The 44,535-nt window shown below is 73.9% G+C and carries 40 protein-coding genes and 2 pseudogenes; 14 read left to right on the forward strand and 28 right to left on the reverse strand.

The features are described 5' to 3' along the window. The 6 genes and pseudogenes from ACWDBB_RS31475 to ACWDBB_RS31500 form a co-directional block, all read right to left on the reverse strand. A pseudogene (locus ACWDBB_RS31475) lies at positions 1-155 on the reverse strand (sulfate adenylyltransferase subunit CysD); the annotation flags it as partial. Next, positions 152-733, reverse strand: coding sequence for an adenylyl-sulfate kinase (gene cysC, locus ACWDBB_RS31480; RefSeq protein ID WP_449792845.1), 582 nt, complete (start codon positions 731-733; stop codon positions 152-154). The gene cysC and the pseudogene ACWDBB_RS31475, both read right to left, overlap by 4 nt. Positions 734-793: 60 nt before the next feature. After that, positions 794-1,495 carry a phosphoadenylyl-sulfate reductase gene (locus ACWDBB_RS31485; protein WP_449792814.1) on the reverse strand — a complete coding sequence of 234 codons (702 nt, stop codon included), beginning with the start codon at positions 1,493-1,495 and terminating at the stop codon, positions 794-796. Beyond that, positions 1,476-1,658, reverse strand: coding sequence for a hypothetical protein (locus ACWDBB_RS31490; protein WP_392869085.1), 183 nt, complete (start codon positions 1,656-1,658; stop codon positions 1,476-1,478). Before ACWDBB_RS31490 ends, ACWDBB_RS31485 begins: the two co-directional genes overlap by 20 nt. Further along, complete coding sequence (locus ACWDBB_RS31495) at positions 1,655-3,379, reverse strand: nitrite/sulfite reductase (RefSeq protein WP_449792815.1); 1,725 nt, start codon at positions 3,377-3,379, stop codon at positions 1,655-1,657. The genes ACWDBB_RS31490 and ACWDBB_RS31495 overlap by 4 nt, the downstream gene beginning before the upstream one ends. A 199-nt stretch (positions 3,380-3,578) precedes the next feature. Further along, positions 3,579-3,662 carry a putative leader peptide gene (locus tag ACWDBB_RS31500; RefSeq protein WP_318264789.1) on the reverse strand — a complete coding sequence of 28 codons (84 nt, stop codon included), beginning with the start codon at positions 3,660-3,662 and terminating at the stop codon, positions 3,579-3,581. A gap of 177 nt (positions 3,663-3,839) precedes the next feature. Between ACWDBB_RS31500 and ACWDBB_RS31505 the strand changes: the two genes are divergently transcribed. Continuing rightward, positions 3,840-5,261, forward strand: a complete 1,422-nt coding sequence (locus ACWDBB_RS31505) for a YihY/virulence factor BrkB family protein (protein ID WP_449792816.1) — start codon at positions 3,840-3,842, stop codon at positions 5,259-5,261. Between the two features lie 70 nt (positions 5,262-5,331). On the opposite strand, the gene ACWDBB_RS31510 is transcribed toward ACWDBB_RS31505, so the two are convergent. Beyond that, positions 5,332-7,008 carry an FtsW/RodA/SpoVE family cell cycle protein gene (locus ACWDBB_RS31510; protein ID WP_449792817.1) on the reverse strand — a complete coding sequence of 559 codons (1,677 nt, stop codon included), beginning with the start codon at positions 7,006-7,008 and terminating at the stop codon, positions 5,332-5,334. Between the two features lie 302 nt (positions 7,009-7,310). Between ACWDBB_RS31510 and ACWDBB_RS31515 the strand changes: the two genes are divergently transcribed. Both ACWDBB_RS31515 and ACWDBB_RS31520 read left to right on the forward strand, forming a co-directional pair. Beyond that, positions 7,311-8,465, forward strand: a complete 1,155-nt coding sequence (locus ACWDBB_RS31515; RefSeq protein ID WP_449792818.1) for a cytochrome c oxidase assembly protein — start codon at positions 7,311-7,313, stop codon at positions 8,463-8,465. A gap of 439 nt (positions 8,466-8,904) precedes the next feature. After that, positions 8,905-9,210, forward strand: a pseudogene (locus tag ACWDBB_RS31520) (transposase); the annotation flags it as partial. A 36-nt stretch (positions 9,211-9,246) separates the two neighbouring features. On the opposite strand, the gene ACWDBB_RS31525 reads toward ACWDBB_RS31520, so the two are convergent. The 3 genes from ACWDBB_RS31525 to ACWDBB_RS31535 form a co-directional block, all read right to left on the reverse strand. Continuing rightward, the gene (locus ACWDBB_RS31525) at positions 9,247-9,513 is read right to left on the reverse strand and encodes a helix-turn-helix domain-containing protein (protein WP_449792819.1); all 267 of its coding nucleotides are present in this window, start codon (positions 9,511-9,513) and stop codon (positions 9,247-9,249) included. Next, positions 9,473-10,315 (reverse strand): hypothetical protein, encoded by an 843-nt coding sequence (locus ACWDBB_RS31530; RefSeq protein WP_449792820.1) that lies wholly within the window; start codon positions 10,313-10,315, stop codon positions 9,473-9,475. The genes ACWDBB_RS31525 and ACWDBB_RS31530 overlap by 41 nt, the downstream gene beginning before the upstream one ends. A gap of 294 nt (positions 10,316-10,609) precedes the next feature. Next, positions 10,610-11,155: a DUF6879 family protein gene (locus ACWDBB_RS31535; protein WP_449792846.1), complete on the reverse strand. Its 546-nt coding sequence runs from the start codon at positions 11,153-11,155 to the stop codon at positions 10,610-10,612. A 242-nt stretch (positions 11,156-11,397) separates the two neighbouring features. Between ACWDBB_RS31535 and rsgA the strand changes: the two genes are divergently transcribed. Next, positions 11,398-12,462, forward strand: a complete 1,065-nt coding sequence (gene rsgA / locus ACWDBB_RS31540; protein WP_449792821.1) for a ribosome small subunit-dependent GTPase A — start codon at positions 11,398-11,400, stop codon at positions 12,460-12,462. Between the two features lie 63 nt (positions 12,463-12,525). Here the strand turns inward: rsgA and ACWDBB_RS31545 are convergent, their stop codons facing one another. Beyond that, positions 12,526-12,984, reverse strand: a complete 459-nt coding sequence (locus ACWDBB_RS31545) for an ASCH domain-containing protein (RefSeq protein WP_392869073.1) — start codon at positions 12,982-12,984, stop codon at positions 12,526-12,528. A 334-nt stretch (positions 12,985-13,318) separates the two neighbouring features. On the opposite strand from ACWDBB_RS31545, the gene ACWDBB_RS31550 reads away from it, so the two are divergent. Together ACWDBB_RS31550 and ACWDBB_RS31555 are read left to right on the forward strand one after the other, a co-directional pair. After that, positions 13,319-14,974 carry a DNA-3-methyladenine glycosylase 2 family protein gene (locus ACWDBB_RS31550; protein WP_449792822.1) on the forward strand — a complete coding sequence of 552 codons (1,656 nt, stop codon included), beginning with the start codon at positions 13,319-13,321 and terminating at the stop codon, positions 14,972-14,974. Further along, positions 14,971-15,480, forward strand: coding sequence for a methylated-DNA--[protein]-cysteine S-methyltransferase (locus ACWDBB_RS31555; RefSeq protein ID WP_449792823.1), 510 nt, complete (start codon positions 14,971-14,973; stop codon positions 15,478-15,480). The genes ACWDBB_RS31550 and ACWDBB_RS31555 overlap by 4 nt, the downstream gene beginning before the upstream one ends. A 70-nt stretch (positions 15,481-15,550) precedes the next feature. Here the strand turns inward: ACWDBB_RS31555 and ACWDBB_RS31560 are convergent, their stop codons facing one another. Next, the gene (locus ACWDBB_RS31560; protein WP_449792824.1) at positions 15,551-16,060 is read right to left on the reverse strand and encodes a GNAT family N-acetyltransferase; all 510 of its coding nucleotides are present in this window, start codon (positions 16,058-16,060) and stop codon (positions 15,551-15,553) included. A 43-nt stretch (positions 16,061-16,103) separates the two neighbouring features. Continuing rightward, positions 16,104-16,622, reverse strand: coding sequence for a MarR family winged helix-turn-helix transcriptional regulator (locus ACWDBB_RS31565; RefSeq protein ID WP_449792825.1), 519 nt, complete (start codon positions 16,620-16,622; stop codon positions 16,104-16,106). 227 nt (positions 16,623-16,849) lie between these two features. On the opposite strand from ACWDBB_RS31565, the gene ACWDBB_RS31570 reads away from it, so the two are divergent. After that, complete coding sequence (locus ACWDBB_RS31570) at positions 16,850-18,373, forward strand: MFS transporter (RefSeq protein WP_449792826.1); 1,524 nt, start codon at positions 16,850-16,852, stop codon at positions 18,371-18,373. 94 nt (positions 18,374-18,467) lie between these two features. Here the strand turns inward: ACWDBB_RS31570 and pth are convergent, their stop codons facing one another. The 4 genes from pth to ACWDBB_RS31590 all read right to left on the reverse strand — a co-directional run bounded on the left by pth (position 18,468) and on the right by ACWDBB_RS31590 (position 21,250). After that, on the reverse strand, positions 18,468-19,055 hold the full coding sequence (pth, locus tag ACWDBB_RS31575) for an aminoacyl-tRNA hydrolase (RefSeq protein ID WP_449792827.1): 588 nt from the start codon (positions 19,053-19,055) through the stop codon (positions 18,468-18,470). Between the two features lie 230 nt (positions 19,056-19,285). Beyond that, positions 19,286-20,020, reverse strand: a complete 735-nt coding sequence (locus ACWDBB_RS31580) for a DUF305 domain-containing protein (protein WP_449792828.1) — start codon at positions 20,018-20,020, stop codon at positions 19,286-19,288. Next, positions 20,017-20,682 carry a DUF3105 domain-containing protein gene (locus tag ACWDBB_RS31585; RefSeq protein ID WP_449792829.1) on the reverse strand — a complete coding sequence of 222 codons (666 nt, stop codon included), beginning with the start codon at positions 20,680-20,682 and terminating at the stop codon, positions 20,017-20,019. The genes ACWDBB_RS31580 and ACWDBB_RS31585 overlap by 4 nt, the downstream gene beginning before the upstream one ends. A gap of 100 nt (positions 20,683-20,782) precedes the next feature. Continuing rightward, complete coding sequence (locus tag ACWDBB_RS31590) at positions 20,783-21,250, reverse strand: hypothetical protein (protein ID WP_449792830.1); 468 nt, start codon at positions 21,248-21,250, stop codon at positions 20,783-20,785. 386 nt (positions 21,251-21,636) lie between these two features. Here ACWDBB_RS31590 and ACWDBB_RS31595 point away from each other — a divergent pair, with 386 nt between their 5' ends. After that, positions 21,637-23,394, forward strand: a complete 1,758-nt coding sequence (locus ACWDBB_RS31595) for a protein phosphatase 2C domain-containing protein (protein WP_449792831.1) — start codon at positions 21,637-21,639, stop codon at positions 23,392-23,394. Positions 23,395-23,471: 77 nt separating this feature from the next. Here ACWDBB_RS31595 and ACWDBB_RS31600 read toward each other — a convergent pair whose 3' ends face one another. The 4 genes from ACWDBB_RS31600 to ureA form a co-directional block, all read right to left on the reverse strand. Then, positions 23,472-24,071, reverse strand: a complete 600-nt coding sequence (locus ACWDBB_RS31600; RefSeq protein ID WP_449792832.1) for a TetR/AcrR family transcriptional regulator — start codon at positions 24,069-24,071, stop codon at positions 23,472-23,474. Positions 24,072-24,147: 76 nt separating this feature from the next. Then, positions 24,148-25,197 (reverse strand): agmatine deiminase family protein, encoded by a 1,050-nt coding sequence (locus ACWDBB_RS31605; protein WP_449792833.1) that lies wholly within the window; start codon positions 25,195-25,197, stop codon positions 24,148-24,150. 43 nt (positions 25,198-25,240) lie between these two features. Next, entirely contained in the window at positions 25,241-26,962 is a 1,722-nt protein-coding gene (locus tag ACWDBB_RS31610) for an urease subunit alpha (protein ID WP_449792834.1), read from the reverse strand. Further along, positions 26,959-27,669, reverse strand: coding sequence for an urease subunit gamma (gene ureA / locus ACWDBB_RS31615; protein ID WP_392869046.1), 711 nt, complete (start codon positions 27,667-27,669; stop codon positions 26,959-26,961). Before ureA ends, ACWDBB_RS31610 begins: the two co-directional genes overlap by 4 nt. 579 nt (positions 27,670-28,248) lie before the next feature. On the opposite strand from ureA, the gene ACWDBB_RS31620 reads away from it, so the two are divergent. Beyond that, a complete protein-coding gene (locus ACWDBB_RS31620) occupies positions 28,249-28,764 on the forward strand; it encodes an ATP-binding protein (RefSeq protein ID WP_449792835.1) in 516 nt (171 codons plus the stop codon). Positions 28,765-29,019: 255 nt separating this feature from the next. Here ACWDBB_RS31620 and ACWDBB_RS31625 read toward each other — a convergent pair whose 3' ends face one another. Further along, on the reverse strand, positions 29,020-29,355 hold the full coding sequence (locus ACWDBB_RS31625) for a pentapeptide repeat-containing protein (protein ID WP_449792847.1): 336 nt from the start codon (positions 29,353-29,355) through the stop codon (positions 29,020-29,022). Between ACWDBB_RS31625 and ACWDBB_RS31630 the strand changes: the two genes are divergently transcribed. Beyond that, entirely contained in the window at positions 29,248-31,527 is a 2,280-nt protein-coding gene (locus ACWDBB_RS31630; RefSeq protein ID WP_449792848.1) for a SpoIIE family protein phosphatase, read from the forward strand. The genes ACWDBB_RS31625 and ACWDBB_RS31630 overlap by 108 nt on opposite strands. Positions 31,528-31,747: 220 nt before the next feature. On the opposite strand, the gene ACWDBB_RS31635 is transcribed toward ACWDBB_RS31630, so the two are convergent. The 4 genes from ACWDBB_RS31635 to ACWDBB_RS31650 all read right to left on the reverse strand — a co-directional run bounded on the left by ACWDBB_RS31635 (position 31,748) and on the right by ACWDBB_RS31650 (position 35,574). Beyond that, a complete protein-coding gene (locus ACWDBB_RS31635; protein ID WP_449792836.1) occupies positions 31,748-32,668 on the reverse strand; it encodes a (2Fe-2S)-binding protein in 921 nt (306 codons plus the stop codon). A gap of 160 nt (positions 32,669-32,828) precedes the next feature. Beyond that, positions 32,829-33,671, reverse strand: coding sequence for a hypothetical protein (locus tag ACWDBB_RS31640; protein WP_449792837.1), 843 nt, complete (start codon positions 33,669-33,671; stop codon positions 32,829-32,831). Positions 33,672-33,933: 262 nt separating this feature from the next. Further along, positions 33,934-34,782, reverse strand: coding sequence for a hypothetical protein (locus ACWDBB_RS31645; RefSeq protein WP_449792838.1), 849 nt, complete (start codon positions 34,780-34,782; stop codon positions 33,934-33,936). A gap of 174 nt (positions 34,783-34,956) precedes the next feature. Next, complete coding sequence (locus ACWDBB_RS31650; protein WP_449792849.1) at positions 34,957-35,574, reverse strand: nucleotidyltransferase family protein; 618 nt, start codon at positions 35,572-35,574, stop codon at positions 34,957-34,959. 246 nt (positions 35,575-35,820) lie between these two features. Here ACWDBB_RS31650 and ACWDBB_RS31655 point away from each other — a divergent pair, with 246 nt between their 5' ends. Together ACWDBB_RS31655 and ACWDBB_RS31660 are read left to right on the forward strand one after the other, a co-directional pair. After that, entirely contained in the window at positions 35,821-36,600 is a 780-nt protein-coding gene (locus ACWDBB_RS31655; protein ID WP_449792839.1) for an HNH endonuclease family protein, read from the forward strand. An 83-nt stretch (positions 36,601-36,683) separates the two neighbouring features. Continuing rightward, positions 36,684-38,252 carry an alpha/beta hydrolase gene (locus tag ACWDBB_RS31660; RefSeq protein ID WP_449792840.1) on the forward strand — a complete coding sequence of 523 codons (1,569 nt, stop codon included), beginning with the start codon at positions 36,684-36,686 and terminating at the stop codon, positions 38,250-38,252. 64 nt (positions 38,253-38,316) lie between these two features. On the opposite strand, the gene ACWDBB_RS31665 is transcribed toward ACWDBB_RS31660, so the two are convergent. After that, positions 38,317-40,791, reverse strand: coding sequence for a glycosyltransferase family 39 protein (locus ACWDBB_RS31665; protein WP_449792841.1), 2,475 nt, complete (start codon positions 40,789-40,791; stop codon positions 38,317-38,319). A gap of 71 nt (positions 40,792-40,862) precedes the next feature. Beyond that, entirely contained in the window at positions 40,863-41,984 is a 1,122-nt protein-coding gene (locus tag ACWDBB_RS31670; RefSeq protein WP_449792842.1) for an alpha/beta hydrolase, read from the reverse strand. A gap of 150 nt (positions 41,985-42,134) precedes the next feature. On the opposite strand from ACWDBB_RS31670, the gene ACWDBB_RS31675 reads away from it, so the two are divergent. Together ACWDBB_RS31675 and ACWDBB_RS31680 are read left to right on the forward strand one after the other, a co-directional pair. Then, positions 42,135-43,052 carry a hypothetical protein gene (locus ACWDBB_RS31675; RefSeq protein ID WP_449792843.1) on the forward strand — a complete coding sequence of 306 codons (918 nt, stop codon included), beginning with the start codon at positions 42,135-42,137 and terminating at the stop codon, positions 43,050-43,052. A 176-nt stretch (positions 43,053-43,228) separates the two neighbouring features. Then, the coding region (locus tag ACWDBB_RS31680; RefSeq protein ID WP_449792844.1) for a putative Ig domain-containing protein at positions 43,229-44,535 on the forward strand (1,307 nt) is incomplete at its 3' end.

A 44,535-nucleotide genomic window follows, 5' to 3' on the forward strand; every position in this document is an offset into this window, starting at 1 on the left:
GAGTCCTTGCCGCCGGAGAAGAGGATCACCGGGCGCTCGAACTCCCCCGCGACCTCGCGGAAGACGTGCACCGACTCGGCCTCCAGCGCGTCCAGGTGGGACAGCGCGAACGGGGTGTCGTCGGTCCGGACCGGGCTGTCCGTCGCGGTGGTCATGCCAGGCCCCTCTCGGTCAGGAAGACGTACAGCTCGGCGGCGGACTCGGCCACCTCGCGGCCCCGGGTCTGCAGGCGCAGCTCGGGGTCCCGCGGCGCCTCGTACGGGTCGTCCACCCCGGTGAGGCCGGAGATCTCCCCGGCGGCCTGCTTCGCGTACAGGCCCTTGACGTCGCGTTCGGCGCACAGCTCGACGGGGGTGGCGACGTGCACCTCCAGGAACTCGGTGCCGTTCGCGGCGTGGCGCTCGCGCACCGCGGCGCGGGAGTCCGCGAACGGGGCGATCACCGGGGCCAGCACCTTGACGCCGTTCGCCGCCAGCTTCTCGGCGACGAAGCCGATCCGGGTGACGTTGGTGTGGCGGTCCTCGCGGGAGAAGCCCAGGCCCTTGGAGAGGAACTCGCGGATCTCGTCGCCGTCCAGGACCTCCACCCGGTGCCCCTCGGTCCGCAGCCGCTCGGCGAGGGCGAACGCGAGGGTGGTCTTGCCCGCGCTGGGCAGCCCGGTCAGCCACACGGTGGCGCCGCGCTCGCAGGGTGCGGCCGTAGGGGCCGCCTCTGCGGCTCCGTCGGCGGCCAGGGTGTGAGCTGTCACGGGTTCTTCCTTACGCAGTGGTTGACGGTTCGTCCGGCGGGTTCGTCAGAGGTGGATGCCGCACTCGGTCTTGCCGGAGCCGGACCAGCGGCCGGCCCGGGCGTCCTCGCCCTCGCCGGGCTTGCGGGTGCAGGACAGCGGGGAGCAGCCGATCGAGGTGTAACCCTCCCACAGCAGCGGGTTGAGCAGCACGCCGTTGGCGGCGACGTAGGCGTCCACGTCCTCCTGGGTCCAGCGGGCGATCGGCGCGATCTTGACCTTGCGGCGCTTCGGGTCCCAGGACACCACCGGGGTGTTCGCCCGGGTCGGCGACTCGTCGCGGCGCAGCCCGGTCGCCCAGGCGTCGTAGCCGGCCAGGCCCCGGTCGAGCGGCTCGACCTTGCGCAGCGCGCAGCACAGGTCCGGGTCGCGGTCGTGCAGGTGCGGCCCCAGCTCGGCGTCCTGCTCGGCCACCGTCTTCAGCGGGGTGAGCGTGATGACGTTGACCGGCATCGTCGCGGCCACCGCGTCCCGCGTCCCGATGGTCTCCGGGAAGTGGTAGCCGGTGTCCAGGAACACCACGTCCACCCCGGGGAACACCGAGGACGCCAGGTGGGCGACGACCGCGTCCTCCATCGAGGAGGTGACGCAGAACCGCGGGCCGAAGGTGTCCGCGGCCCACCGGAGGACCTCCTGCGCGCTCGCCTCCTCCAGCTCGCGGCCGGCCCGCTCCGCGACCGACGCGTGGTCAGGAACGGTGCTGCTCATGTGACGTACCCCCGTGGTCGGTCGGTGCCAGCAGGCCGAGGAACTTCAACTGGAAGGCGCGGCGGCAGCCGTGGCACTCCCAGGCGCCGTGCCCGGCCTCGGAGGGGCGCAGGTCCTCGTCCCCGCAGTACGGGCAGAAGAAAGGGGCCGCTCGTTCACTCACGACAGCTGCTCCTCGGTCGCCCGGGCCGCCCACTGGGCGAAGCGCTCGCCCTCGGTGCGGTCGGCCTGGTAGCGGGTCAGTACCCGTTCGACGTAGTCGGGCAGGCCCGCGCTGGTGACCTTGAGGCCGCGGACCTTGCGGCCGAAGCCGGCCTCCAGGCCGAGCGCGCCGCCGAGGTGCACCTGGTAGCCCTCGACCTGGTTGCCGTGTTCGTCGGTGACCAGCTGGCCCTTGAGGCCGATGTCGGCGACCTGGATGCGGGCGCAGGCGTTCGGGCAGCCGTTGATGTTGATGGTCAGCGGCTCGGCGAAGTCCGGCAGGCGCTGCTCCAGCTCGTCGATGAGCGTGCGGCCGCGCTCCTTGGTCTCGACGATGGCGAGCTTGCAGTACTCGATGCCGGTGCAGGCCATGGTGCCGCGGCGGAACGGCGAGGGGGTGACCCGCAGGTCGAGCGCCTCCAGGCCGGCCACCACGGCCTCGACGTGCTCCTCGGCGATGTCGAGGATGAGCATCTTCTGCTCGGCGGTGGTGCGCACCCGGTCGCTGCCGTGGGCGGCGGCGAGGTCGGCGATCCGGCCGAGCAGTTTGCCGTCGACCCGGCCGACGCGCGGCGCGAAGCCGACGTAGAACCGGCCGTCCCGCTGCCGGTGGACGCCGACGTGGTCGCGCCAGCGGGCGGCGGGCTCGGCGGGGGCGGGGCCGTCGAGCAGCGGGCGCCCGAGGTACTCCTCCTCCAGCACCCGGCGGAAGCGCTCCACGCCCCAGTCGGCGACCAGGAACTTCAGCCGGGCGCGGTTGCGCAGGCGCCGGTAGCCGTAGTCGCGGAAGATGCCGATGACGCCGCCGTAGACGTCGGGCACCTCGTCCAGCGGGACCCACGCGCCCAGCCGCACGCCCAGCTTGGGGTTGGTGGACAGGCCGCCGCCGACCCACAGGTCGAAGCCGGGCCCGTGCTCGGGGTGGACCACGCCGACGAAGGAGACGTCGTTGATCTCGTGCGCGACGTCCAGCAGCGGGGAGCCGGAGACGGCGCTCTTGAACTTGCGCGGCAGGTTGGAGAAGTCCGGGTTGCCGATGAAGCGGCGCTGGATCTCCTCGATCGCGGGCGTGCCGTCGATGATCTCGTCCTCGGCGATGCCGGCCACCGGGGAGCCGAGGATGACGCGCGGGGTGTCACCGCAGGCCTCGGTGGTGGACAGGCCGACGGCCTCCAGCTTCCGCCAGATCGCCGGGACGTCCTCGATCCGGATCCAGTGGTACTGGATGTTCTGGCGGTCGGTCAGGTCGGCGGTGCCGCGGGCGTACTCCTCGGAGACCTCGGCGATCGCCCGCAGCTGGGGGACGGTCAGCCGGCCGCCGTCGATGCGCACCCGGAGCATGAAGAACTCGGCATCCAGCTCGTGCGGTTCCAGGATCGCGGTCTTGCCGCCGTCGATGCCCTCCTTGCGCTGGGTGTAGAGCCCCCACCAGCGCATCCGGCCGCGCAGGTCGGCGGGGTCGATCGAGTCGAAGCCCCGGTGCGCGTAGATCGTCTCAATGCGTGTCCGCACATTGAGACCGTCGTCATCCTTCTTGAACTGCTCGTTGGCGTTCAGGGGGGTGTGGTGGCCCATGCCCCACTGGCCCTCGCCGCGGTGGCGGGTCACCTTGCGGGCCGCTGCGGGGCGGCGCTCGGCGGCGCGGTCGGCCGTGGGCTCGACGGTCTCGGGGGAGGTGGCCATGGTGAAGTCCTTCGGGGCAGGTGGCGCTGGCGCCGAATGGGTCGCGGGGCGTGCTCGGCCGTGCGGTGCTGCTCTGACCTGCGGATTTCTCAAGGCCTTGAGGGCAGTGACCGGGACCGGGCGGGCTCCTGCGCATCCGCTGCGGCGGGGATGGCGGAGAGGGTCGACGCCGGGTGCGGTGGTGCGGGCGGCGTTGGGCTCAGGTCACCGGACAGATGGCGCTGGACACGCGAAGGAGATCGACGTGGAGTCGACCTACCAAGGTGGTTCCGGCGCTAGACATGGCAAGAGATTCGCACGGCGCGGGACTCGCGGTCCACTAACATCCGAATAATGGACGCTGATGTTCCGTCATGTGGGACACCCGGATGTTCCCGCCGCTCCCCGCCCGGACGCCCGGCCACACGTCCCCGCCCCGGGGAGATCAACCGCGCGGCCCCGGCCCGATACGGTTGGCCCTGTGCAAGCAGCAGGCGATACGAGCAGACCGAACGCCGAGCGGCCCTCCCGACGCCGGGGCAAGGGCTCCCGGCGCGCGGCCAAACAGGCCACCTGGTACCGCACGGCGTGGGACCTGGTGAAGGACACCACCAACACCTGCGTTGAGTACCGGGTCACCGGGCTCGCCGCGGAGGCGGCCTTCTTCACCCTGCTGTCGATCCCACCGCTGCTGCTCGGCCTGGCCGGCACCCTCGGCTACCTCGACCAGTTCCTCGGCGCGGAGACCATCGAGCGGCTCAAGCACGACATCGTCTCGGCCTCCGGCACGGTGCTGTCGGACTCCTCCGTCAACGACGTCGTGGTCCCGCTGCTCAACCAGGTGTTCGACACCGCCCGGCCCGACCTCGTCTCGATCGGCTTCCTGCTGTCCCTGTGGTCCGGCTCCAGAGCCCTCTACATCTTCATCGACACCATCACCGTCATGTACGGGCTCGACGGCAAGCGGGGCATCGTCAAGACCCGGCTGATGTCGCTCGGCCTCTACTTCGGCGCCCTGGTGATCGGCTCGCTGGTGCTGCCGCTGCTGATGGCCGGGCCCGGGCTGGTGGAGAACGCCGTGCCGGGGGTGGCCGGGCTGGTCGGCGCCCTCTACTGGCCGGTCGCGATCGTGCTGCTGATCGTCTCGCTGACCACCCTCTACCACCTGGCCGTCCCGGTCTCGACCCCGTGGCGCGAGGACATCCCCGGCGCCCTGGTCGCCTTGGTGGTGCTGGTCTTCTGCAGCGTCGGCCTGCGGGTCTACCTGGTCAGCTCGATCGAGGGCCGCTCGGGCGAGGGCCCGTCGGTGTACGGCTCGCTGGCGGCGCCGGTGGCCGTCCTGCTGTGGATCTTCGTGGTGGCGCTCGCGGTGCTCATCGGCGCCGCGATGAACGCCGCGATAGACCGCCGCTGGCCCACCCTGGAGACCGCCGACGCGCGCGCCGAGAACGAGCGCGCCCACGAGGAGGCGGCCGCCGCCGTGGTCCGCGAGGTCGCCGCCCGGCGGGCCGTCGAACGGGCCCGGCGCGCCCGCGAACTCGGGCTCGCCGAGGGCGTCGAGGAGGAGTGGGGCGAGGACGAGGGCGACGACGTCGACGCGCCCTCCGAGTACCCCGAGCGGTGGGCCGACGTGCTGGCCGCGGACAACGTGCGCGGGCGGCTCACCGCCCGCGGCGGGCCGCACCACCGGCCCGGACCGCCGCCGCCGGACAGCGACCGGCCGGCGGGGCCGCCGCCGGGAGGTGTGCCGGGGCCGCAGCCGGGCGGGCAGCCGGGAGCGCCCGGTGCGGGGGGTTCGCAACCGGGCGGGCAGCCGGGAGCGCCTGGTGCGGCGGGTTCGCAGCCGGGGCCGGTGCCGGGGTTCCCGCCGCGGCCGCCCCGGCCGCCGTGGGAACAGCGGTAGGCGGGCGGACGACAGGAGACGGGCAGGGCCTCTCCCGCGGGTGCGGGGGAGGCCCTGTCGCGTCGGTGGGTCAGGTGGCCGACCGGGGGGAGGCCCGGTCCGGCGGGAGGCCGTGGCGGGGGTGCGGCTCGGCCGGGGCGGCGGGGGTGTAGGCGGCGGGGACCGGACCGGTCGGGGCCGCCGGGTCCGTGGGGTCCTGGGCCGGCGGGTTCTGGGCCGGCGGGTTCTGGGCGGGCAGGGTCGGGGCTGACCGGTTCTGGGCGGGCGGGTTCTGGGCTGACGGGTCGTACGGGTCGTAGGGTGACGGGTCGGTCGCGAGCGCCTCCGCCGTACGGCCCTGGGGCTGGGTCGGGAGCGGCTCCGGGGAGGGCCGGTGCGGGTCCAGCGCGGTGCGACCGGAGGAGTCGCTCAGCTTGATCAGCAGCGCCAGCATCAGCCAGTTCGCCAGCAGCGACGAACCGCCGGCGGCCAGGAACGGCAGCGCCTTGCCGGTCAGCGGCACCAGCCCGCTCACCCCGCCGACCACCACGAACACCTGGAGCGCCAGCGCCGCCGACAGGCCGGTCGCCAGCAGCTTGCCGAACGGGTCGGTCAGGCCGATCGCGGTGCGCAGACCGCGCTGGATCAGCAGCACGTAGACCAGCAGCACCGCGGTCACCCCGGCCAGGCCCAGCTCCTCGCCGATGGTGGTGAAGATGAAGTCGCTGCGCCCGGCGAAGCCGATCAGCCAGGGCCGCCCCGAGCCCAGACCGGTCCCGGTCAGGTGTCCGGTGCCCAGGCTGAACAGCGCCTCGGCGGGCTGCTCGGAGATCGCCTGGTCGTGCACCGGCTTGTAGTAGTCGAGCGGGTGCAGCCAGGCCTCGACGCGGCCGTGCACGTGCGGCTCCACGGTGCCGACCACCGCCGCGCCGCCGACCGCCATCAGCAGGCCGAGCACCACCCAGCTGGTGCGCTCGGTCGCGACGTACAGCATCACGATGAAGACGCCGAAGAAGATCAGCGAGGTGCCCAGGTCGCGTTCGAAGATCAGCACCAGCAGGCTGACCACCCAGATCGCCAGCACCGGGCCGGCGTGCCGTCCGCGCGGCAGGGTCAGCCCCCAGAGCTTCCGCCCGGCCAGCGCCAGCGCGTCCCGGGAGGCCATCAGGTACCCCGCGAAGAAGATCGTGATCGCGACCTTCACGAACTCGTCCGGCTCGAAGGAGAGTCCGAACAGCCGGATCCAGCGCTTGGCGCCGAAGCTGTCGCCCGGGGAGAGCACCGGCGCGGCCAGCAGGACCAGCGCACCCGCCATCAGCAGGTAGACGTAACGCTGGAAGAAACGGTGGTGCTTGACGAGGACGATCAGCGCGAGCGCCACCGCCACCGAGACGAACACCCACATCAGCTGGGACGGCGCGGCCGGGATCTTCTGGTAGTCGCCCTTCGCGGCGTGCGCGGCCTTGTAACTGAAGTCCAGCCGGTCCAGCAGCACCAGCCCGAAACCGGTCAGGAAGACGCCCAGCGGCAGGATCAGCGGATCGGCGTACGGGGCGAACCTGCGCACCGCCAGATGGGCCACCCCGGCCAGCGCGCCCAGCGACAGGCCGTGCACCAGCAGCCCGGGCGGCATCCGGCCGGTGAGCGCCAGGTCGGCGTCGATGTGTCCCGCCAGGCAGACGGCCACCGCGAGGGTCAGCAGGCCCAGTTCGATGTTGCGGTGGCGCGCCGCGAGGCGGCGGCCGTCGCCGCGTGCAGTCGTTCGCACCTCTTGTCATCCCCTTGTCGAGCACGTGGCGGGTCTCGCCGACGGCGCATCCTGCCAGACGTTTGTGTCTTCGCCGCGGTTGCCGGAAGAAGCGGCAGGAGGACAGAACTTTGCCTGGGCAAAGCTTTGTTGGGGCCGGGTAAAGCCTTGTTCAGGCCCGGGTATAGAGGCGGGCCCCGGATGCGGCGGGGCGGCCGCGCACGGACATCATGGCCGGGCGCCGGGGTGCCCCGGTGCCGGGGCGGCCGACCCGGGGTTGCCGACCGGGCGGGGCCGCCGGGACGAGCGAGGTGAGCGGGCGGATGGACGCAGTGGTGGACGGCGCGGCGAGCGGCCTGGCGGGTGGCCTGGCGGGCGGCCCGGTGGGCGGCCCCGCTTCGGTGCTCGCCTACAGCGGGCCGCCGCCGTGGCGGTGGTCCGACCTGGCGACGTCCTGGACGGTGGAGCCGCTGGTGCTCACGCTGTCGGTGCTGCTCGCCGTCTGGTACCTGGCGGCGGTGCGCAGGGTCGGCCGGGCGGCCGGGGAACGGGCGGCCGGGGAGGCGGTCGCGGGGGGCGGCGGGGACCGGGACGGCGGTGCGCGGCGCGGTGGCGGGCGGCCGGGGACCGGGGCCGGTGGCGGGCGCTGGCAGCCCACCCGTACCGCGGCGTTCCTCGGCGGGCTGCTGCTGTGGATCTGGTGCACCTGCTCCGGCCTCGGCGTGTACGACCGGATCCTCTTCACCGACCGGGCCGTGCAGGTCGTCCTGCTGCTCATGGTCGTCCCGCTGCTGCTCGCGCTCGGCGCGCCGGTCTCGCTGCTGGTCGAGTCGGCGCCGGCGACCCGGCGGGAACGCCTCCTGCGGGCGCTGCGCAGCCGCCCGTCCAAGGTGCTGATGTTCCCGGCGGTCTCCACGGCGCTGCTGATGGCGCCGCCGTGGCTGCTCTACTTCACGCCCTGGTACGAGTGGTCGGTGTCCAGCGGGCTCGGGAACACGGTGCTGCACCTGGCGCTGGTGCTGCTGGGCCTCGCGTACTTCTGGCCGCGCCTGCAGATCGACCCGGTCGGGCACGAGTACCCGCACCTGGTCGGGCTGTTCATCACCTTCGCCGAGGTGATCTTCGACGCGGGACTCGGGATCGTGCTGATCTACGGCGGGCACCTGGTCGCCGAGCACCACTACGTGGCGCTCGGGCGGCCGTGGGGGCCGAGCCTGGCACAGGACCAGACCTGGGGCGGCAACGCGTTCTGGGTGCTGGGGGACCTGGTCGGGCTGCCGTTCCTGGCCGCGCTGGTGCGGCGGATGGTCGTGCAGGGGCGGGAGGAGACCGAGGCGGTGGACGCCGAACTGGACGCCCGCTTCGCGGCGGCGGCCGCGCGGGCACGGGCGGCGGGGCAGCCGGAGGAAGAGGAGACGGGGATGCGGCCGTGGTGGCTGGACGACCCGAACCTCAAGCACCGGTACGGAAGAGGATAGGGCGGGCCAATTTTGGCCCGCTGAGTCCTCCCCGGCACCCCCTCGCCACGTTTCCGCACATAGAGGGAAAAGCCCCGCCGAAGCGGGGCTGGAGGGGGAGGGAGCACCGGTCACGGGGTGTAGAAGAGGGCCGTTGCCTCCTGGATCTGGACGACGGCGCGGGCGAAGGTCTCAGGTGCTTTGCCCCACGGGTCGGTGATGCCGGTGCCGAGGATGCGGACAGGGCGGTTCCGGCGGCGAGCGCATCCACGTAGTCGGAGTGCGTCCCGGGCCAGGAGAGGGGATCAAGGAGCCAGCCCGAGGGGTTATCGCTACCGGGGCCAGCCTCACGAAGCAGGGACTTGGGGAGCTTCCCGCCGTCGCTGCCGAGGGCCTGGGGGGTGAAGATGCGTACCGGGGCCGGGCCCGGCAGCCCGATCGCAGCGTGCGCACCGTCGACATCGCGAAGATTGCCGACGACGTCGACGAACTCCTGGCTTTCTATGACTTCCCCGCGGAGCATTGGGTCCACCTGCGCACGACAAACCCCATTGAATCAACCTTTTCAACTGTGAAGCTTCGAACGAAGGTCACCCGCGGCGCGGGGAGTCCGGCCGCGGCGCCGGCAATGGTGTTCAAGCTGGCAGGGTCGTCGCAGGCCCGCTGGCGCGCGGTCACCGCACCCCACCTCGTGGCCCTCGTGCGCGCCGGCGCGCGGTTCGAGAACGGTCACCTCGTCGAGTGCCCCGAGGCCGCCGTCGCCTGACCATCAGTCACCCGTAGTGCAAATCTTGACAACTGCTCAACGGTAACTGAGCAGATCTCCAGGCTGACAGTCCAGCACCTCGCAAATGGCCGCCAGGGTAGAGAAGCGAACCGCCTTGGCTCGGCCGTTCTTCAGGATCGACAGGTTGGCGATGGTGATGCCCACACGCTCGGCCAGCTCGGTGAGGGTCATCCCGCGCTCGGCCAGCACGGCGTCAAGGTGCACCTCGATGCGGTGCGGCTCGTCCTGGCCGGAACCCATATCAGACCAGCCCTTCCACATCGTCGCGGAGCTTGCTGCCATGGTCGAACGCTTCGGCCAGCGCGAAGAGCACGAGACCTCCCAGCAGTGGCATGAACGAGATCTCCAGCGGGACTGTCAGATCCGCGCCGCTCCGAGCCTCGCCGACCAGGAAAATGTGGCACCCATAGGTAAGGAACTGTACGGCTGTTCCGCCGAATGCGGCGATCACGCCCGCCTGGCGCAGGCGGCGGGGAATCCGGGCATGGAACGGGTCGCCCGCCTTCATCGCACGGGCGAGCGCGTACAGCGGGATGGTGACCGCGAGAACGACGAGCAGTGGACCGGCGATGGCCAGCCGGCCGGCCACATACTCGGCGAGGCCGGGATCCGACAGTCGCACCAGCACGTCACCGCCTGTGATGTCCGCGGTCTGCCCGTTGAGGCCGGGTACGGCCCGTTCGATCGCGCTCTCACTGACCTTGGCCCGTACCTCGACGAGACCGAAGGTTCGGTCCGTCACGAAACGGCGGAGAGTGCTGCCCGTGACGAGCGCGACCGCGGCGCCGACCGCGGAGGCGGCGATGGCCGCGCCCAGCAGCATGCGGAACAGTCCGGACGCCTCTCTGCGCGTCCGCTTGGCGAGTGTGTTGCCGAGCGCGGCAAGACACAACGCCACCGGGACGATCACTGAGCCCCCGTCGACCAGATCTCCGAGCCTGTCCCTCAGGAAGTGAAGGCCGACAGCCACTGCGCCGAGGAGGACCAGAATCGCCAGGCCGCCGAGGGCGTCCTTGGCCGTGGCCTCCTTGTCTGCTGACGTGTTTTCGCTGCCAGGGGTGGGCTGGCGGTCGGTTGTGCTCACGGTTCCCTCCGATGTCGAGCCGTGGCGGAAGCCCGGCTACATCGATAAACGATAATATCGTTTATCGATAACCGCAACAGATGGGTCCGTACGCGTATCTCGGACCGGCTCGTTCGCACCCGGACGCGCAGGGCCCGTGGTGCCCGCGCGTGACCAGCCAGAGGAGCCACCTGGCAGGCCGCACGATCCATCGGCATGGCGGTCGCCTGTCGCAACCGTCGCCCGGCAGCCGACTGGCCCTCTACACCGCCTACGAATCGGTCACAAAGCCGGCCGCCGTTGCCTGGTCGCACGTCACCCAGACCACAACTCTGGACGATTGCTCGCGCGAGCACTTGGACTCAAGGTGATGTCGTGCTCGAAGCGGATGTACTCGCTCACCGGCTCGGAGACGATCCGGGCCCGGCGGACAGCGACACCGCGGTCAACGGTCCGGCGGATCAACTCCAGCCACGGGCGCCACCACGACGCACGGTCCGCAGGGTCGTCACGGTGGCCGGCCTGCCAGGCGAGGAACATGGGGTCGTCCCGCATGTACCCGTTGCGCATCTCAAGATGCAGCGCTGACTCCTGGCACTGAGTGAGGAGTTCCGTGGCCGGGCAGCTTGAGCTGCGCCCGACGCTCCTCGTCCAGCACCTTCCCCCCGGATGAGGTAGTTGGACCGAGCTTGCAGCATGCAACGGCCCGACCACTACGAGTTTGCGGACGTTTGCGCGAGCGGGAGGGCACGATGGACTGGATGGACGCCCCCAAACCGGCGGTCCACCCCGCAGGTCAAAAATAGGTTGGCCGAAATCCCCCGCCCCGCTAGCGTGTGACACATCCGGTTCGGGGGCCATTGGGCCGCCCGAGGAGTAGAGAGCAGGAGGTGAACCCCAGTGGTCGTTGTCGCCCCGATAGCTGCCCAGGGCAGCACTCGCGTTCACCTCCTTTCCCCGGCCGCCGGCTGAGCCCTTCACGCCAGCCGTAGCCCGCCGGGACCATCTCCTCCCGAAGGGCCACTGCGTTGTTCAACGCTGCCTCCGTTCCGTCGTTCTCTTCTCTCTCTTCCTCGTCGCCGTCGTCCTCCGCTGACGCCTCCGTGCTGGCCGGCTACGGCTGGACGCCCGAGCTCGCGGAGCTGTTCACTCCGTTCGGCGAGGCCGGGCTGCTCCCGGCCCGGATCGTCCGGGTCGACCGCGGCCAGTGCGACGCCGTCATCGCCGACCCGGAGACGGGTGAGTTGCGCACCGTCCGGTTCGACACCCGGCCGGTGGGCGACGCCGACATGATCAACTGCCCGTGCACGGGCGACTGGGCGGCGGTCGACCTGCACGCCCAGCCGATGGCCTCCGTCGCCGCTCTGATGCCGCGCTCCACCGCGATCATCCGCAAGGTGGCCGGCAAGCGCTCCGACGGCCAGGTGCTGGCCGCCAACGTCGACACCGTGCTGATCGCCTCCTCGCTCGCCACCGACCCCGACCTCGGGCGGATCGAGCGCTTCCTCGCCCTGGCCTGGGAGTCCGGCGCCGACCCGCTGGTCGTCCTCACCAAGGCCGACCTCGTCGACGACGCCGACTTCATCCGGTCCGACGTCGAGGCGGTCGCCCCCGGAGTCACGGTGATCGTGGTGAGCGCCGAAACCGGCGAGGGCATGGACGTGCTCCGCGCCTGCACCCCCGGCACCACCGCGGTGATCGGCCAGTCCGGCGTCGGCAAGTCCACGCTCACCAACGCGCTCGTCGGCATCGACGTGATGACGGTCCAGGAGGCCCGCGCGGTCGACCAGAAGGGCCGCCACACCACGACCACCCGCGAGCTGATCCCGCTGCCCGGCGGCGGCGTGCTGATCGACACCCCCGGGCTGCGCGAGGTCGGCCTCTACGGTGGCGAGGGCGTGGACCTGGCCTTCGCCGACATAGCCGAGCTGGCCGAGGAGTGCCGCTTCCACGACTGCGGCCACCACACCGAGCCCGGCTGCGCGGTGCAGGCGGCGCTGGCCGACGGCACCCTGCCGCAGCGCCGGATGGACAGCTACCTCAAGCTCCAGCGCGAGAACGAGTGGATCGCCTCGCGCTCGGACGCCCGGGTGGCCAAGACGAGGCTGAAGAAGTGGAAGACGATCAGCAAGTCGATGCGAGCCGCGGGAGGTTCGGTGAAGCGCTGACCCCCGGCGCGGGCCGGCCGCCGCGCAACGGCCGCCGGCCGGCCTCCGCCGGGCCCGCCCGGCTCAGCGGAGGTCGGCCGTCAGCCGGAAGCGCTGCAGGACCACAGGAGTGGTGTCGTCCACGGTGAACTCCGGGTCGTCGAGGGCGTCGAGCAGCTCCGGGCTGCTCCAGAACTCCTCGTGGGCCGCGCGCCACTCGGCCACGCTGGTGCATCCCTCGCCCTCGTCCAGGGCGTGCTGGAGGTCGACCTCCGCGAGCGGGACCACTCGGACGTCCGTGGTCTCGATCACGGCGACCCTGCGGCCGTCCGAGTCGAGGACCGCGGCGCACTCACCGGGCAGCGGCAGGGGTTCGCCCTCGTGCTCGTAGTCGGCGACCAGGCCGGTGGTGCTGGTCTTGGCGCCGTCGAGGATCGCGGCGACCAGCTGGTCCCGCAGCGGGCCGGGGAACGCGAACTCGGCCGGAGGCAGGGCGACGACGCGCGGGTCGTCCGGACCGGTGTAGGACTGCTGCTCACTCATGGCGCGAGGGTAGCGGCGGGACGGCCTATGGGCTCGCGAATTTCGGGCCCGGCGGCCGAGGCCGCCGGCTGGGAGCCGGTGGCTGGTGGGTCCAGTGGGCCGGGAGCCGGTGGTGGTGGGCTCGTGGGCTATGGGGCTGTGGGGCTGTGGGCCGTGAGTCGTGGGGCCATGGCCGTGGGCCGTGGGTTATGGCCCCATCGGGTGGCGGGTGGCGGGTGGCGGGTGGCGGGTGGCGGGTGGCGGGTGGCGGGTGGCGGGTGGCGGGTGGCGGGTGGCGGGGCGGGAGGGGTGGGGTGGGGGAGGGGGAGGGCCCCCGAAGTGGCGATCAACGGCAATGTCCGATTTCCGCCAGTCACCCCCCACCCAGTGCCGCAAACTGGACAGCGTGATCGACGACGACATCCGGTACCGAGCCGTGGACAGCCGTGACTCCCGCTTCGACGGGGTCTTCTTCACGGCGGTCACCACCACCGGCATCTACTGCCGTCCGAGCTGCCCCGCCGTGACTCCCAAGCGCGTCAACTGTGTCTTCTACCCCAGTGCCGCGGCCGCCCAGGGCGCAGGATTCCGCGCCTGCCGGCGCTGCCGCCCCGACTCCGTGCCGGGCTCGCCCGAGTGGAACCACCGCGCCGACCTGGTCGGCCGTGCGATGCGTCTGATCGGCGACGGCGTGGTGGACCGCGAGGGCGTCGACGGCCTGGCCGGCCGCCTCGGCTACAGCGCCCGCCAGGTGCAGCGCCAGCTGACCGCCGAGCTTGGTGCCGGCCCCATCGCGCTGGCCCGAGCCCGCCGCGCGCAGACCGCCCGCCTCCTACTCCAGACCACCGAACTGCCCGTCACCGACGTCGCGTTCGCGGCCGGCTTCGCTTCCGTCCGCCAGTTCAACGACACCGTGCGCGAGGTCTACGACCGCACCCCCAGCGGCCTGCGCGCCGAGGTCGCCGCCGGCCGCCGCGGCGCGACCCCGGCCGGCGGCCTCACCCTGCGCCTCGCCTACCGCGGTGCGCTCGACAGCGAGCACCTGATCGACTTCCTCGCCCTGCGCGCCGTCCCCGGCGTGGAGGAGGTCGTCCCCGGCGCGCGCCCCGGCGTGCGCGTGTACCGCCGCACCCTCGCGCTCCCGTACGGCCACGGCATCGCCGAGGTCGAGGGCCTGGCGCCGGGCGAGCCGCCCACCCGCGGCTGGCTCGACTGCCGCCTGCTGCTGGCCGACCTGCGCGACCTGCCGACCGCCGTCCAGCGCCTGCGCATCCTCTTCGACCTGGACGCCGACCCGCTCGCGGTCGACGAGCAGCTCGGCGCGGACCCGCTGCTCGGCCCGCTGGTCCGCGAGCGCCCCGGTCTGCGCTCGCCCGGCCACGTGGACCCGCACGAGCTCGCCGTCCGCGCCGTCCTCGGCCAGCAGATCAGCGTCGTCGCCGCCCGTACCCTGGCGGGGCGGCTCGCCGAGAAGTACGGCACCCCGCTGCCCGAGCCCAGCGGCGGTCTGCGCCTGCTCTTCCCGACCGCGGCGGCCCTGGCCACCGCCGACCCCGAGGACTTCGCGATGCCCGCCGCCCGCCGCCGCGCGCTCACCGGCCTGTGCGCCGCGCTGGCCGAGGGCGTGGTCCGGCTCGACAGCGGGGTCGACCGGGAGGATGCCGCGGCCGGTCTGCTGTCTCTGCCCGGCATCGGCCCCTGGACGGTCGGCTACCTGCGGATGCGGGCCCTGGCCGACCCGGACGTCTTCCTCCCGAGCGACGTGGGCGTCAAGCACGGCCTGCTCCGCCTCGGCGCCGCCGGGGACCCGAAGTCCGCCGCCCGCGCCGCCGAGGCCTGGGCGCCGTGGCGGTCCTACGCCGTCCACCGGCTGTGGGCCGGTCCCGCCGGCACGGGCCCCGCCGGCACCGCTCCCGCCGGCACCGCCGCCGCGAGCAGCGGCATCAGCATCAGCACCAGCGCCACCGGCATCAGCGCCACCAGCACCGGAACGGAGAACGAACGAGCATGAGCACCACCGTCTACACCACCATGGAGAGCCCCTTCGGTCGGCTGCTGCTCAGCGGGGTGCTGCCGGAGGACGGCGGCCCGGCCGCGCTGGCCACCGTCACCGCGCCCGGCCAGAAGTACGCGCTGGCCGAGCCCGCCGACGACTGGGTGCTCGACCCGGAGGCGCTCGCCGAGCCGGTGGCCCAGCTGACCGACTACTTCGCCGGCAAGCGCATGGGCTTCGACCTCCCGCTCGCGCCCGAGGGCACCGAGTTCCGCCGCAGGATCTGGGCCGCGCTGGACGAGATCCCGTACGGCAAGACCGTCACCTACGGCGAACTCGCCGTGCTGGCGGGGCAGGAGCCGCGCATGGTCCGGGCGGTCGGCGGCGCGGTGGGCGCCAACCCGCTGCTGGTCGTCCGCCCCTGCCACCGGGTGCTCGGCGCCGGCGGGGCGCTCACCGGCTTCGCCGCCGGCGTGGACCGCAAGCGCTGGCTGCTGGACCTGGAGAGCGGCACCCTGTTCTGACCACCGGGGCCCGGGCGCTCAACCGGAGCACTCAGCTTGAGCGTTCAGCCCGAGATTCCAGCCGGATCGCTCAACTCCTCAGCTCCACCCGCCAGTTGTTGCTGCGCATGAACCGCCCGGGCGGGAACTCGAAGTTCGTCTCGCCGAGCAGAGTGAACCCGGCCTTCGCGCAGACCGCGTTGGAGGCCGGGTTGTCCACCGACGGGAACGCGTGCAGGTGCGGGTGGGCTGCCTCGCGGCGGGCGGCCGCGACCGCCGCGCGGGTGGCGGCGACGGCGATGCCCCGGCCCTGATGGCCGGGCAGCACGTTCCACCCCATCTCGTGGACGGTCCGGCCCTCCCACGTCCGGGTGCCGTAGCCGACCGACCCGACCGCCTCGCCCTCGGGCAGCAGCACGATCCGGTACATGCAGCCGAGCCCGGACGGGACGAAGTCCAGGTAGCGCCGGTGCCGTACGAGCAGTTGCTCCTCGCTCTCCGGCCCGCCGACGTGCTTCTTCATCTCCGGCGTGTTGATCCGGCGCAGCAACGCGAGGTCGCCGTCCGCCCAGGGTTCGATCCGTACCTCTGCGGTGGTCACGCGGGGACGGTAACGCCGGGCGAGTCCCGGCGACCATCGGTTTTCACCCGGCCGCGGGCGCCTGCTCGGCCCCGGCGCCCGGCTGGGCGAGGGCGCGGGCGAGCTGGTCCAGCGCGGGCAGGGCGTCGACGACCGCCGCGCGGTCGGTCGGGTCGAGGGTGTCGAGCGCGGCGGCGATCCGGCGCTCGTGGGCGTGCTGCCAGTCGTCCAGCTGCCGGCGTCCGGCCGGGGTGAGGGCGATGCGGGCGGTCCGGCGGTCGCCGGGGTCGGCCTGGCGGTCCACGAACCCGGCGTCGAGCAGCTTCCCGACCAGCCCGCTGACGGTGTTGGGGGCGAGACGCTGCCGCGCGGCCAGCTCGCCGACCCGCAGCGGAGCGGCGGCCAGCGTCTGGAGGAGTTCGACCTGCGCCATCGGCAGGGACTCCCACGGGTAGTCGGTGCGGATGCTGCTGCGCAGCGCGCGGCGCAGCCGGGTGACGGTGTCGGTCAGCTGTCGGGCGTGCTCGACCGCCGGGTCGGGGCTTCCGGTGGCGGGGTCGGGAACGTGTGGTGACGACGGCATGGCGGACAGCGTATCGCCTGGTGCGGGGCGGTTCTGCGGCCGGTTCGGGTCCCGTGCGCGCGCCGGGTCGCGGCTCTGTGCGGGCTTCTCGGCAGGTGTCCGCCGGGCGCCGTCCGGCACTGCCCGTACCGCACAGTCCCCACCACACGGTCCGTACCGCGGGAGGGTCCTGTCGCAGAGCGATCTGCTCGTAGCACGAACATATCTGTATCCGATATATTCGGCCTATGAACGCCACCGCCCTTGCCTCGCGGCTGCTCACCGAGCGGCCCCGGCCGCGCGGTATAGCCGGCTGGCGCCACGCCCACTGGCTCGCCGTCGGCACGGTCTGCCTCGGCGCCTTCCTCGGCCAGCTCGACGCCAGCGTCATCGCCCTGGTCTTCCCCGCGCTCGGCCGCCACTTCGACGCGGGCTTCGCCGCCGTCGAGTGGGTCGCCCTGGCCTACCTGCTGGTCCTGGTCGCCCTGCTGGCCCCGATCGGCTGGCTGTCCGACCGGGTCGGCCGCAAGACGATGTACATCGGCGGTTTCGCGGTCTTCGGCCTCTCCTCCCTCGGCGCCGGATTCGCCGGCAGCCTCTGGGTGCTGGTCGGCTGCCGCGCCGTCCAGGCGGTCGGCGCCGCGATGATGCAGGCCAACAGCGTCGCCCTGGTCGCGCGCGGCGTCCCCGGGCACGCGATGCGGCGCGCGCTCGGCATCCAGGCCTCCGCCCAGGGCCTCGGCCTGGCGCTCGGGCCGAGCCTCGGCGGGCTGCTGGTCGAACACGCCTCGTGGCGCTGGGTGTTCTGGGTCAACGTGCCGATCGCGGTGTTCGGCCTCCTGGCGGGCTGGTACCTGCTGCCCCGCACCCGGACGGCCGACGCCCCGGCCCACCTCCCCACCGGCGCCCCCACCACCGTGCCGGGCCCCCGCCGGACCGATCCCCGGGAGACCCGGGAGACCCGGGAGACCCGGGAGATCCGAAAGGCCGGCGAATCCCGCGACCCCCGAGAGCCCGCCGCCCGCTTCGACCTGCCCGGCATGCTGCTGCTCACCGGGGCGACCACTTCACTGCTGCTCGCCCTGTCCACCGCCTCCGGCCTGCCCCTGCCCGGCTGGGCGGCGGCCGCCCTGCTGCTCGTCTCCGCCGTGCTGGCCCTGGCCCTGGTGCGCCAGGAGCGGCGCGCCGCCCGGCCGATCCTGGCGCCCGGACTGCTCAACACCCCGGGTGTGCGTTCCGGTCTGGTGGTGGCGCTGATCGGCTACCTGCTGCTGTTCTGCCCGCTGGTGCTGGGCCCGGTGCTGCTCACCGGCGCGGGGGTGTCGACGGCACGCGCGGGCCTGGTGGTCACCCTGCTGCCCGCCGCGTTCGCGTTCGCCGCGACGGTCGGCGGCGGGCTGCTGCCCCGAGGCTGGTCGGACGTGACCAGGTGCCGCGCCGGTGCGCTGCTCGCGGCCGGCGGACTGGTGCTGTTCGCCCTGCTGCCGGCCTCGGACGTGTCGGCGCTCCCGCTGCCGGCCGCCGGCTACGGGCTGGGCCTGTTGCTGCCCGCCAACAACGCCCTGGTGATGCGGGCGATCCCGGCGCAGTGCTCGGCGGTCGGCGGCGGCATGGTGAACATGGCCCGCAGCCTCGGCACGGCGCTCGGCATGGCGCTTTCCGTCCTCGGTGTCCATCTGGCGGGCGCCGAGTCCGGTGGGCGGACGGTGCTCTTCGTCCTCGCCGCCGCCGCGGCCGCCGCCGCGCTGCTCACCCGGCCCGCCCGCTCCTGAGCCCCGCGGACCACGCCCAGCGACCTGAGCCCAGCGACCTGAGCCCAGCGAATCACGCCGGAGCGCCCCGAGGCGAGCCGGCAGAACCAGCCGGCTAGGCGTCCGTACGGGCGTTCAGGATGTCCTGGGCCCGGTTCAGGCCGCGCCGCACCAGGGTCTCCAGGGCGTCCGCGCAGCGGTCCAACTCGTGAGGCAGGGCGGCCAGTTCATCCTCCGAGAACTTCTTCAGCACGAAGTCCCCGACGCTCTGGCCCTTCGGCGGACGGCCGATTCCGAACCGCAGGCGGACGAAGTCCCGGGTGCCGAGCACCTCGCCGACCGAGCGCACGCCGTTGTGGCCGCCGGGTCCGCCGGCGCGCTTGAGCCGGGCGGAGCCGAACGGGAAGTCCAGGTCGTCCTGCACCACGACGAGCCGCTCGACCGGGACGCCGTGGCGGCGCAGCAGCGCGGCCACCGGGCGCCCGGACAGGTTGATGGACCACAGCGGCTTGGCCAGCAGCACCCGGTGGCCGTCGACGTCGATCCCGGCCACCCGGGTGGCGATGCCGCGGCGGCGGAACCGGGCGCCGTGGCGCTCGGCCAGCCGGTCCACGGCGAGGAAGCCCGCGTTGTGCCGGGTGAGCCGGAACCACGGGCCGGGGTTGCCCAGTCCGGCGATCAGCCAGGGGTCGTCGGGGGTCATGCGGGGAGTCTCCGGAGGGTGTGGGGGGAAGGACGGCGGACGGCCGGAGCGCGGCGGGGACGGTACGGGACCGTTCCCGCCGCGCTCCGGCCGTCCGGGAAGCGCACGGAACACGTCGCACGTGCAGCACACACGGCATGCGCGGCACACGGCACACACGGCACACACGGCAATCGCAGCGCATGCCGAACACGCGGAACACGCAGGGAGCGCGCCCCGTGGACGACCGCTCAGGAGGCGGGCACGCCGGGTTCGGCGCCGCGCTCCTTGAGCATGTCGGTCATCAGCTGGAGCTCGGAGGTCTGGGCGACCACCATCGTCTGCGCGAGCCGCTTCTCGGCATCGTTCCGGGCCTTGTCGACGTAGCCCTGGGCCATCTCGACGCCGCCCTTGTGGTGCTCGATCATCAGCTGGAGGTAGAACACCTCGGCGTCCCGCCCGCTGAGTGTGCGCAGCTTCGCGATCTGGGTGTTGGTGGCCATGCCGGGCATCAGCGAACCGTCGTGGGCCTGGTAGTCGTGGCCCATCTTCATCCACGCCATCGGCGTGGCGGTCGAGTGCTGGGACAGCCCCCACTGGTCCAGCCAGCCCATCATCATCCCGCGCTGGTTGGCCTGGGTGTTGATGATGTCGAAGGCCAGGGTGCGGGTCGGCTCGTCGGCGGTGCGGTCCCGGACGACGAACGACAGGTCCACCGCCTGCTGGTGGTGGGTCGCCATGTCGCGGGCGAACCCGGCCTCCGGGGAGTCGTCCGCGGGGACGGACAGCGTGGACGAGCCGGACGCGGAGGTCCCGCTCGCCACCAGGGCCGGCACCCCGAGCGCCAGCGCCACGGCGGCGGCCAGCGCGGCCGGCCACCACATGCGGCGGCGGCGCGGGGCCCCGCCCTCCTCGACGGCGTCCGCCGTGGCCGCTGCCGTTGCGGGGGCGGACGCGTCGGGGCGGCCGGCGTCGGCGGCGGTCACATCTGCCCCATGGTGCAGGAGGCGCCCGGCTCCTGGGTCTGCTTGCCCTGGACGTACTTGGTGAAGAACTCCTCCACCCGCGGGTCGGTGGCGCTGTCCACGATCAGCTGGGTGCTCCAGGCGTTCAGGGTGATCGTGCCCTGCTCGTCCGGGTACGGGCTCATCATCGAGTACGGGGTCTTCTTGACCTTGTCCGAGAGGATCTTGAGGTCGTCCGGGGTGGCCTTGCCGTTGTACGTCACCCAGACCGCGCCGTGCTCCAGCGAGTGGACGGCGCGCTCGTTCTCGAGCGGCTGGTCGTAGACGTGGGCCATGCAGTCCGCCCAGATCGCGTTGTGGTCGCCGCCGACCGGCGGGGTCATCGGGTAGGTGACCTTGTCCTTGACGTGGGTGCGGCTCAGCTCGCCGAAGGTCTTCACGCCCGGGATGTCCGCGTTGGCGGCGACCTCCTTGTCCTTCTTCTTCTGGTTCTGGTCCATGACGATCCAGGTGCCGGTGGCGATCGCACCGACCACCAGCACACCGGCCGCCACCGAGGCGACGATCTTGTTGCGGCGGTCGCGGCGCTGCTCGGCGGCGCGCAGCTCGGCGATCCGGGCGCGGCGGTCGAGGCCGTCCTGCTTGCCGCCGGGCTTGTTGGACTGCTTGGAGGCGGAACCCATGGTGGTCGTCCTTGTCCCCGCCGCACCGGTCGGTGGCGGCGGTCAGCTGGAGTGAGAGGAAGGGCGGATCCGCCGGCGGCGCGCCGGCGGTGGGTTCCACTCAGGACCGGTGGACCTGGAGTTCGTGCAGGTCGGGAACAGGGTGTGCGCCGTCCAGCAGACCGGCGGGCACCACCCGGGGCGGCGCCTCGGGCGCGGCCGGGGTCAGGGGTGACACGGCGGGCTGCGGTTGCGGCGGCGGGTTCGGCAGCTGGGCGTCCTGCGGGCAGAACGGGTGGCTGGAGCAGCCGTTGTTGCGCGGCGGCTCGCCGCCGGCGGTGCAGAGGATCCAGTGCCCCTGCTCCTCGGCCGTCCGGTGGTGGTCCGAGGGCTTCGCGGACTTGGTGACCTTCGCGGCGCGGCCGGTGTAGGAGGTCTGCCCGGTGGCGACCTGGACGCTGACCACGCTGACCACGGTGACGGCGCTGACCGGGGCCCGGGGCGGGGCCGGATGGCCGGAGCCGTCCGCCGCCTTCGACTGGCCCGCGCAGGGCAGCAGTGTCAACAGGGTGACGAGCAGCAGGACCAACAGCCCACCCGCCGGGCGGCCCGCGGATGCGGCCCTCCCCGGTCGGGGCGAACTGGGGGCCGACGCGGTCATGCGCACATTTAATCAGCCGAACGAGTGATGCGATGCCCCCCATCAGCCCCCATTTTCGGCGGCCCGAGCGCCCGGATGACCAGGAAACGCCCTGCTCCGGACACATCCGGCAAGCACGGACGGAACGGAAGCGGACGAACCGGTGACGCACCCGGTGCGGTCCGGCGAACCGGCTGGTGAGCGCGGTGGCCGGGACTTTCCGGTGGGTGACCGGTTGTCGTCGAAACCCGGACAGGGTCCTCGCGGGTGGAGAACAATGTCGTCAGCCCGGCCCGCCGGGGCGGCGCGACCACGGAACGACCAGGAGCCGCCAGATGAGCAAGCAGGGTGCACCCGCAGAGCCGCACCGGCCGGACGACGGCTGGTGGGACGCCGTCTACGACGGTCCGGCGGGCACCCTTCCGGACACCCCGCACGCCGACCCCGGCGACGGCAGCGTGGACGACTGGTTCGACACGGCGGTCGGGCTCATCGGTCAGCAGCGGTCGGCGGAGCCGGAGCCGGAGCCGGAGCCGGCGTCGGGGTCGGCCTCGGCGTCGGGGTCGGCTGCCGAGGCTGTGGTGGAGCCTTCCGCGGAACCCGACGCCCCGGCGGGCTCGGACACCCGGGACAGCATCGACGACTGGTTCGACACGGCGGTCGGCGTGATCGGCGGCGGATCGGCGGGGATCGGGCGACAGCGGACCTCCACGGAGACCCACCGGTTCCCGGCCCCCGCCTTCGCCGACGACACACCGAAGGCCGCGCCCGCACCGGAGCCCGCGCCGGTCCCTGAACCCGCGCCCGCACCGAAGGCCGCGCCCGCACCGAAGGTCGCGCCCGCACCGAAGGCCGCGCCGGTCCCTGAACCCGAGCCCGCACCGAAGGCCGCGCCCGTCCCTGAGCCGGCATCGGCAGCCGAACCAGCCCCGGAGCCCACGGCCGTACCCGTCTCGGACCCGGTCTCGTTGGAGAAGCCCACCCCGCCGCCCACCCCCGAGCCGGAACCCGAGCCGGAGCGCACCCCCGAACCGGATCCCGCACCAGAGCCCGAGGCCCCCGAAACCGCCCACACCCCCGAGCCCGAACCCGTCCACACCCCCGAGCCCGACCCGGAACCCGCGGCCCAGGCCGTCCTCGATCCCCGCCTGGCCGTCCGCGCACCGCTCGCCGACGGCGGCGCCGCCGTCCCGCACGTCGGCGAACGCCCCCCGACGTACGGACCCGAGCCGACCGCCGTACCCGAGGCGGATCCGGGCGCCCTGCACGCCCTCGTACCGGACACCGTGCTGGACGGCGCCCAGTACGGCTCCACCGTGCTGCGCGCCGCCTCCGTCCGGGGCGACTCCGCGCGCTACCGGGGCGAGCCGCGACGCGACGCCCTGCTGGTCACCCGGTTCGGCGAGGGCCCCGACGGCCTGCTGCTCGCCGTCCTCGGCGGCTTCGACCGTACGGGCGGCGGCGCGGAGGACGAGGCGCCCGCCCCGGAGGCGGTCGCGGCCGCCACCGGCGAGGCGTGCCACCAGCTCGCCGCCGCGATCGGGCGCAGCCGGGCCGGCCTGGCCGCCGACCTGCGTGACGGCGCCCGCGACCGGCTCCGCTACGGCCTCCAGCGGCTGGCCACCGGCGCGGCCGCCCCGCTGCGCGCCCTGGCGCCCCGGCCGGAGGAGACGCCGTCCCCGGCCTCGCTGCACTGCCTGCTGGTGTCACTGGACCCGGGGGCCGCCTACCGCGCGGCCTTCGGTGTCGGCCCGGGCGGGCTCTACCTGCTGCGCTCCGGCCACTGGATCGACGCGTACGCGGCCCGCCTGCTGCACCATCCGGACGGTCAGCCGCCGGTGCCGGAGGCCCCGGTGCCCGGCCCGCGTCCGTTCCGGTTCCGGCTCGTCCCCGCGACACCGGGCGACATCCTGCTCCTCTGCACCCCGGGTCTCGCCCGCCCGGTCGCCGACGAGCCGGCCGTCGCCCACTTCCTGTCCACCCACTGGACGCACCCCCACCCCCCGGGCACCGTCGACTTCCTCCGCCAGGTGCAGGTCCGTGCCAAGGGCTACGCCGACGACCGCACGGCCGCCGCCGTCTGGACCGAGTGACACCGCACCGGCCAGGGCCGGAACAGCCAGGATCGGACCGGCCAGGGCCGGGGCGCGTCAAGCCCGGGGGCGGCGCGTCAGGCGCGCAGCAGGACGCCGGTGACGGCGGTGGCCTGGGTGAGGGCGACGGGGCGGTGGGCGTCCGGGAGGCCGATGGCGACGGGGACGGCGAGGCCGTCGAGCAGGGCGCGGATCTGTACCGCGCGGTCGGCGGCGGGCCCCGGGGTGAAGTGGCCGGCGGCGGCGCCCTCCTCGATGAGGGCGACCAGGTCGGCCTGCCAGGGGGCCTCGATCTCCTGCTGCCCCTGGCGGATCTCGGCGCTCGCGGGGGAGCGGCCCCACACCTCGACCCAGAGGATCCAGCGCGGGTCGCCCGGGCCCTCCGGCAGGTAGAGGCGCAGGTAGGCGTCGAGGCGCTGCCAGGGGTCGAGGGAGTGGTCGGCGAGGGCCTCACGGCGGCGGGCGCCGAGCCGGCCCTCGCTCCAGCGGAGGGTCTCCAGCAGCAGCTGGTCCTTGCTGCCGAAGTAGTAGAGCAGGTGTCCGGCGCTCATCTGGAGCTGTTTGCCGAGCCCGGCCATGGTGAGCTTGGCGAGCCCGTGTTCGGCGATCGCGGCCCGCGCGGTGGCGAAGACCTCCTCGCGGGGGCGGGCCGGCCGGCGCGGGCGGGGGTCGGCCATGTGCGGGTCTCCTCGGTGGAACGGCGCTCGGAAGGCTACCCGGGTGGGCGCGCGGGGCGCCCACCCGGGTGGGGCGTCAGAGCGCCTTCGGCTGCTGCTGGGTGATGCAGTGGATGCCGCCGCCGTTGGCGAAGATCTCGCGGGCGTCCACGAGTTCGACGGTGCGGCCCGGGTAGGCCTCGGCGAGGATCGCGGCGGCCTCCTGGTCGCGCGGGTCGTCGAAGGCGCACAGGACGACCGCGCCGTTGGCCACGTAGTGGTTGATGTACGAGTAGTCGACGGGCTCGCCGTCCTCGTCCAGCAGGACGGTGGGAGCGGGCAGTTCGATGACCTCCAGGGGTCGGCCCTGGGCGTCGGTGGAGGCGCGCAGGACGGCGACCAGCTCGCGGCAGACCTCGTGGTCCGGGTGCGAGGGGTCGGGCTGGACGTGGGCGACCACGACGCCCGGGCGCACGAAGGAGGCGACGATGTCGATGTGTCCGCGGGTGCCGAACTCGTCGTAGTCGCGGGTGAGTCCGCGCGGCAGCCAGATCGCCTTGGTGGTGCCGAGGAAGGCGTGCAGCTCGGCCTCGACCTCCTCCTTGGTCCAGTCCGCGTTGCGGCCCTCGCCGAGCTGGACGGTCTCGGTGACCAGCACCGTGCCCTCGCCGTCGACGTGGATGCCGCCGCCCTCGTTGATCAGCCGGGAGGCGAAGCGCTGAACATCCGTCAGTTCGCTGATGTGCTCGGCGATGTGCTGGTCCTTGTCCCAGCGGGCCCAGGACTGCGCGCCCCAGCCGTTGAAGATCCAGTCGGCGGCGGCCAGCGAGCCCTTGCCGTCGATCAGGAAGGACGGGCCGATGTCGCGCATCCACGCGTCGTTCAGCGGGCGTTCGACGATCTCGACCCGCTCGGAGACGTACTTGCGCGCCTCCTCCGTCTCGCCGGTGTTGACGATCAGAGTGACCGGCTCGTACCCGACGATGGTGTCGGCGACGGCGGCCCAGGCCTGGCGGGCGGCGTGCAGCTGCTCGGGGCCGTCGAACGTCGGGTTGGCGGTGGGGAAGGCCATCCAGGTGCGCTCGTGCGGGTGCCACTCGGCGGGCATCCGGTAGCCGAGCGAGGCGGGCGTGGTGGTGGTCATCATCGAGTCCTAAGGGAGTCCTGGGCCTTGGCCGGATCGTCGGGGGTCAGAGGAAGTAGAGGCGGCTGAGCGAGACGCTGTCCGCGGGCTCGGATCGCAGCGGCGAGCCGTCCAGCGAGACCAGGCCGGTCTCGGTGACCTCGACCCGGCCGATGCGGGCGTTGCGCACCATGTCGCGCGGCCCGATGCCGCGGGTGTTGCGCACGCCGACCCGGCGGCGGCGGGTGGGCAGCCCGTCGGCGGCCTGGTCGAGGTAGGCGCCGTCGGCGGCGACCTGGGCGACGAAGGCCACCGAGATGTCGGCGGCGGTCGCGCCGTGGGCGCCGAACTGCGGTCCGAGAACGAGGGGTTCGCAGCGGTCGGTGGAGGCGTTGGGGTCGCCGACCACGCCGTACGCGGGGAAGCCGGCCTTGAGGACCAGCTGCGGCTTGGCGCCGAAGTGGTCCGGGCGCCACAGCACGATGTCGGCGAGCTTGCCGACCTCGATCGAGCCGACCTCGTGCGCGAGGCCGTGCGCGATGGCCGGGTTGATGGTGAGCTTGGCGATGTAGCGCAGCACGCGCTCGTTGTCGTCGCCGTCCTCCGTCGTCCCGTACGAGCCGGTGCCGTCGAGCGGGCCGAGTTCGGCCTTCATCTTCCCGGCCATGGCGAAGGTGCGGCGCACCGTCTCGCCGGCCCTGCCCATGCCCTGGGCGTCGGAGGAGGTGATGCCGATGACCCCGAGGTCGTGCAGCACGTCCTCGGCGCCCATGGTGCCGGCCCGGATGCGGTCGCGGGCCATCGCGGCGTCGCCGGGCAGGTCGGGCTTGAGGTCGTGGGCGGAGACGATCATGTCGTAGTGCTCGCCGAGGGCGTCCCGGCCGAAGGGCAGGGTGGGGTTGGTGGAGGAGCCGATGACGTTCGGCACGCCCGCCATCTTCAGCACGTTGGGGACGTGTCCGCCGCCGCAGCCCTCGATGTGGAAGGCGTGGATGGTGCGGCCTTCGAGGACCTTCAGGGTGTCCTCGACGGAGAGGCACTCGTTCAGGCCGTCGGTGTGCAGGGCGACCTGCACGTCGTACTCCTCGGCGACCCGCAGCGCGGTGTCCAGGGCGCGGGTGTGCGCGCCCATGTCCTCGTGCACCTTGAAGCCGGACGCGCCGCCCTCGGCCAGCGCCTCGATCAGCGGGGCCTCGTCGGAGGACGAACCGCGGCCCAGGAAGCCGATGTTGACGGGCCAGGCGTCGAAGGCGTTGAAGGCGTGGCGCAGCGCCCAGGGGGAGTTGACGCCGACGCCCCAGACCGGGCCGAACTCCTGGCCGATGATCGTGGTGACGCCGGAGGCCAGCGAGGCCTCCATGATCCGCGGCGAGAGCAGGTGCACGTGGGTGTCGATGGCGCCGGCGGTGGCGATCAGGCCCTCGCCGGAGACGATGGTGGTGCCGGTGCCGACGACCACGTCCACGCCGTCCAGGGTGTCCGGGTTGCCGGCCCGCCCGATCGAGGCGATCCGGCCGCCGATCAGGCCGATCGAGGTCTTGCGGATGCCCTGGGCCGCGTCGATCACCAGCACGTTGCTGATCACCACGTCGCAGGTGTCCCGGACGGCGGCGGGCTTGAGGTGCAGGCCGTCGCGGGCGGTCTTGCCGAAGCCGGCCAGGAACTCGTCACCGGGCGCCTGGGAGTCGGACTCCACTCGGACGATCAGCCCGCTGTCGCCGAGCCGGACGCGGTCCCCGGCACGCGGGCCGTGGACGGCGATGTAGTCGTGCGGGGTGATCGAGGTCACTCCCCCACCTCCGGGTCGTCGAAGCTGGTCAGGTAGCCGGTCGCGCGGGCCTTCGCCAGGGCGGCCTCCTTGGCGCCGGGCGCGTCCAGCGGGCCGTCCACGAGCCCGGCGAAGCCGATCGCGACCCGCTCGCCGCCGATCGGCACCAGGCCGACCTCGACGGTGGCGCCGGGGTCGAAGCGCACCGAGGAGCCGGCCGGGACGGCCAGGTGGGTTCCGTAGGCGGCGGCCCGGTCGAAGGCCAGACGCGGGTTGGCCTCGAAGAAGTGGAAGTGCGAGGTGACCGAGATCGGCACCCCGGAGGTGTTGTGGACGGGGAGCAGCAGCGTCTCCTCGACCGGGTCGTAGCCGGTGCCGTCGCCGATCAGCGCGCTGCCGGGGGCCTCGTCGCCGAGCGAGCCGGCGCCCTTGAACGGGTCGTTGACGACGGCGAGGCGGGTGCCGTCCTCGAACACGGCCTCGACCTGGACGACGGTGACCACGTCCGGCACGCCGGGCAGCACGTCGGCGGCGGTCAGCACGGAGCGGCCGGCCTCGATGGCCTCGGCCAGGCGCCGGCCGTCGCGGGCGGCCTCGCAGACGGTGTCCGCGATCAGGGCGGTGGCCTCGGGGATGTTGAGGCGCACGCCCCGGGCGCGGCGGGCGCGGGCCAGTTCGGCTGCCGTGAAGATCAGCAGCCGGTCCCGTTCGGTGGGGGTCAGTCGCACGGTTCCTCGCTCGCGGGTCGTCGGGCCCCTCGGCCAGGCAGGGGGCGTCGGCTCGGGCCTCGGGGGTGCCTGGGGAGATGTTAGAACGCCGTTCAAACATCTCGGGGTCATTGAACCCGGACCGGGCCGCCCTGTCCAGCGTTGCCGCTCCGCGGGCGTTCGGCCTGCCGGGCGGGGGACGGGGGTGAGGGGCCCGGCGGGGGACGGGAGTGAGGGGCCCGGCGGGGGAGCGGGGGCGACGGCTCCGACGGGGCCGCGGGCCGGCGCCGTGGACCAGCGCGCGGGGGAGCGGGGCAGGGGGCGCGTGGTCGGGCGTGCGGTCCGTACGGGCGCCGGGTGTGCGCGGGATCGGGCGGGGGCGTCCTCGAAAACGGCCTCTGCGCTTCGCAAACCTGTCCGGCGCGGGCAGTTGGATCACGCGAACCACCCCGTGCCCCTTTCACCCCACGTGATCGGACGCACACTGTTGCAAACGCCGTCAACTGGGCATGAGGATGAGTGGTCAGAACGAGGGGGCCACCCGGCCGGCGGGGGATCCGGAGGCAGGGGGCCCGGATTCCAGGGCGGGGGCATGTGTTGATGGACGGTCAGTCGCGATTCCCGCGGCAGCGGACGAGTTCCGGCGACGCCTACCGGTCCGGGCCGGTCCAGGGGCCGGTCGTCGGCACCGGGACGACCCTGCCGGGCACACCGGCTCCGGGGTGTGCCCTGCACCGGCGGTTGCACCTCACGCTCGACCCGGCGGACCTGGTCGGGGTGGGCGCGGTCAGGCACCGGCTGCGTTCGGCGCTGAGCCACTGGGGGGTGCCGGAGCTCTCCGACACCGCCGAGCTGCTCTCCTCCGAGCTGGTCACCAACGCGCTGCTGCACACCGGCAAGGGCGCGGTGTTCGATGCGGTGCTCGGCACGGACCACCGGCTGCGCGTCGAGGTGCAGGACGGCACCAGCAGACTTCCCGGGCGCCGCCGCGATCCGGAGGCCGAGTACGCCACCTCGGGGCGCGGCCTGCAGCTGGTGGAGGCGCTCGCGGACTCCTGGGGCGTGCAGCTGCGCGGCGACGGCAAAGTCACCTGGTTCGAACTCGCCACGCCCTGAGCCGCGCACCCGTCGACGCCCGGGACCTGCGCCCTTACGGTTCCGGGCCGCCATCGCCGGTATGGTCGTACGATTGTTTGTCGTCGATTGATTCGCCGTCGAAGCAAGCCCTGAACAGAAGGCGGAACGGAAGGTTTCCGGCCCGTTGGCATTGCCGCTCGGCCGAACATTGGCCAGGATGGTGGGAATGTGTGTCCACGTGCGGGAAGCAGCGGGGAGACCGAACCTCGACTGGCCACCGCCCGTCGCACCGTCCTATCCAGCACGACCCATCACACCGCCACGCGGCCCGTCCGGACGGTCGGCGCGGTCCGCCACGGCAGCGGCAGGAGCAGCATGCCCACTGAGCCCGAGTCGCCGGGGCCGGCGCTTCCTCCCGGCGCGTCGCCCGTCGTCGAGCCGCGAACGGTAGAGCCGAGGACCGTGGAGTCGAGGACCACCAAGCCGAGAGCCGTGGAACCGCGCACCGTCGAGCCGAGAGCCGTGGAACCGGGAGCCGTCGGAGCGCGCGTCGCCGAGCCGAGAGCCGTGGAGCCGGGCGCCCCGGAGCCGCGCACCCCCGGGAGCGGCCGGGGCAGGCCGCCCGCCCAGCCCTCGCGCCGCGGCTCCGCGGTGCGCCCGTCCCCGAGCCTCGCCGCCGCCCGGCTCGCGCCCGTGCTCTCCGGGGGGCTGCCGCCCTCCACCGCGGACACCATGCCGGACTGGCTGGAGCCCGCGATGGCCGCCAACGGCATCGGCTCCTTCGACTGGGACATCCGCCGCGACGTCCTGGAGGGCGACCAGCGGGCCTGCGCGATCGTCGGACTGGACGCCCTGGAGCGGGTCCGCTTCGACCGCACCGCCGCCTCCTTCCTGACCCTGCTGCACCCCGAGGACGCGCCCGTGGTGCGCCGCCGGGTCGAGCGCGCGGTCGCTGAGCTGGGCCAGTGCGGCGCCTACTACCGCACCGTCGGGGCGAACGGCGGCATGCGCGCGGTGCGCTTCCGCGGCCGGGTGCTCGCCGACGCCTTCGGCCGGGCCTCCCGGATGGTCGGCTTCGTCTGGGACGCCACCGTCGAGCTGCACAAGCGCGACCACGCCGACCGGATGGCCCAGCTGCGCGAGGAGCGCTCCCGGTTCATCAAGGAGGCGGCGCGCGCCCTCTCCGAAGCCGTCACCGTGCGTGACGTGGCCCGGGTGTTCACCGAGCTGCCGCTGCCCGGACTGCCGCCGGACGGCCTGGTGCTGGCCTCCTTCGAGGCCGGACGGGCCCAGATCCTCGGCGCCTCCGGCTACCGCGCCGACACGCTGGCCGTCTGGGACCGCACCGTGCTGCCGACCGGCCACCCGGCCGCGGAGGCGCTGCGCCACCGGGCGCCGGTCTTCGTGTCGACCCGCGAGGAGTTCCGCGACGGCTACCCCGAGGTGTGGGAGCCGACCAGCCGCGGCGGCCGGGGCTCCTGGGCGTACCTGCCACTGGTCGCCAGCGGCCGGGCGATCGGCGTCTGCGTGGTCAGCTTCGACGACGAGCGCGAGCTGGACGCCGACGAGCGCACCCTGCTGTCCACCCTGGGCGGGCTGGTCGCCCAGTCGCTGGCCCGGGCCCGGCTGCACGACGCCGAGCACGAGCTCGCGGCCGGCCTCCAGCGGGTGATGCTGCCGCGCACCGTCCCGTCCGTCCCGGGCGTGACCACCGCCGTGCGCTACCTCGCGGCCGGCTCCGGCCTCCAGATCGGCGGCGACTGGTACGACGTGGTGCCGCTGCCCGGCGGGCACGTCGGCCTGGTGATCGGCGACGTCCAGGGCCACGACGTGCACGCCGCCGGGATCATGGGCCAGCTGCGGATCGCGCTGCGCGCCTACGCGGCCGAGGGCCACCCGCCCGCCGCCGTGATGGCCCGCGCCTCCCGCTTCCTCGCCGACCTGGACACCGACCACTTCGCGACCTGCACCTACGCCGAGGTCAACGTGGACTACGGCGTGGTCTACGCGGTCCGGGCCGGCCACCTCGACCCGGTGGTGCGCCGCGCGGACGGCACCGCCGCCGTGGTGCCGGTGGCCGGCGGGCTGCCGCTGGGCATCGACCCGGACCAGGAGTACCGCGTCACCCGGTTCAGCCTGGACCCTGGCGAGACCGTGCTGCTCTGTACCGACGGCCTGGTCGAGGCGCGTGGCATGGACCTCGACGAGGGCGTCGCCCGGCTCACCCGGACGCTCGCCCGCCCGCTGCCGGACGCCGCCGAGGCCGCCCGCGACCCGCTGGAGGAGCTGGCCGACCGGATCGCCTCCCAGGCCGCCGACTCCAGCGAGCGCGAGGACGACATAGCGCTGCTGCTCCTGCGCTGGGACGGCCCGGCCGGCGGCCTGGCCGCCCAGCAGCTGCGCCGCCGCATCGGCCAGGCCGACCTCGCGCGGGTCGCCGAGGTCCGGGCCGAGCTGCGCGACGCGCTGCGCCGCTGGGGCGTCGCCGAGTTCATCGACACCGCCGAGCTGCTCTCCTCCGAACTGGTCACCAACGCCATCCGGCACACCGACCGGGACGCCATGTTCACCGCCCGGCTCTACCGGGAGCCGGAGGCGGACGGTGGCCGGGCCCGGCTGCGGGTCGAGGTGGAGGACGAGTCGGACCTCTGGCCGACCCGCCGCACGCCGGGGGAGCAGGCCTCCTCCGGACGCGGACTGATGCTGGTCGAGGCACTCGCGGACTCCTGGGGCGTGGAGCCGCGCGGCTCCGGCAAACGGATGTGGTTCGAGCTCAGCGGGACGGCGTCGGCGGCGGCCTGAGGCCCCGTCGGCTCAGGCCCGGCTGGACGACCGCGCCCCCGGCCGGCTCCACCTCGCGCTCCGCCGCGAACCGTTCCGTGCCGACCCGTTGGCGGATTCGCCGGCAATGCGCTGAGGAGAGGGATTTCTGGCCCGGTGACGATCGCACGGTCGTAGGAATGCGCGGCGGATCGTTCCCGGAATGACGGGCTTTTCGAACCTGATATCGCACGGGTTTTCGTCAACGCCGCGTGACGCGAGGGCAGCCGCCGCACATGTCCTGCGGATCCGCGGTGTAGACGAGGCAACAACTGGCCCGGGAGCGCTCCGGGCCCGGGGCGCCGCCCGACCCGGGCGCCGGGGGTGCGAAGCCGGCGCCCGGAGTGAAGGGGGCCGGTGCGGGGGCGGGCCGGCCGTCCGCGCCGGGCGTGTGCGCGGGGTCGAGGGGCTCGCCGGGCGCCAGCAGCGTGGACAGTTCGGCGCGCGCCCGCTCCTGCTCCCCGAGCAGTCCGCCCGCGTAACAGAGCCCCTCCACCACGGCGTCGGTGGCCATCGCCCACAGCACCCGGGGTCCGCGCCGCGCCTCCGGGCCGAAGGCGGTGAGCACCGGGGCCAGGAAGGCGCCCAGCGCGGACCGCAGCGCGGCGGCCAGCGCCGGCTCGTCCGGCACCGACCCGGCCTGGCCCGAGCCGGCCGCAGGATCCTCCGGCAGGCAGACGAACTCCGCCGGGCGGACGGTCAGTTCGACCGCGTCGGGGCGTCGGTGCAGCGCGACGTCCCCGAGCGCGAGCAGCGGGACGCGCCGCTCCAGGAACCAGGGCAGTGTGAACAGCAGCGAGACCGGCCAGACGAAGCGGTGCAGCCCGAAGCCGGCCGCGACGTCCGGGCGCAGCGGCCGCCCGTAGCGGGCGAGGCCCTGCCGGGCGTCGTGGGCGATCAGCTCGCGGACCGTCTCGGGGCGGGCGGCGAGGTCGGCGGCGGTCAGCCAGCCGTCGCCGTGCCGGGGCCGGGCGCAGCGCACCGTCAGGATGGGGGTGAGCCCGGACAGCCGGTGGTACGAGGGCGCGCCCGGGGTGGTGGGGGCGGGAGCGGGGACGGGGGTGCGCGCGCCGGTGGTGCGGGGGGCGCGCGGCGTGGGGCCGGGCCGGGTGCTCGCGGTCATGGGCGGCCCCCTCGGGTCGACCGGGGCGCCCATGGTCCGCCCGGCGGTGCCCGGCGGCGGTGGCGCGCCGGACGCGGCCGGGCCGGGGCATGGCGGTGCCCGGGGAACGGCAAGGCGACCTGGCCGGGGTACTGCTCCCCCCGGCCAGGTTAGCCTCACCTTAGCTGATTGTCCCCCCGGTCTCGCTCGGGATGCGTCCGTCCGTGAGAGCCCCCGGCGTGCGGCGGAGCCCCAGCTGGCGCGCGAGCCAGACCGGCACTCCGCCCAGGGCGGCCACCAGCCGGGCTGCCTCGGCCCGCAGCCGCGCCGCCTCGGGCGGCTCGGACACCTCGGCGAGCGCGGCGAGCGCCGGCGCCACCCCCACCGTGAAGCCGAGTTGCTCGCGCAGCCGTAGGGAGGCGTCGAAGCCCTCCCGGGCGTTCCCGCGGTCCCCGCGGGAGAGCGCCAGTGCGGCCAGGTGTCGCCAGGTGTACGAGCGCAGCAGTTCGTCCCCGCGCTCGCCGGCGCCGTCGTGCGCCCGGCGGTAGGCGATCCAGGCGGCGCTGCGGTCGCGCAGCAGGTTCTCGGCGACCAGCCCGCGCCGGAAGTCCAGCAGCGGGCGGCCCGGGGCGTCCGGTGGCAGCAGGGCCGAGGTGCGGCCGAGCGCGGCCTGCGCCTCGTCCAGCCGGTCCCGCGGGCCGAGCACGCTCGCCACGTACGCGAGGAAGCCGCGGGCGCAGGCGGCGGCCGCGCGCTGTTCGGTGCCGGAGGCCAGCGCCTCCGCCAGGCGCAGCGCCTGCTCCGCCTGGGTCCAGTTCGCGGCGGTGAACAGGCACTGCTCGATGAGGAGTTCGGCCCGCCCCAGGGCCGTGGCCGGGTCGTGCTCGGCGGCCGGTCGCAGCAGTTCGGCGGCCTCCTGCCAGCACCCCCGGGACCTCAGCCGCCACACGGTGTCACCCGGCTCCTCCGCTGCCGCCCGCCCCCGCCCCTCCGGGCCGCTCGGGTCCCATCCGTGCTCCGACAACGCCACCTCCTTGTGTGCGCCATCCGGCAAGGGCGCGGACCCGCCCCTGAGGCCCTGCCGCCACGACCCGTGCGCATGACGACGACAGGGCGAAAGGCCCGCGCTGTGGCCGCAATTCAACACGGGGGTGAGCTTGTGCACCAGATCACGAGCGAAGGTTGTTGCTTTTGGAGGAAAAATGATCTAGGGGTGCGCACGGGAGGAGACGCGGAGGAGGGGGAAGAGGAGGGGAAGGGGGCCGCCCGCCGGGCGGCCCGGTGGGTCAGGAGGTCCAGCCGGTCTCCATCAGGGCCTCGGCGGCGCCGTTCGCGGGCTGCGGCACACCCGCCAGGTCCAGGCTGAACAGGGCGACCAGCAGCTGTTCGCCCCGCACGGTGGCCTGGTGCGAATAACCCGCGAGGGTGAACATCGCGGCGGCCATCTCCTCGGCGTGCAGGGTCTGCAGCCACAGGCACTCGACCGACTTCACGTCGGCGGGCTCGGTCCAGGTGTCCACCTGGGCGACCATCCGGCTGCCCAGCAGGGTGACCCCGTCGCGCTCCTGGGCCTCGGTCAGCTCAAGGTCGTCGAAGCCGAGCCACTCCAGGTAGCGGGCGGCGGTGAACACCGCGTCCTGCGAGGTGCGCACCGGGTGCGGGCGGAACGGCGTGCGGTGGCGGAACGGGCGGGAGCGGCCGGCCGTGGGCGGCGCGGGCGGGGCCGGGGTGGGCACGTTCACCGGGTGGGCCGGGTACGGGCGGGCGGCCTGCGGGCCGGAGGCGGCGAGCGGGGCGGCGGTGCCGGTGCCCAGCCGGGTGGCGCGGTCGACCGGTAGCCGGACGGTGGCGCCGCAGTTGCAGGTGAACTCGGGCTGCGGCCACTGGTCGGAGCGGCCGCAGTGCGGGCAGCGCATGCTCAGCCAGGAGTCCTCCCAGGAGCGGAAGCGCACCTGCACCGGCACCCCGCCGCGCAGCAGCGGCACCTTGAGCGAGGCCCCGCACGGGCAGGGCAGGGACGGCGGTTCGTAGAGGTGCTCGCGGCGGCAGGCGGGGCAGCGGATGGCCCGGGCGCCACCGCCCGGCCCCGGCCGTGTGGGGTCGTGTCCGGTGTAGTCGTCGGGCAGTCCGGCCATCGCGGGCTCCGTCCGTCGGTGTCGGGTGGGTGGGACGATTCCCATGCTCCCCGAAATGTCCGGCGCCGGACGCGGAATGGGGCAATCCTCAGGGACGGATCAGGGGCTCCTGCCCACCCGGGTAGGGGCGGAATCCTTCCGCGGGGGGATGCCCGGCGGGCCGGACCTGGACGTTCACCCCGCGGACCAGCGGGCCAGGTCGGCGGGGGTGTCGAGGTCGTCCGGGACGGCGACGTCGGCGCACTCGACCAGGACGAGCTCCGCCGCGTGCGCCGTCAGCAGGGCGCGGGCCCCGGCGTCGCCCCGGGCGCCCGCCGCCGCCTCGGCGAAGTGCCGGGCGCCGATCAGCACCGGGTGCCCGCGCCGCCCGTCGTAGGCCGCGGCGGCCAGGTCGGCGCCCGCCCGGTGGACGGCCAGCAACCGGGACACCGCGGCCGGGGTGACGCCCGGGGTGTCCACCAGCATCACCAGCGCCGCCGAGGCGTGCGGCGGCAGCGCGGCCAGGCCGGCCCGCAGCGAGGCGCCCATGCCCTGCTTCCAGTCCGGATTGCCGACCAGCCGGCAGCCCGGCAGGTGCGCGGTGGCCCGTACCCGGTCGCCCTGCGCGCCCAGCACCACGGTGACGTCCGCGCAGCCGCCGGCCCGGACCACCGCCGCCGCGTGCTCCACCAGCGGCCGTCCCCCGTACCGCAGCAGTGCCTTGGGGCGCCCGCCGAGGCGGCTCCCGCCCCCGGCGGCGAGGATCAGGGCGGCGACCGGGCCCGGCCCGGCGGGTGTCGGTGGTGTCTGCATGGGGTCAGGTGGTGTCTTCACGGGGCCAGCCTGCCCGGTCGGGGCCGGGGCGTGCGCGGCGGGGGCCGGCGAGGGGCGCCGCGTCCGCCGGCCGGACGCCCTCGCGGGGGAGCGGGTGTGAGCAGGTGTGAGCAGGTGTGAGCTTCGACATGCTCCGGGCCGCCGCGTGGCGTCGGCTTGACCTGCTCTCGGGGCGGCTGATCTGCTGGTTCGCCGTCAACCCGCCCCTGAACCCGGGAGTTCTCCGTGCCCGCCCGCCGCTCCACGCTGTCCGCCGCCACCGTGTTCCTGATATGCGCGCTCGCGCTGGTCGGCTGGTTGATCGGCGGCCGCGACCACAAGTCGACCGGCCCCAAGGCCGACGGCGGCACAGCCGCCCCCGCCGCCGGGGCCACCGGCACCAGCCCGTTGCAGAACCCGGACGGCACCAAGCCCGGCCTGGCGCCGCTGACCACCCCCGAGGAGCAGAAGGCCGGCCGGGACGTCATAGCCAAGGTCGCCACCGCCGCCGTCGGAACCAAGGACGGCTACGACCGCAACGAGTTCGGCCCCGCCTGGACGGACAACGTTGACGGCGTCCCGTTCGGCGGCAACAAGTGCGACACCCGCAACGACCTGCTCGCCCGGGACGGCACCGGCGTCGAGCACAAGGACGGCTCGGACTGCACCGTCACCGCGATGACCATCTGGGACCCGTACACCGGCAAGAGCGTCCAGTGGACCAAGCAGCAGGCCTCCAAGATCCAGATCGACCACGTGATGCCGCTGTCCTACGACTGGCAGATGGGTGCCAGCAAGTGGGACAAGGCCAAGCGCGTCCAGATCGCCAACGACCCGCTCAACCTGATCCCCGCCGACGGCTCGCAGAACGCCTCCAAGGGCGACTCCGGCCCGGCCACCTGGCTGCCCGCCAACACCGAGATCCGCTGCTCCTACGCGGTGCGCTTCGCCCAGGTCTCGCTGAAGTACCAGCTGCCCGTCTCCGAGGCCGACAAGAAGGCCATGCTCCAGCAGTGTGGCGGCTGACGAAACGTTAATCCCGTGCAGCCGCAGGCGGGTGCGGTGTGCGCGCGGCGCGTGCCGGGTGGTACTTGTGGGCGGTGGCCCCGATGATCCCCCGGCTCCCCCGCCCGCCCGGGCGCACCCTGCCCGCCCTCGCCGCCGCACTCGCCCTCGCGCTGTCGAGCGGCTGCACGGGCACCGCCCCCGGCCCGCCCGACCGGCCGCCGCTGGCCGAGCGGGTCGCCGCCACCGCCGCGCCCGCCCTGCGCGCGCTCTACGACCAGCGGATCGACTGGCGGCACTGCCCCGACGAGGACGGCGACGACCCGGACCGGGCCGCCGTGCGGTGCGCCACCCTCAAGGTCCCGCTGGACTACGCCGACCCGGGCGGGCCCACCGTCGACGTCGCCCTCGCCATGGTGCCCGCCGCCGACCGCGCGCACCGGCTCGGCGCCCTGCTGCTCAACCCCGGCGGCCCCGGCAACTCCGGCGTCGACATGGTCCGTTGGGGATGGAAGGGCTACCAGGGGCCGCTGCACGACCGGTACGACCTGGTCGGCTTCGACCCGCGCGGCGCCGGCGACACCACCCCGGTCCACTGCCTGGACGACCGCACCCGCGACCAGTGGGACGCCACCGACGACCCGGCCTACGACCACGGCCGGATCCTCGCCGAGGCCTGCCGCGCCCGGCACGCCGACCTGCTCCGGCACCTCGGCACCCGCGACACCGCCCGCGACCTCGACGTCCTGCGCGGCGCCCTCGGCGAACGCCGCCTGGACTTCCTCGGCTTCTCCTACGGCACCCACCTCGGCGCCGTCTACGCGGAGCAGTTCCCCGACCGCACCGGCCGGCTCGTCCTCGACGGCGCCGTCGACCACGGCGCCCCCGCCGCGCGGCTCGGCACCGAACAGGCCGCCGCCGCCGAGGCCGGGCTCCGGGCCTTCGCCGCCGCCTGCGCCGCCGACGACGGAGCGGCCTGCCCGCTCGGCGCCGACCCCGCCGCCGCCCCGCAGCGCCTCGCCCGCTTCCTCGACGGACTGCGCGACCACCCGCTGCGCGCCGCCGACGGCCGCGCGCTCACCGCCGCGCTCGGCTGGGACGCCGCCCTGGACGTGCTCTCCGACGGCCGCCGCTCCTGGCCCCGGCTGCGCGAGGCCCTCGCACCGGCCGTCACCCGGGGCGAGGCCGAGGGCCTGCTCGCCCTCGCCGACGGCGCCGACCGCCGCGACGAGGACGGCCGCTACCGGACCCCGGCCGACGCCTACGCCGCCATCTCCTGCGCGGACGGCCCGCCCCCGCCCACCGACGCGGAACTGCGCCCGGCCCTCGCCGAACTCGCCGCCCGCGCCCCGCTGGTCAGCGGCCACGACCCGGTGGGCACCCTGCTCGACCCGGACTGCCGCCCCTGGCCGTTCCACAGCCCCGAGCCGCCGCGGCCGATCCGGGCGGCGGGCAGCGCCCCGATCCTGGTGATCGGCTCCACCGGCGACCCGGTCACCCCGTACGCCTGGGCGCAGCGGCTCGCCGCCGGGCTGGAGCGCGGGGTGCTGCTCACCCGGGACGGCGACGGGCACACCGGGTACGACAAGAGCGGCTGCGTCCGGGACGCGGTGGCCTCCTACCTGGTGGACGGCCGGCTGCCGGCGGCCGGGACGCACTGCCCGTCGGACTGAGGAACCGGGGACGGGAGAGGGGGCGTGCCGCGCGAACGCGGCACGCCCCCTCGGGGGTTCGGGCTCAGGAGGTGGGGGCCGTCAGGTCGTAGAAGGTGGTGGAGCCGATGGTCTTCGCCGTGTAGTGCGCCGTCACCCAGGACTCGATCTGGGCGGACTCGCTCTGCTGCCCGCCCCCGTCGCCGCCCGCGCCGCCGCCGAAGCCGCGGTGGGAGCCGCCCGCGCCGATGAACCAGTGCACCTTCCCCTCCTCGACGTACTTCCGGAAGCCGGCCAGGGTCAGCGAGGGGTCGGTGCCGTTGAAGCCGCCGAGGGCCATCACCGGTTCCCCGGTGGCGAGTTGGTAGCCGGCCGCGGTCTGCGAGCCGATCGTGGCGGCCGCCCAGGTGTAGTGGTCGGCGTTCTCCTCGATCACGGCGGCGACCTCGCCGGTCACCTTGGGGCCGTCGAGCAGCCCGCCCATGCCGCCGGGCGGCGGGCCGCCGGCCGAGCCGCCGGTGAGGCTGCCCGGGGCCTCGGGGGCCGGCAGGCCGGGGACGCCGCCGGTGCCGGTGCCGCCGGTGCCGCGCTCGTGGCGGCCGCCGGCGTGCTCGGAGCCCGTACCGCCGCCGTCGAAGCCCTGCCCGCCGTTGAAGCCCTGCCCGCCGGTGAAGCCCTGCCCGCCGGTGAAGCCCTGCCCGCCGTTGAAGCCCTGGGCACCCGGGAAGCCCGGCAGGCCGCCCTGACCGCCCTGGCCGTTCTGCCCGCCCTGGCCGTTCTGCCCGCCCTGGCCGAACCAGCGCCCGTTGCCGCCACCGGGGAAGCCCTTCGCGCCGTTGCCGCCCCTGCGCCCCGTGCCGCCGGGCCCGGACGCGCCGTCCACGCCCGGCCCCGCGGTCACGATCGAGCCGGTGTGCGGGGTGTTCACCGTGTCCACCGCGTACGCCGCCGGTCCGCCGAGCGCCGCCGCCACGCCCACCAGGCCCGCCACCGAGGCGATCCGCGCGCCGGTCCGGCCGGAGGCCCGTCCGGCCACCTGCCCGGCGACCAGCGCGGCCGCCGCCACCAGACCGCCGACCAGCACCGCCCAGCGCAGCCACGGCAGGAAGCCCGGGCTGCGGCCGAGCAGCACGAACGCCCAGACCGCCGTCACCGCGAGCGTCCCGGCCAGCACCAGCGCCCAGGGCAGCCGGTGCCGGGCCCGCCACAGCCCGTCCACGCCCATGCCGACCAGCGCCGCGACCGCCGGGGCCAGCGCCACCGTGTAGTACTGGTGGAAGATCCCGGACATGAAGCTGAAGACCAGCATGGTGGACAGCAGCCAGCCGCCCCAGACCAGGAAGGCCGCGCGGGCGGTGTCGGTGCGGGCGTGGCGACGGGTCGCCCAGAGGCCGACGGCCAGCAGGATCAGCGCGGCCGGCAGCAGCCAGGCGATCTGCCCGCCGATGTCCGTGCCGAACATCCGGGTCAGCCCGGTCTCGCCCCAGCCACGGCCGCCGCCGTGCGCCGTGGCGCCGCCCGGCAGGTCCAGCCCGGCCGGCATCCGGCCGCCGCCGCCCACGCTGCCGCGCTCGTTGCCGTCGACCCGGCCGAGGCCGTTGTAGCCGAAGGTGAGCGAGAGGAAGCTGTTGTCCTGCGAGCCGCCGATGTACGGGCGGGCCGAGGCGGGCACCAGCTCGACGATCGCCACCCACCAGCCGCCCGAGACCAGCAGCGCCGCGCCCGCGAGCAGGCTCTGGCGCACCCGCCGCCAGAACCCGGTGGGCGCCGCCACCAGGTGGATCACCGCGAAGGCGGGCAGCACCAGGAAGGCCGCCAGGGTCTTGGTGAGGAAGGCGAGGCCGAACACCACCCCGGTGAAGACCAGCCACCGGGTGCCCGCCGCCTCGACCGCCCGCACCAGCCCGTACGCCGCCAGCGTCAGCAGCAGCACCAGCAGCGCGTCCGGGTTGTTGAAGCGGAACATCAGCGCCGCGACCGGCGTGAGCGCCAGAGCGGCGCCCGCCAGCAGGCCGCCCAGCGGGGAGAAGCGGCGGCGCACCGTCGCGTACAGCACGCCGACGGTGGCCGCGCCCATCAGCGCCTGCGGGGCGAGGACCGACCAGGAGGAGAGGCCGAAGACCCGCGCCGACAGCGCCATCGGCCACAGCGCGGCCGGGGGCTTGTCGACGGTGATGAAGTTCGCCGCGTCCGAGGAGCCGAAGAAGAAGGCCTTCCAGCTCCGGGAGCCGGCCTGCACGGCGGCCGAGTAGAAGGAGTTGGCCCAGCCGGAGGCGCTCAGGCCCCACAGGTAGAGGACGGCGGTCGCGGCCAGCAGCGCGAGCAGGGCCGGGCGCACCCAGCGCGGGTCGTCCGCGCGCCCGCGCCAGGCGCGGGCGGGGAGGGTGCGCAGCCGGCCGGACCAGGAGGCCGGGCCCTTGGGGCCGGCCGGCGGCAGGGGCTGCTCGGGGAAGAGCGGTGCCGGGCCCGGCCGGACCGGGGCCGGCGCCTCCGGCGGCGGGTGGTTCGCGGCCTCGGGCCATGGTTCGCCGGCCGGAGGGGAGTAGCTGCTCGTGGTCATGCGCGACACGGTGCGTGGCGCGGCTGAGAGGACCGTGAGACGGGGCTGTGAGACGCGTGTGATCCGGAACGTCAGGCGGACGGCGGCATGGTGAGGTGCTTGCCCAGCCACTCCAGGGCCGGGGGGATCTCCCGGGTCCAGGTGTGGAAGTTGTGGCCGGCGGTGTCCAGGGTGATGGTGGACATCTTGGTGGGGGCCTTGAAGGCGGCGACCATGGCCTTGGTCTCGTCGTAGTTGTTCTCGTCGTACGCGGTGGTCAGCAGCAGCGAGACGGGGGCCGCGGGCTGGTTCTTCAGCCACCACAGCAGGTCGTTCTCCTGCTTCAGCTGGGCGCTGCCGCCGAACAGGTCGCCGGTGGTCGGGTCGTGGGCGGCGCTGTAGTAGCCGGAGAGGGCGACCGCCGCGCGGTAGGAGTCGGGCTTGCGCAGCGCGAACTTGAGCGCGCAGTAGCCGCCGGTGGAATTGCCGATCACGGCCCGGTTGGCCGGGTCGGTGCCGATCCGGTAGGTGGTGGCGAGGGCCTTGGGCAGGTCGGAGGTGAAGAAGGTCTCCACCTGGGGGCCGTTCGGCACGTCCACGCACTCGGTGTCCCGGTCGCCGACCAGGGTGGGGCGGGTCATCACCAGGACGGTCGGCGGCAGCTTCTTCTGCTCTATCGCGTCCAGCGTCGACGCCGGGTACTGCATCAGCGAGATCAGCTTCTCCGGGGTGCCCGGGTAGCCGGTGAGCACCAGGGCCATCGGGAAGCGCTGCTTGGCGTAGTCCGGCTGGAAGTACTGCGGCGGCAGGTAGACGTACGCCTCGGTGGTCAGCCCGCTGCCGGCCCCCCGGACGTCGACCTTCTGGATCTGGCCGGAGCGCTCCGGGTCCGAGCCCTGCGCGGAGTAGAACTTCTGCTCACCGGTGACGGCCACCCCGGAGGCGTTGGGCTGGTGGTCGACCACCGTGCCGAGCCCGCCGCTGGTGCCCAGCAGGTCCGTCCAGGAGCTGTAGAAGCCGAAGTAGCTGTTGGCGATCAGACCCATCGCGGCCAGCACCGACACCTGGGTGGCCAGGAACGCGCCGATCCGGCCCAGCCACGCCTTCCAGCCCTTCCCGCCGAACCGCGGCCACAGCCACATGGTGGCGGCGAAGACGGCTATCGCGAGGAGGGAGGCGATGATCTGGAGCGGGAGTCCGGTGAGACTGAGCACGGGCCCGATCGTAGTTGACCTCCGTGGACGGCCCTGGGGGCGGCCCCTTCCGGTGGCCGTCCGAATCGGGTTGACCGGAGTGGTTCGTGCTCGACAGCATGTCGCCCGACGCGTACGGGGAGTGCGCCGGGGTGACGGTGGGGTGGGGTCGTGGAGTTCAGGGGCAGGGCGGTCATGGCGGTCGGCGGGGTGCTGCTGCTGGCGGCGTGTTCCGGTGGGGGTGGGGAACGGGCGGCGGCGCCGAGTGCTTCGGCGACGGTGGTGCCGAGTGCTTCGGCGACGCCGTTCGGCACGACGCTCGCCCAGTCCCTGGAGCCGGTCGGTGCCGGGCTGGCGAAGGTGGCCGCGGCGACGACGATGAAGGAGGTCGAGACCGCGCTCGCCGTCACCGAGTCCAACGCCGACCGCGCCGTCCGGAACCTGAAGGCCGCCGCCGCACCGGACGGGGCCGACGCGGCGCGTGCCGAGCTGGTGGCGGGCCTGGGCACGCTCTCTTCCGAGGCGCTGACGATCCGCACCGACCTCAACCTCAAGAAGTACTGCACCGCCGGTGTCGTCAAGGCGCAGCTCGGCGGCGGTCAGGGGCTGGTGGCCGTCCCTGCGGCGCTCGCCAAGCTGGCGACGGCCGGCCAGCAGGCCGCCTTCACCGTCCCGCAGCTGCCCAAGCCGCAGCCGACGCCGCGTGTGCTGGAGAACGGCACCCTGGTCCGTGACGGCGGGAGCAACGGCAAGGGCACCTTGGAGGTCAAGAACAACAGCGCCACGGACGTGGTCTTCACGATCGGGGTGGACGGCACGTCGGTGGCCTCGGTGTACGCGGCCAAGGGGAAGGAGGCCGTCATCGAGGGCGTCAAGGCGGGCTCGTACGACTTCTACTACCTCGCCGGGGAGGACTGGGATTCCGGCGAGAAACAGTTCTGGCAGAACTGCCGTTCCGTCAAGTTCTCCGAGAAGTACGACTTCAAGCCGGCCGGGACGACCTGGACGATGACCCTCGGCGCGAAGGAGGGCGAGGGTACCCCCGCCAAGACCGAGTCGGGGAGTGTGGCCACCGCCCCGCAGCCATAACCCCGGCCCGTAACGGGCATACCGGGACGGGTCGTTGCCGTCGGGTGGCACAACAGGCCATGGGGAGTGGCGAGTTCGGTCACAATCCTTGACCGCTTGAAGTGGCCATGGCACTTTCGTGCGGCGCGGGCGTCGGCGACCAGTCGTACACCCCGCGATCCCCCACAAGGAGAGCCATGTTCAAGAGGATTGTCGCGGTGGCCGGTACGAGCGCCGTCGTCGCGGGCGGGCTGGCCTTCGCGGCCGCCCCCGCGCACGCCGTTCAGGCGGCCGACCTGACCTCCACCATCGCCCTGAGCAACTGCTCGGCCTCGCTGGTCCGTTACCCCACCTCGGTGGCCGGCGACCGCGCGCTGATGCTCACCAACGGGCACTGCCTGCCGACCATGCCCTCGGCCGGCCAGGTGATCCAGAACGCCACCGCCAGCCGTAGCGGCACCCTGCTCGACGGTGCGGGCAACAGCCTGGGCACCGTCCAGGCCGACAAGGTGCTCTACGCGACGATGACCGGCACCGACGTCGCGCTCTACCAACTCACCGACACCTACGGGTCGATCACCTCCAAGTACGGCGCCACCGCGCTGACCATCAGCGACACGCACCCGACCGACGGCGCGTCGATGTACATACCCTCGTCGTACTGGAAGCAGGTCTGGAACTGCTCCGTGAACGGCTTCGTGCCGACCCTGCGCGAGGACGAGTGGACCTGGCACGACTCGCTGCGCTACAGCTCCGGCTGCAACACCACCCACGGCACCTCCGGTTCGCCGATCGTCGACTCCGCCAGCGGGCGGATCATCGGCATCAACAACACCGGCAACGACGACGGCGCCATGTGCACCCTCAACAACCCGTGCGAGGTGGCCGCCGACGGCACCACCAAGGCCTACAAGGGCCAGAGCTACGGCGAGGAGACGTACTGGTTCACCACCTGCCTGAACTCCTCCACCCGGGCCATCGACCTCAACACGGCCGGCTGCCTGCTCACCAAGCCGGCCGGCAGCGGCGCCGTCACCGTCACCAACCCGGGCAACCAGTCCACCGCCGTGGGCGGTACGGTCAACCTCCAGATCAGCGCCTCCGGCGGCACCGCCCCGCTGTCCTACGCCGCGACCGGTCTGCCCGCCGGGCTGTCCATCAACTCGTCCACCGGTGTCATCGCCGGCACCGTCTCCGCCGCCGGCAGCTCCACCGTGACCGTCACCGTGACGGACGCGGCGGGCAAGTCGGCCTCCACCAGTTTCACCTGGGCCGTCTCGACCGGTGGCGGTGGCTGCACTCCGGCGCAGCTGCTGGGCAACGCGGGCTTCGAGACCGGTACGGCCACCCCGTGGACGGCGTCCAGCGGCGTGGTGGACAGCAGCGCCTCCCAGGCGGCCCACAGCGGTTCCTGGAAGGCGTGGCTGAACGGCTACGGCTCCACCCACTCGGACTCGCTGTCGCAGACGGTGACCATCCCGGCGGGCTGCAAGGCGACGCTGAG

The organism is Kitasatospora sp. NPDC001095 (assembly GCF_053598615.1).

Coding starts and splice junctions, on each gene's coding strand:
- ACWDBB_RS31660 (WP_449792840.1), top strand. CDS start 36,684: ATGATCCCCCGGCTCCCCCGCCCGCCCGGGCGCACCCTGCCCGCCCTC.
- ACWDBB_RS31635 (WP_449792836.1), bottom strand. CDS start 32,668: ATGACCGCGAGCACCCGGCCCGGCCCCACGCCGCGCGCCCCCCGCACC.
- ACWDBB_RS31595 (WP_449792831.1), top strand. CDS start 21,637: ATGAGCAAGCAGGGTGCACCCGCAGAGCCGCACCGGCCGGACGACGGC.
- ACWDBB_RS31565 (WP_449792825.1), bottom strand. CDS start 16,622: ATGCCGTCGTCACCACACGTTCCCGACCCCGCCACCGGAAGCCCCGAC.
- ACWDBB_RS31495 (WP_449792815.1), bottom strand. CDS start 3,379: ATGGCCACCTCCCCCGAGACCGTCGAGCCCACGGCCGACCGCGCCGCC.
- ACWDBB_RS31570 (WP_449792826.1), top strand. CDS start 16,850: ATGAACGCCACCGCCCTTGCCTCGCGGCTGCTCACCGAGCGGCCCCGG.
- ACWDBB_RS31500 (WP_318264789.1), bottom strand. CDS start 3,662: ATGTCTAGCGCCGGAACCACCTTGGTAGGTCGACTCCACGTCGATCTC.
- ACWDBB_RS31650 (WP_449792849.1), bottom strand. CDS start 35,574: ATGCAGACACCACCGACACCCGCCGGGCCGGGCCCGGTCGCCGCCCTG.
- ACWDBB_RS31645 (WP_449792838.1), bottom strand. CDS start 34,782: ATGGCCGGACTGCCCGACGACTACACCGGACACGACCCCACACGGCCG.
- ACWDBB_RS31585 (WP_449792829.1), bottom strand. CDS start 20,682: ATGGGTTCCGCCTCCAAGCAGTCCAACAAGCCCGGCGGCAAGCAGGAC.
- ACWDBB_RS31620 (WP_449792835.1), top strand. CDS start 28,249: ATGGACGGTCAGTCGCGATTCCCGCGGCAGCGGACGAGTTCCGGCGAC.
- ACWDBB_RS31600 (WP_449792832.1), bottom strand. CDS start 24,071: ATGGCCGACCCCCGCCCGCGCCGGCCGGCCCGCCCCCGCGAGGAGGTC.
- ACWDBB_RS31525 (WP_449792819.1), bottom strand. CDS start 9,513: ATGGCAGCAAGCTCCGCGACGATGTGGAAGGGCTGGTCTGATATGGGT.
- ACWDBB_RS31485 (WP_449792814.1), bottom strand. CDS start 1,495: ATGAGCAGCACCGTTCCTGACCACGCGTCGGTCGCGGAGCGGGCCGGC.
- ACWDBB_RS31665 (WP_449792841.1), bottom strand. CDS start 40,791: ATGACCACGAGCAGCTACTCCCCTCCGGCCGGCGAACCATGGCCCGAG.
- ACWDBB_RS31515 (WP_449792818.1), top strand. CDS start 7,311: ATGGACGCAGTGGTGGACGGCGCGGCGAGCGGCCTGGCGGGTGGCCTG.
- ACWDBB_RS31605 (WP_449792833.1), bottom strand. CDS start 25,197: ATGATGACCACCACCACGCCCGCCTCGCTCGGCTACCGGATGCCCGCC.
- pth (WP_449792827.1), bottom strand. CDS start 19,055: ATGACCCCCGACGACCCCTGGCTGATCGCCGGACTGGGCAACCCCGGC.
- ACWDBB_RS31545 (WP_392869073.1), bottom strand. CDS start 12,984: ATGAGTGAGCAGCAGTCCTACACCGGTCCGGACGACCCGCGCGTCGTC.
- ACWDBB_RS31555 (WP_449792823.1), top strand. CDS start 14,971: ATGAGCACCACCGTCTACACCACCATGGAGAGCCCCTTCGGTCGGCTG.
- ACWDBB_RS31535 (WP_449792846.1), bottom strand. CDS start 11,155: ATGGCCCCCGAACCGGATGTGTCACACGCTAGCGGGGCGGGGGATTTC.
- ACWDBB_RS31550 (WP_449792822.1), top strand. CDS start 13,319: ATGTCCGATTTCCGCCAGTCACCCCCCACCCAGTGCCGCAAACTGGAC.